This window comes from Novosphingobium sp. 9U (genome assembly GCF_902506425.1).
GTDB lineage: Bacteria > Pseudomonadota > Alphaproteobacteria > Sphingomonadales > Sphingomonadaceae > Novosphingobium.
In genome coordinates, this window is the sequence record NZ_LR732499.1 from 1 (window position 1) to 55,858 (window position 55,858).

Consider the following 55,858-nt stretch of genomic DNA (forward strand, 5'->3'; position numbering starts at 1 on the left):
GTCGATCGCCTTGGCAGTCACCAAACGCTCCCGGAAAAGCCACACCTTGGTTGCATCCGGCACCGTCGTCCAGGCCAAGACCCAGGAAACGCTGCAACGAGAGCCGGTCCTTGATCCGGAACCCGGTCGCATCGTCTGACAGCGAGTAGAGCGCCTGGAGCACCAGGATTTAAACACCAGCACTGGGTCGAACGGCGAGCGTCCCTTTGCCGCGAGGGCTACGACGCAGCGCGGCGACCAACGGTCCGCGGAAAAACTCGAAGTCGACCAACCCTGCCAATAACTCCAGCGAATCTCCTGCAGCGCTCAGCGCGTCGTGCCGGTTCAAGGGATGGAAACCACGCTGTCATGCCATCAGCGCCTCCGCTGTCGCGCCGACGCAGTGAATCAGCCCAAGCCGCTAGGCGCCAGCGGTCTTTTGAGGCGTCCAGTTGGCTTGATGCCAATTGACCCATCAAGCAGATTCGTGGTCTTCAGCCCTATAATGGCAACAAATTGGTAGCACATCGGCAGCTTGCGGCGCACAATCCAAGTGGCCGCCTGGTGAGAGCACGACGGATATATGGTATGGCCCACTCTGCCATGCATGGCGGTTAGCGACTGGTTATTGTCGAAACGCCAGAAGAGGGCTCAAGACATAATTCTTGCAAGGTTTTTTGGCTATCCGATTTCCGTGGCCAGCGAGGGGCGGATATATGCGAAAAGCAGAAGATGCGCTCGTGGCATCGAACGTCATGGGCAGGAGCGATCATCTTCCCGCATTGGACGGGATTAGAGGCTTGGCGGCACTGCTAGTTGTGCTCGCACATCTACCTAAAATCGGCCTTGCATCGGCGCCAGCCCCGCTTAGCGGCCCATTGGGCGTGATGCTGTTCTTCATTCTAAGCGGCTTTCTAATGGGTCATTTGTACCTTGCTAAGCCGTTCGACAAGGCATCCTGTAGTCACTACCTTGCCGCTCGCGCTGCAAGGGTCCTGCCTCTTTACTATTTAGTGGTGGTAGGTTGCTTTATACTGTCACATTTGATCGGCGAGGACTTCGCGTTTTATATTTCGGATAAGCGAATACTTTATCTCATGTTGCTGTCAGGACATGACTACGTTTTCTGGTCAATCCCTCCCGAAGTTCAGTTCTACTTTGTCTTTCTGCTTCTGTGGGGACTGGGGCAGCGCGGTCGCTTGGTGGCCTGGCTGCCGGTTGCTGCCTTTCTAGTATCGGTCCTATTTGTCCTTCGACCCGTGTTTCCTGGGATTTCGGCCCTCGGGCAGTTGCAGATCTTCCTCACGGGAGTAGCTTTTGCGGCGCTCCGTCGCGTCGTTGTAACACGGATCTCTCCGAGCGCAGCGTTGGTGGTGCAGATTGGCGGTCTAATCGCCTGTTTGTTGATAATCGGGGGGATCCTCCCAATTCATAGCTTGTTAAAGGGAGTGGGCCGGTCCAAGGATGACGTTGCCTATGCGAGTTTACCGCTTGCACTTGCGGTAGGCAGCGTGCTGCTGGCGTACACGGTGGACACCCGCTTCGCACGAGCGCTCTTCGCCAATCGGGTCGCGCAACAACTCGGGGCATGGAGCTTTGGGATCTACCTCCTTCACTGGCCCATCATGTATGCGGTTCACCAGATGCTAGCAGGGTTCCTGATCCCGCAGATCGCGGTCGGAATGTTAGGTCTGACAGTGACGATTGGCGCGGCTGCTACGGCATATTACCTCTACGAGATGCCCATGCAGAAGGTTCTTCGGCCTCGACTAGCTCGCCTACTGGATCGTTCTTTCGCAATCGGGAACGGGCCAGTAGGGTCAACGTCAACGCTCTAAGCCGCTGAGCAAGGAAACGGTAGTCGTTCGCAAACAGCTCAGTCTCTGCTACAGGCTTTGCCATTCCATTCACAGGGGTGTCGGATCTTGATCGACCACAAGCGGGTAAGCGTAATTGTGCCGGTATGGAACAACGCAGCACAGCTGCTACGCTGCATAAGGGCGTTGCAAGACCAAGAATATCCTCAGCATCTCTACGAGGTAGTGGTTGTGGACAACGGATCTACGGACGATACGGCAGTTCGAGCTCGTGAGACGGGAGTGCGCGTGCTTGAGCAGCCCAAGCCAGGGTCATACGCCGCCCGCAACTTGGCTATTGCCGAGACTCACAGTCAATTTCTCGCCTTTACCGATTCTGACTGCGTTCCGGACTCTCGGTGGCTATCGACTGCTATGGCACGGGCTGAGCGTGAGAGCCGCCTAGGTGTGGTAGCGGGACGCATCGTGCTCTTTGATGACGATGCAGACGGTAGTAGCTGGGCACGCAGCTATGAGGCACTGGTCGCCTTTCCGCAGCACCAAGCAAGTGAAGGGACCTGCGCAACTGCCAACTGGCTGAGCCCGCGCAGCGCTATCGTTGAGGCTGGCGGGTTCGACGAAACCGTTAAATCAGGCGGTGACCACCATATGGGTATCCGCCTACGCAATTCCGGACTAAAGCTGGTCTACGAACCCGACATGATCGTCCACCACCCGACGCGGGCTAGCTTCGATGCGCTGCTTGCCAAGAGGCGACGCCTAACCGGCGGTCATTGGGACCGCACAACGGGTCCGATGCGCCTGCCCCGGGCTGTAGCACGCAATCTTGTGGAAACTGGTCGGCGCGGCAAGAAGATCCTCGTCGCACGCGATGCTCCACTAAGCGAACGGTTGAAGGCAGAAGCGATTCTTGTCGCACTGGGTGTGGCGGATGTTGGGGAATACATCCGCCTGGGGCTGGGCGGCAGCACCGTACGCTGAATCACAATGGGAGCACTGGTTATGGCCACAACAATTCCCTGTGGCATCGGCCGAGGCGGGGCATGGCCCGCCTCTCCTCGACAGGCTGCCGCAGGAGCGGCTGTGCAGCGCCTGGCGATCGTCACCGTTGTCGCCGGTGTCATGTACAATGCGCTGCTTGCTATACTAGCAGCGCACGGTGTGGCGATGAACGTAACAGTCGTAATTGCCTGCGAGATCCTGATTCTTCTAACAGCACTCGGGGCATCGGCAATGGGAGGGGCGCGGCGCAGCGACGCCCTGCCGTTGGGCTACATCTATTTCTCTGCCACGCTGACGCTGGTGATGTCGCTGGCACAGACGAGATTAGCAATAGATGGATTACGAAACGTACTCATCATTGCCGGCTTTACACTGCTCGGCGGCCGCGTGAACGAACGAACGGTACGCACTGTTTTCACGGTCTGCTCTGCAGTGATGCTGCTCGTATTAATCTGGGAGATTTCTGCGCTGGAGTCCTATGCGGCTACCTTTCGCCCAGCGGACTATCTTGCCGCAACCCGCGGCTACGCGGTTCAGGAGTTCTACGAAGATGTTGGGCTCAGCATCGGAACTATCGCGTATAGTAGCCGTTTTTCTTTTGGCATTTTTACCGGGCCGCGAACATCGTCAATCATGCTAGAGCAGGTCGGCATAAACTGCTTTGCAATCACATTAATGATCTATTCCTCCTCTTTGTGGTCTCGTCTTTCTATCATGGAGAAAATTCTATTAGCCTCCACGATTGTTCTCATAATATTATCTAATAATGCGAGGATGGCATCCTTAATTTTACCCGTTATTATAATTGGATACTTCGTCTTCCCTCGACTCCCCCGGTATCTTAACCTTGCAATCCCAGTGGTCCTTCTGGCTGCCATGCTGCTAGTCTTCCAGTTTCACCCCGTGCGTATCGGCGATGACCTGATTGGCCGTCTGGGCGTCACGTACAAGTTCCTGTCGCGGTTAACTCCGCAAGACCTCCTCGCTGGTAACCCTCGCTTGCTAACCAGAGCATTCGACACGGGCTACGGTTATACCATTGCGGCAAACACGATCTTTGGGGCGTTCGCCTACTGGACGTACCTGACCTTTGTTGTCCCGCAAGACAGCGCTGCGAAACGTCGTACTGCTTGGTCGATGAACACATATATCTACCTCTGGCTTATGGTCGGCGGAACTGCATCTTTTTCGATGAAGACGGCATCGCTGCTTTGGTTTCTTGTTGGCTTCATACGTGTCTCGCCCGGTGATAGCGATGATGTACACAGGGTGCTGCCTAAACGGCTGTGAGTGGTTCCACGCCGACAGATGAGTTCGAAATAGACCTTGGTGCGCTCATCGTAGTCGCGCTGAGAACCACATAAACAGTGCCCGCAGTCCCTGGACTAGGAAGCATCGCCGATGGCTGGCAGCCCAAGGCTTCGATCATCCTACCCGCCAAAATGGCTTCGAAGAGATGCGGCTACACGTGAGTAAAATCGACGACGCGCGCGCCCAAGCGGTCCCATATCGCCGGGCGGTCGATCTGATCAGTGCCGGAATGGCGAGTATCGAGCATAAACTCGGCTTCGGTCAGGCGAAGCGGGTCATTCTGCTCGATGAAGATCGTCGGACCTACTGCATTGGGCGGCAGTTCGACCGCCAACATCGCGAGGCGGCGCACGGTTACCCTAATTTGCCGCAGCAGACCCTGGCCCCGAACAGCTCGCTCTACAAAGATGTAATTCAGCGCCACAGCTGCTCTAGGCCATCCAGGCCGCTCCGGCATGGCAGTCACCAATGAATTCGCTCCGCTCAGCAGCGTGCCAACCTCATCCTCCAGGACTGCTACAAGTTCTCGGTGCTTGCGTCCGAACGCTAGACAGTGCGTTTCATTCATACTCCTTGCGCCAGTGATAATAGCTTTGCTCGATAACCGCGATCCGCCGACACGCATCCACCGTCGTCCCGCCTTGCGCCAAAACGATCTCAGCTTCACGTAGCTTCCCGATAATCTCTTCCGGCTTGTGCCTCTGCCCTTTTCTAAACTCCGCATGATCCAAAATAACAGAGATTTCGGACCACTCAGAAGGGGGCAGATCAGTTACCTGGCAGGACCATCAGTGCACACTCGTACATGCGAGACTTTTCACCCATAAGGGAAAGGGAGCGAAACAACCGCAGGCTGGCGGGTGCTGCCGCGCAGCGGAGTGCAACTTCCGAGAGGACAGCGAGAAGCACGCGCTGATGATAGGCGTTTGAGGCTAGTCTGCAATGCAGCATCTCTGTTACGAGTTGCCGTTCGCGCGCTATGACTTTCGTCGTCGGACACTCATAGCATCGCGCTCGGCTAGCCTGGCCTCTCACGCGTCGCTTCGTGTTAGTGGCGAGTTCCCGTGATGATGGCACCGATCGGGTCGGCGGGTGCTCTGACCTTGTGAGGCTTCGATTGACTTTTGCGTGCTTGCGCTTGCGCGGTGCGCTTAGGAAGCTCTTGTTTTTGATGCCTCGATTTAAACAACGGGTCCCTACCAAAACGTACCGAGGTCTTTTCGGGTCGTACGAACGTCGAAAGAGTGGAGAGTTGCGCATCGGCTAATGCTGAATTTACCGCGATCGTCCCGGCTACGGATAGGAAGCCGATCTTGATGAGCTTCCTGTAGTCTTTAATGATGAACATAGATCAACCTCGTCGCCCGGACTGCTACAAAGGATGTTGAACATACCGTCGCCGTCTCGGCAAGCTACATGTATGACTCGGTTCAACGATTAGCTTGCCTACGTGTGATCCGCTGGTCTTGGTTGAAGAGATGCGGCCAACTTAGCCGACAAGAGCAGCGACCGCTTGCAGCGAAACGGCGGGAGAGTTATCCGGAAACCGTAGACCGAATGTGCCCGACCTATATCACAGGTCTGATTGGGCCAAGGGTCGCAGGAGCATCCAACCTATGGCAGCTCACTCCAGTGCGAAAACCTACGACTTGCTGCATCTTTGATCGGGGGCGGGCTGTGGGACAGCGCCTACCCCTTCTTGCCGTCCGCGGATCCTTGCTCAGGCGGGTCGGAAAAAGAGTTCAGCGTGTTAAATGCATGAGTTCTCGTCGCAGGGCCTATCATGCAGATCGGCACCCTGTTGGACCTCGGCAGGCGTGACAGCCGGCTAGTAGACGGGGAAAGCTCCCAAACGGCGTCAGTCTTCGAGAGCCAAATAGTACCGCGTGTGGTTGAGGGTGCCTTACTTGCGCAGAGCTCCCAGTTCGCCCAGCTCGGCAAGGTCGTGCGCGGCCGTTGCCATAGCGGCATCGGTGATGGTTCGGTAATTGCCCAAAGTTCTCAATTCCTTCGGCAAACAACGTACGCATCCGATAGCGGCCGTGGTTGACGTGTAGCGGCGAGCGCGCTTGCGTTTAGCCTCGGTCGAGGAACGCCTCGAAGCCTTCGTCAGCCAACGCTCGTCGGAACGCTGCATTGGCGTCGCGATCGGTTTCTGCCGTCCTTTGCCGCCGGCCATACGAACCGACCTTTCTCGAGGCGTTTGGCGTACAGGGACATGCCGATGCCGTCATGCCACAGGATCTTGCAAAGCGATCCGCTCCGCCCACGAAAGACATACAGATCGCCGGCATGATCGTCCTTCTTGAGGCACTGCTGGACCTTGAGGGCCAGTGAACGCATGCCTCGGCGCAGAGATGGAAGACTAACTCGACGCTGCTCTACAGTGTAGCTGCCGAGTAGCAGCGCCTAAGAGCGTATAGGAACGCAGCTGCCGGTACCGCCGGCCCCAGAACGGCTTCTCGGCCATCGCCGCCTTCCGGTTCCGCTTCGCTCCACCTCCAGGCGCCAATGGCAACGCAGACGACAATGCACTAACAATCATCACGGACCACTCAGTGGGGGCCGGCCAAGACCACAGCGTAGATGCCAACACCTATCATTGCCCACAATGCCGAGGTCGCGCCGACGATGATGGCTAGGCGCTGACGGATCGGCAGCTTTTTGTCTGAAGAAACCTGATGGTAGTTGTTAACGAGCATGTTCTGCAGATGCCGCGCGTGAGTAGCGCTGGAGCCTGATGCGGATAGGCGCTCCTGGGCTTGCTCCAGTTGCGCGAGCCCGGCGTTATACTCCTCCTCCTCGTCGAAGTCGGAGACCTTCAGCTTAAAGGCTTGCGGCATAAGAACTCTCCTGTGGATCGATCTTGTGGCGTGCGCAGCTTTCGAGAGAATGGAAGCGCATAGTAAACCAGGTATTACTGGCGCAGTGCTTGTCACAGAGCCCAGTTAGCGCGCAGAAAAGCGCCTGCAAACGGACAGAGCTACGGTAGCAAGTGGCTGAAGGTCTGCCTGGTTGTCCTGCATTCTGCGCGGTGCTTCATTCGATGCTGCAGTGGGAGGTTCGATGTCTGAACCGTGAAGATTCCCATTAACGCTGAGATGTGATTTAAGACATCACCATGCCTGAGCTCGCCAGGCGTCTAGTAGCGACGACTCAGCTGTAGCTCACTCCACATCAACGCGCTTCCTCGGGCGTTACCGAGCAGCCTTAACGAAGGATTCCCTAGCGAGAAAACTCACGAGATTGCGCGGATACTAGCTTTGGCTTACACAATGAACGATTTTGCGCTAACATCGGCCATGGCTTAATTCAGTGGGGTTTTGAGTGGCAGGATCGAATGCAGTTGTCTCTCAGATTGGAGATCTCGCTTCAGCCGGCGAGAAGATGATCGAGCGTTTGCGCCGAAAGGCCTTTCTGCCGGACAGCCGCAAGGGACTGACCGTAAGATTCGGCATCGCTGAGGCGGCTCAGCTCCTTGGCTGCTCCACAAACCGGATTCGCATGGCCGAGGATGATGGGCGCCTTCCCCCTCCTCCGGCGGGAGAGAACGGGCGCCGGCTCGGCTATTCGGTTATGGAATTGCTCCACATGCGCAAGGTGCTGCGCGCCTCCCCTGCTCGCGCTTCTATCGATGTGCCAGCGATTATCGCGGTTCAAAATTTCAAAGGCGGCGTCGGCAAATCCACCGTGACGACCCACTTGGCTCATTACTTCGGGGTGCAGGGATACCGCGTGCTGGTTGTCGATTGCGACAGCCAGGCAACGACGACCACGCTCTTTGGCTTCAATCCTCATTTCAACGTCACGCGTCGGGAGACGCTCTACCCGTACCTTTCTATTGATCCAACCCAAACGAACCTCCACTATGCAGTCAAGCGCACGCCGTGGCCGAACGTCGATCTCATACCGTCGAACCTTGAATTGTTCGATGTTGAATACGAACTCGCCGCCGCCGGCTCGGACGGACAGTCTGTCCTTGCAGCGCGCTTTCGCAAGCTCAAACAAGGTCTGATGGACCTTGCTAGCGACTACGATATTGTCATCCTCGATCCGCCGCCTGCCCTCGGCACGATCAGCCTAGCAGTCATGCAGGCCGCAAACGCTCTGCTCGTACCGCTGGCCGCAACGACGCCTGACTTTTGCTCGACGGTGCAGTTCCTTTCGATGATGGACCAGGTACTCGAACAACTCACCGGCGCCGGAATCTCGGTAGACTACTCGTTCGTGCGCCTGCTCTGCTCGAAATTCGACGGCAACGATCCGAGCCACGACATGGTCCGCTCGATCATGGAACAGACCTTCGGCCCAGCCCTGCTCCCGGTTCCTATCCTCGACAGTGCCGAGATCAGCCATGCGGCAATGCGAATGATGACAGTCTACGAGCTTGAAAAGCCGATTGGAACGCCACGCACGCACAAGCGCTGTCGCGCCAATCTGGACGAAGCGTTGGGGCAGATAGAGCAACTGGTCCGCACAGGCTGGGGACGCAGCCAGGAGATGGATGAGGAGCTTTTAGTCAATGGCTAATTGGAACTCGCCCGACGGAGGCGCCCGCGCCAGCAGGGGCGCATCCATTTGGATCCACTGTACACCCTCTATGCTCATTGTTTGGTATCGTTTTGTTCCCGAGGTAAGCAATGGCCGGTAAACAACACGATTATCTCGCCGCTCTGCTCTCCGACGATGAAGAAGCGCTCTCACCGTCGTCAGCCGAACCCGAAGTGCGAGCCGAACGCACGCGCGGCACCACGCTTCTTGATCGCGCGAGCGCCCTCGCTCGCGTCGCTAGTGGTGAAGTTCGGCAAGTCACGCAGCTAATGCTCGATCCCTCGAGAGTCCGTGTCTGGACAGGCAATGCGCGCAATTACGCTAATCTCTCCGAAGCTTCCTGTCGCGAACTCATCGATTCAATCGTTGCTGAAGGAGGGCAGAAAGTTCCTGCGGTAGTGCGGCGGATTGAAGGCGACCCACAGCATGACTACGAGGTCATCGCGGGCACACGTCGGCACTGGTCGATATCGTGGCTACGCGCGCATTCATACCCTGACATGCAGTTCGTTGCGCAAGTTGCGCAGCTTGATGACGAGGCCGCTTTTCGCCTTGCCGATCTGGAGAACCGTGCCAGGCTCGACGTGTCTGACCTCGAGCGAGCGCGCAACTATGCCGAGGCTTTGAAGGCGCACTACGGTAATCATCTCACTCGCATGGCGGAACGCCTCAAGCTATCCAAGGGCTGGCTGTCGAAGATGCTAAAGGTTGCGGCAATCCCCGATGTCGTACTCGCCGCATTTGCGTCCCTTCACGACGTGCAGCTTAAGCCCGCTTATGCGTTGGCCCAAGCCCTCGACGACAAGGACCATGCCGTCGCAATCCGCAAGGAGGCAGCGCGGCTTGCGAGGGAACAGACAGTACGCAGAGCCGAGGCTCGCCCCGCCCTGCCCTCGGCCGATGTGCTCAAGGCGCTGCTCGCTGCGCCCACGGCGGATGCGTCAAAATCACAGCCTGTGACCGTAGTGCTTCAGCGTACCGGACGTGCCGTTGTCACGCTGCGATCCAGCAATCGCCAAGGCCTAACTGTGCGCCTGCACGCAGGTTCAGGCGCACAATTGGACGAAGTCCTAAATTGTGTGCGCAACCTGCTGTTGCAACTCGATGAGGAAGGCCAAGGATTGCAGCCGTGACTTGCTGGGTTAAATCTGAAACGAACTGCGACATCAGCGATTGCTGTGCCCACCAGCATGTTTCCCCGGGGAAACACAACGCATGTGTTTCCCCGGGGAAACACAACGCATGACGCAGGGCCGCAAAGCTTCGACAAGTGAGCAGGTTGACCTGCTTCTGCCCTATATTGCTGAACTGCCCTTACGCGATCAGCGCGAGATGATGGAGCGGCCATTCTTCAGCCTCGCCAAGTCGCGACGGGTCAAGCCAATTGACTACACCAGCCCTGACGGCAAGGTGCACGTACACGTCTCCGCGAGCCCAGAATACGGCATGGCGACAATATGGGACGCGGACATTCTAATCTACTGCGCCAGCCAGCTTGCCGATATGGCGCGGCGAGGGGTCAACGACATTCCCCGCAAGCTGAACCTGATGCCATACGACCTGCTTCGAGCAATCGGACGGCCAACTACGGGACGTGCTTACGAGCTGCTTGGGCAGGCACTGGACCGCCTCGTCGCCACCACGATCAAGACCAACTTGCGCGCCGAAAATCGGCGTGAGGCGACGTTCTCATGGCTCGATGGCTGGACGCAGTTGGTCGACGAAAAGACCGAACGTTCACGAGGTATGACGATCGAGCTTTCGAGTTGGTTCTGGGAGGGCGTGATGATGAAGGGCGGTGTGCTCTCGATCGATCGCGCCTATTTCAACATCACTGGTGGACGCGAGCGTTGGCTGTATCGTGTCGCCAGGAAGCACGCAGGCGGGGCGGGGCAGGGAGGCTTCGCTATCTCGATGCCCGTCCTATTTGAGAAATCCGGAGCGGAAGGCGAATACCGGCGTTTCAAGTTCGAAATGCTCAAGTTAGCCGCCAAGGACGATCTACCTGGCTATAGTTTGGAAGTTGAAAAGGCCAAAGACGGCGAGCCAATGATCCGCATGCGAAGGATGGACGGTAAAGGCGGGGCCGAGATCGGGCTGCCAAACGCCCCCCAAAGCGACGAACAGAACTTACTGGAAGGTTTTGGTCCCCAGAGAAGAGAGAGAACCACCAGCTCAAACGACGCGTACATTCCGCAGTCCGGCGCCAAGCAGGCTGACGGTGTTTCCCCAGGGAAACACCCTGCAGTTGTCGATGCGCGTAAACTCATTCGATCAACGATCGCTGGCCTTTCAGAGGCTGCGACGCGCGGCTTTATGACTGACGAAACGATCGACTTGCTACGGCGTGAGTGTCCCGGGTGGGATCTCCATGCCCTCCACGCCGACTTCGAACGCTGGGTCGTCAGCAACCCCGATCGCTCGCCGGCAGACTGGCAGCGTGCGTTCATCGGGTGGGTAAAGCGGCATCACAGTAACAATGGCCATCTACTTCGCAGCTAGCGGCGTTCCCGAAATGTCGTCGCTGTGCAACGTTTGCTACAAGGCAAACATGAGCTCCACCCATCATGTGGAAGATTGAACGTGGTTTGGAGACGAAGGGCAAAAAATGGCTCAACTCCTAATGGTCGACTCCAAGTTTCGACACTTTAGGAACCGCCAACCCGCGATGATCGGTCTAACGGGAACGCACGGACGATCCATCAGGAACATGTCCGTCGGCATTTCAGGAACGGTAGGCCGATCTATCAGGAACAGGTCGAACATCTAAATCACGGAATAGATCTGGGTTTTTGCTGCTCGCCGGCTCAGTAACCTTGTAACAGAATCCGTAAAACAATCTAACCGCACGAAAGTATTCTAGTTCGCCGGATTTTGAAGAAGGTGATCTGAACTGCGCCTGCGCATGCTGGCTTTGTGCTGGATGCCCTTTGAGCAGGCGCAAGAAGAAAACGCATGTTCGCAGCCAACCTCGGCCACTCGGCAGCACAGCCGGGTGGCCTTCTTCCGCTTCTCGACGAGACGCTGGACACGCTAGTAGCCGGTCTTGCTCCCCTACATCCTTTGCAACCGCCTCAGTCGTGATACCTGCAAGCGTTACGATCACCTGCAGACCGGCAGCGGTCTACGGTAATAACGGGCCAGTTTGGTGCGCGGGAGGTCCGCATCTGCCTCGCCGGCATCGCAGCATGCAAAATGGATGGTACAGGCCAGGCCAACGGCATCGTCCTGCAGTCTTTGCTCAGCGGTCCCGTGAAGCACTGGTCAAGCCGATAGGACAAAACCAGAGGGCCACATTCTCGCGCATGGGCCTGCCATGCGGTGCCAATCAGAGGGACCGAAAAAGGCATGTCAACTGCGGCTTGATGCGCATCGCCCCGCGGCGGTGATCTGTCTCACGCTGTGCGCGGCGGCTCGGCGCTAAATTGGCAGCATTAGCGGTGTCAGCATCGATGCTAGAACCGGACGGGTTGGTTTCATAAGGGGACACCGCTCCAAGCTCCGTATGGCAGGTTGGCACCGGGAGCCATCCGCTGTTATTCTTCAGTAGCAACCACAACGAGGTTTAGCGTGCGACGCCTACTTATCATTGCGATCATCACGATCGCTGCTATCCCTCTGGAAGGTGACTACTGGCGTCCGTTCCTTGCGATCGCTGCCGCTGTGATCGGCCTCATCGAGGTACAAGCAGTGCTTGACCGGCGTAGGGTACGAAGGATGCGGGAAAGAACATCGAGGGCGGAGTAACTAGCTCCGCTGCGATAGATTAGGAGATCGCATGACCCCGCCACTCGAAAGCGCTGCGCGCGCGCTCTGCAAGCTTGATGGGCACCCTCACAATGCGGAGATGAACGGGATAACCCTATGGCAGGACTATCTGCCAAAGGCGCGCGCGGTGTTGCTGTCCGTCCGAGAGCCAAGCGGTGCAATGCTCGCCGCAGCCGACGCATTGCCTTGCTCTGTCGATACAGCTGCACGCTGGAAGGCCATGGTCGACGCAGCCCTGTCCTAATGACATCCCGCCCACGCGAACAGCCTTTTATCGTGTTCCTGATCGTAGCTGTGATGCTGCTCTATGGCGTCAAAGGATGCACCGGCTAGGGCCAACACCGCGCCGATAGAAACTGGCGGAATTGCACCGAAGCGGCGGTCGACAGGTAGGCGCATGATTGCAGACCACGGCAGCTGCAAAACCTTAGCTCGGGCCTCCGGATTGCGCCGCACTTGCACAAGTCGATCGACCGCAAAACGGCGCATTGGCTTTGGTGCGCACGCGCGCAGCTGTAATTGGATGTAATGGCGTGTGTCCGGCCCCGACTGAGTCCTCCGTGATGATTGTTAGTGCATTGTCGCCTGCGTTTTTGAGTCGTAGACCGGCCAACTTAGAAACAGGTCCGCACGAGCCCGGTATCTCCGACCTTTCAGGCCGGAGCGGAGATGCCGTGCGCTAACACGACAACCGACAAGAATCGAAGCCCATAACCCGGTCCGCGGGAGTGATATGTTCCTTCATGCGATCGCAACCATCGTGTGGCAGTCGCCGCGGTACACGTTGAGGCTTGAGCTCCACTTAGATGCAAGGAAAGACCCTAACGATGTCCGACAACCAGTTTCGCAAGCCCGTCAAGAAAGCCGTTTTTCCTGTTGCTGGTCTGGGCACGCGATTTCTTCCCGCGACCAAGGCCATTCCCAAGGAACTGCTGCCGATCGTCGATCGCCCGCTTATCCAGTATGCGGTGGACGAAGCGCGGGAGGCGGGTATCGAGGAGTTCGTCTTCGTCACCGGCCGCGGCAAGACCGCAATCGTCGAGCACTTCGACACCGCCTTCGAGCTGGAGGCAACCATAACCGGGCGCGGCAAGTCCTTGGAGCCGCTCGAATCGACGCGGATGAAGCCGGGCAATCTCACCACCGTGCGCCAGCAGGTGCCGCTCGGCCTAGGCCATGCGGTGTGGTGCGCCCGCGCCGTTGTCGGCGACGATCCCTTTGCGATCTTCCTGCCCGACGAGCTGATGTACGGCTCGCCCGGCTGCATGGCCCAGATGATCGAGGCCTACAACGAGGTGGGCGGCAACCTGATCTCGGTGCTCGAAGTGCCGCGCGAGGAGGTCTCCAGCTACGGCGTGATCGCGCCCGGCGAAAGCCGCGGTGCCCTGACCGAGGTCAAGGGCTTGGTCGAGAAGCCCAAGGTGGACGAAGCGCCTTCCAACCTGATCGTCTCGGGCCGCTACATTCTCCAGCCCGAAGTCATGGGTCTGCTCGCCACGCAGGACAAAGGCGCAGGCGGGGAAATCCAGCTGACCGATTCGATGGCCAAGCTGATCGACACTCAGCCCTTCCACGCGGTGACCTTCCAGGGCCGGCGGTTCGACTGCGGCTCAAAGCTCGGCTTCGTCGAGGCGACCCTCGCCATCGCTCTCGACCGGCCCGACATGGGCGCGGACGTGCGCAAGATCGCGATCAAGCTGCTGGGGTAGGTCGGTCTGGGCTCATACCGGTGCCGGTGTCAGCTAATGAGACCTGTGCGCGGGTGGTTGTAGACACGCAGGTTGATCACTGATTCAATGGGTTTTCCCAAGAGGAGAGCAGGCGTTGGCGCAGCGTTCGGTAGGGGCGCTTCTTGATCCGCTTTACCCAGCAGCTAAAGCCGAGCCGGCCTGGCCGCCTTTGGCCATGTTCAGGGCGCTGCTGCTATCGATCTGGTACGAGGAAGTCTCGGTAACCTCGGCCAACATCAACGACGGCAAGGCGGGCCCTGGAGCCTTGCCCGATAATCCCGGGAGGTATTTGCCAACAATGCCTACCGCGGTGCTCACTTTTGCAATGCAGTCCTGGCAAAAGGCGGCGTCCCCCGGATCGTCGCGACCGGAAATGTGGGGACGCGACGAGCAGGAAACGCTGCGTAAGCTTCACGAGCGGAATCAACCCAACCATCGCGTACGCGGCCGGATCGAAAAGATCTTCGGAACGTGGAAGCGCCCCTACGGCCTGCGCCTAATGCGATGGCGAGGCCTCCCCAAAGCTGCCGCCCAGGTCCACCTCACCGCCATCGCCTACAACCTCAAGCGCACGATGAACATTCTCGCTGCTTCCTGAGAGGCGACGACAACGGCTACACACACCCCAGGAATCCTTTCCAGCGATTTACAATCACCCGCGCACAGGTCTCATAAGTGTCGAGCCATGGTGCCCACTTGTTCTTTGAGTCGACAGGCAGCTATGGTCCGCGGCGGGCAGCAAACATCAACGGCAGGGCGCTCCGCTTCATTCGCGAAGGCAAGGCCGGTGGCTTCCCTAATTAAAGGTTGGCAGCACGTCGTTAGATATGACGACGCAGCTCGTACTCGTGCTTATAATGATCTAGGGTGGAGATGGTTGTGGAGATTTAAGGCTATTCCGACGGAATCGGCTAATTGGGACCCGAGCGCTGCGCTTGAAGCAGCACGCGCGATGCTGACCGTAGATACTAAGAATTTGAAGGCGTTGCAGGTCTCGGCTGCCGCATCACGCCAACTATGCAAGCTTGAGCAAGCGGAACGTTTCGAAAGAACCTTGGTAGAAAGTCTACGTGCGGTTCCAGCCATTGCCGCCGCTAATGAAGCGCTGAGCAGCGGTGAGCCGACGAAAGCCGAGCAAATTCTATCTGGTCACTTAGCAAGGTTTCCAAACGATGCAGTCGCGCTAGGTATGCTAGCAGATGTGGCGTTGCTCGCGGGGCGAGCGATCGATGCGGAAGCGCTGCTGCTGCGTGCGTTAGCATGTATTCCGAGTTACTTGCTAGGTCGGAAGAAGCTTGCTCGTCTGTTGCAGCGCCAGAACCGTTGGCAGGAGGCGATTGCTCTAGTTGACGCTGCGCTGCCGTCTTGCATCTGGGGGCCCGAGCTCTTGCACCTCAAATCGGCGCTACTTGGCCAAATCGGGCGGAACGAGGAAGCGGCTCTGGCGAACGCGCAATGCATCTCGTTAGGGCCAGATCGAGCAGTTCCCTGGCTCAGCCAAGCGCGGCTCTTGGCGCAGGTCGGAAGAAAAGCGGAGGGCTGCGAGGCGGCGCGCAAAGCTATTGCCCTCAAGCCTGACTTTGGGGCCGCATGGTGGACGCTGGCTGATCTTGACCCTGCCAGCCTAACTGACGCGGACATTAGCCAGATGACCGCCATTGGCGACCGCGCCGCAGTGAACGATGATTTCGTTACTCCAATACACTTCGCGCTAGGGCGTGCCTGGGAGAGGAGAGGTGACGGCGCGAGATCTTTTGCGTGCTACTCGCGTGGCCACACCTTGCGCCGCCATCGCTTCCCATACGATGCTCGGGCCTTCTCGGGCTCGGTAAGTAGCTATTTCAAGTCAGTAGATACTGCCTTCTTCGGGGAACGCGACAGGCTTGGTTTGACGAGTGACGCACCTATCTTCATCGTCGGCATGCACCGTTCAGGGTCTACCCTTGTGGAGCAGATCCTTGCGAGCCATCCAGACGTAGAAGGACTGGCGGAACTGCCTTTGGTAGAGCAGATTGCACATGGCTTAGGCGCTCGGCGAGAGCACCCTCTGCCGCCCCAAGTCCTTGCAACCCTTGGTCCAGAGCGGGCCCAAGCACTCGGCGAAACGTATATGGCCGGAGTGCATCCCTACCGGCGAAGCGATCGACCTCGATTTACCGACAAGATGCCTGGGAATTGGCGTCACCTTGCCTTGATTCGCCTGATACTTCCCCATGCCCGGATCATCGAAGTGCGGCGTGATCCTCTCGATTGCTGCGTCTCAAACTTCTGCCGCTATTACGCTCACGGTCAGGGTCACGCCGATGCTCTCGCTGACTTGGGCCGCTATTACCGTGACTATGTAGCTTTCATGGATTGGTGTGGCGAGGTGCTTCCACAGAAAGTCCACCGCGTCCGATATGAGCGGCTCGTCGAAGATCCCGAAGGTGAGGTACGTAGGCTACTCGATGCCTGCGCCCTGCCGTTTGACCCTCGCTGCTTGCGCTTTTTTGATACCGAACGGCCGGTGCGCACTCCCAGTGCGCAACAGGTGCGTAGGCCGATCAACAACGAGGGGATCGGCCGGGCTCACCTGTTCGCGCCGTGGCTCGCGCCATTGGAAGAGGCGCTTGGACCACTGCTCCCAGCGCCCTCCAGCTCTGTTAAGCGACGATGAGATCGCCGATGCCCGCGGTCGATCCCGCAAGACTGTAGACGAAGTAGTCGGTCCCGCTCTTGCTCACCAATCCATCAAATTCGAGCTTCAGATTGGCGTTGAAGTTGATTGTGCCCTCATTCTCTCCGAGCTGTAATAGGCCGTCCGCGCCCAGGTTGATCAGGTTGTCTCCATTGCCGTCGGCGAGCTTGACGGTGGTGACAAGGATGTCGCGCTTGCTAAACCCGGAGATCGTGTCGTTGCCAGTCGCCGCGGCACCGGCGACGTCGAAAAATAGCACGGTACGCGTTGAGCTGCTTCCGCTGCCATTCAGCAGGTCATTGCTGACGCTGCCTTCTCGAACGGTGTGGCCACTCCCAGCAACAGGGCGAACCCGCGCGTCGGCGTAGAAATATTCACCGGCCGAACTACCCAAATAGCGTAAACCGTTCGAAAACGATGCACCATCAAGAGTGACCTGATCCTTGTCAGTCGAGTCTAGCTCAAGCGCGTGGTTCTTGGACCAAGTAACTAGGCCGTCGGCGTTGCGATCCGCAATCGCCGTTTGAGTGACTAGAGCATCCGTCCGGCCGAAGTCTGTGATCCGATCAGCGCCAGTGTGACCGAGCGTTTTGAAGATGAAGGTGTCCGCGCCGGCATTGCCTGTTAGCACGTTGTTCGTCTGATTACCGATGATCCTGTCGTTGCCTCCGCCCCCGATGGCGTTCTCTATTACCACTCCGTATGCGATAGAAATATTGTCTTTGAAAAGCGGACTTGTGATCCCATAGGCTGCCTTGATTGACTCGTAAAAGGCCGCCGCCTCCGCAGTGCGTGGCGCGAAGTTGAGCACAGCGCGATTGGCGTTGACCTGCTCGAGGGTTAGGAACTTCTCGATCCCGCCGCCAGACGAGAAAGCACCTTCATTTAGATCAATCGTTGATGGCGTGTTCCAACCGGAGAAATCCAGCGTATCATTTCCGCCCGCATCCCAAATCGTGACAATCGGCCGCGGGTTCTTGCCGAAGTCATACGCATCGCGGTTCGCGTTTGAATTGAAACCGTAAACTGTATCGCCTGTCCGCGTTGTGGTGTCTGCACCGTAAATCTCTTGAATTGCCGCAATGTCGTGAACAAGCGGGGTCGCTGCGTATGCGAAGTTCATAAGCGACCAGTCAATGTGCTGAGCTCCTGTCTCGTACGAGTCAAAGTAGCTCATTACACTATACTGGAGCGAGTCTTGGGCGAAAAAGGCATCGGCCTGATATGTGATTGGATCCGGCTCACCGTCGCCGTCGTCGTCGTCGAGTGCATCATAGTCGCCCGGGTGGCTGAGCCCGAGCGCATGGCCGGTCTCGTGGATCATGGTCAGAACCGAGTAGTAGCTGTCTTGCAGAGGAGTGAAGTTGGACGAGACGAAGCCGTCGATCCAGACGTCGCCGCTGATCCGGCCGATCTCGTCGAAGTCAAATTCCTCATAGTAGCTGTCGTAGATATTTCCAAATGGAAGATAAGCATAGGCTTGGGCGCCGCCCGTATCGGTGTTGCCGTAAGCGATGTCGGCATTGAAGGACTTGGTCTCTCGAAATGAGATCCCGATTAGATCATCCCAAAGACCAATTGCCTCGCTCGCTACGACTTTCTGCGCCGTCGTAAAGGGGTTAAAAGTTTCTGGGTTTGCTTCCGAAAAGGCGTCCGTACCAGTCGCACTGACATAGTAGCTGTTGGATAGCTCCTCCTGGTTCAGCCAGAAACCGAAGTTAAGGATGCCATCGTCCAGTTCACCGTAATTGTTTGTATACCAATCCCAGCCCGTGCGGTTCAGATTTTCTGCAATCTGCTCGACGGTCCAGATCGCTTTGTTCGCGTACTTCCCGCCTGCAAGGGGATCAAGAGAGAGCCCAAGCGGGTAGGACGAACCGTGCTCAAGATAACTGCCTCTGATCGGTTCCATGCGCATTCCTCTGTTTAAACGACCAAAGACTTTTTAACGTACGGTAGTGTGGCTCAGTTTGGAGTTTCGATGCGAAGGCAGAGCACGGGTTAAGGTCGCAGCGACAATTCGGCGTAAGTCCTCTGACGAGGCTGCTCGGGCAAGCGCTACTCGCGGAACCGTACGTCTTCCCTGCGAATCATCAATGCTGATCACGCGCTCAACACTGAGTTGAAAATAAGGCAGGCTTTTTACCTCGAACAGTTCGGCATGAATGAGCAGGCTTGAAGGCGAGCGTGCAGCTACAGAGTTGCTATGAAAAAGCTCGACCGGGTAAGGCGACAAGCGCCGCGCCTCTTCAAAAACGATATCGCACAATTTTGTCGGCGCAATCTTCCCGAACGATTCTTCATCACACTTTATCAAGACACGATCCGCAGAACTCCAGATTTCGGAAGGCGTACTCGCAACTCCGTAAACCGACGTCACGATTGCCGTTGCCAAGATGACAAGGCGGCTAACCAGCATCGTCTGTTCATGCACGCGACTCTCGGATCAGCTGCTGCGGCTCAGCGTCCATCAACCGCTGGACTAAGTCAATACATGGTTAAAGTTTAGTTAAGATGGCTTTCCTCTAGCCTTAGGGAGGTGAGCCGAGGCTGAGGCTGACAATTGGAGCGCGCATAACAGCTTGCGAAAGCCGGAGCGAACAGTCAGACCCTGAACAGACATGCAGTGGAGCTCTTGCGGGAGCGTGCGAAGGGAACCTGCAGCGGCGTTGCGAGCTTAGGTAGGAGCAACCCGCGCTCCAAATCTGAGGTTCGCGGATACAGCCAGCGCTTATATGTAGTACATGCTTTTGGACTATGGGTCAGCGGGCCTTGACGCAACCTAGGGTATGGCAACAGACGCGGCCCAAAGCCGCTCAGCTAGACCCAAGCTCCACCTAAAGCGAAAGCCCCTTCCACCGCTAGCGGCCGCGATCCCTCGTGAAAGTGCCTTTAAGAAAGTGGGTATCTTCAGCTGCTTCAAACTGTTGTGGCGAACATACTTGTATGCGTGAGCGTGACCAACGAGAATGACGAGGCCTGTCGAACCATGAACGACTTGGTGATTGCTCTTAAGCGCGCCGCTGTTTTGCTGCGTACAAGAGCAACGCTGGATCCACAAGGAATGCGACCAGTACTGCGGCAATGGAGCTCTGCCTTTCAGGCCGGCTCGGGTCGATCGCATGGTTGCACCCAGCGACGTTCCGATCGCAATGCTTACCGGAGCATGCTTCGCTAGGCTTTTAGAGCTAGCTACCACTCAGAAAAGAGGGATGTGCTCCTGCAAGATAGATGCCATTCTGCGAACCGGCATATGATTCTACATAGCAAATATTATCATCTCGGCTGAGAGTGGGAGAAGATACTCTCCGCCATCATAGACTATGCTTGGCAGCGTTCAAGGTATTCGAGACGCAAGGTTTGCGGATCACAGAACAGATCTCGCACCCCGCGGTGTCGAAAAGCATTCCACCAACGCTGCCAACGATGTTCCTTCGCGTCGTGTCGCATGTGGCAACGCTGACATAGGGCTGCGAGGTTCGCCGGATCATTGTCGGTTGGGTTATGGTTCAGGTGAGCGCAGGCGAGAACCACATATGTGCTGCGGACCTCCTGAAGCAATGCCCCGCCAACTTTGATGACCCTGCCGTGATCGTTTCGCCAGCGATGGGCGAGAGCGTCCCACCACCGGCCGTCGCCGAGGTGAAGGACCTTGCGCATGTGAGGGCGCTTGCAGCGTTCGCAGCGCGATCGAGCGCGGCCGAAGCGGATCGCGTTTGATAGCTGCGGCCAGTCTATCGGGTAGAACCACCGGTTCTCAGAGCGGATCGGCATGGCCCTCTCTGAATCATTTCCGCTGGATTTGAAAGCACTTTGTACCTGGTTTATCCCCGGAGTGTTCCACCGTTGTTCGCACTGGATGACTGCCCCGAGGTCAGGAACCCTTGACCGGTAAGCTGTATTAGAGGAACATATGCGGAACACCCGGGTCAGATTTCATGCCTGTCGCGAACGAGAAAACACAGCCGATCCTCGCGGAATTGCGGCCACTCGTGTCCCCTCTGGTGGCGGAGCATCTCCAGATCGACACGGTACACGCGTACTTATGCGCGGATGTCTTTGGTAAGCCCGAGTCCTACTACGACGGCCATTGCACGTTCATGACGGCGCTTATGCCCGAAATAGCACATCATCTAGACGAAGCAGGGCCGGCTCTCAGCGGTGACTTCGGCTCACTCAAGTCTAACCTGTGCAAGTCCCTCGCGCGACGGCTCGTGCAGGACGTCATCAAACATAACCAGGTTGTGGAGCAAGCTCCGCGCACAGCGTTCGAATGAATTGTCAGCGATCCAATTTACCTCTAGCACCTAAGTTCCCGCGATTCACTCGCATGGGCCTGAAGGGGACTAGTCCCCGAGAACTGAGGAGCAGGCTGGATGGCTAACACAAAGCAGCGGGCCGACCAGCGCCAGCGCCTGCGCCGCGAGGGATATCGCCCGATCGAGCTCTGGCTTCCAGAGCAGGAGATCGAACGCATCGACACTATTAAGGAGGAGCTTGGCTACGAGTCCAGAGCCGAGCTGTTCACCAGACTGATCCGCAATCTCAAGCCGATGACGGGTGCGCAACACCACCCAGACCAGCCCGAGCTGCGCATATAACAAAAAAGGCTCGGTTGGCGCCGAGCCTTTTTGATTGTGTCGCTAGGGAGGAAACCCCCGCGAGACGGGATGTAATCACCCCTTCTCCCTAGCGACAGATGAATTTTGGCGCAAGCGATTTTGCGCACAGGACACCTGTGCCTTTCGCGATCGTCAAACCTGGACGCTGCACGGCCTGCCGTGCGGCACGTTTGAGCACACGAAGTACACGGAGGAAGCGGAGCCAAGACGAAAAAAAACCCGGCCAAAGGCCGGGCCCCCGGAGGGTGAGCAATATCTTGCACCGCCGTTTTAGGCGCTCACCCGACATGTTGCAAGCTTAGACCGCGATTCCGCGGCTGAGGACTGCTGCGCTCAGCGTCTTGCCCGCTCCTCGCATGCGAGGGAGCGAATGAATGCCTATAACCTGCCGATCCGGCCAGGACCGACGTGCGAGCAGCACGTTCGGAGATGCCGTGCAGCTCGGCCGACTCCTGCAGTCGGTTCGTGTCCCTATCGAGTTTGACGGCAACGGCCTTCCCATCCTGGAGGACGCTGCCGCGATCGCCGATTGGGAGCGTCACTGCCGGCGTTTGCTGCAGGAGCGCTTCGGACAGCCCTCAACGCTGGCACACCGAACCGCAGCCGGCCGCGACATTCGCCGCGCGGTCCTTCAGGTTCTACGCCGCCTAGAGAATGGATCGACATCTGCCGGGATCACCCGCAAGCAGATCGCCACGCTGCGCCAGCTCGTCCTGATGTGCGCCCGCGAGCAGGATTGGGCCTCCGCAACAGGTCCGATCGTCGGCGCCAGAAACAGCGAGATCGCGCGACGTCTTGGCGGTCGAGATCCTGCAGAAGCATTGAAGCCCCTCATCAGACATGGCCTGATTGCACCGCATAAGCGGCGCGGTAACGGCCATCGCTACTTTAAGGTGCTGAACAAAGGGCAAGATCACGAGATGATCGAGGCCAGCGGCTTCGCGATCGCGCCGGCCATCGTCCTTCTGGAAAGCCTCGAGCTTATCGCGAGCTACGAAGAGCATCTGGTAGAGCAGCATATCGCCCTCCCCCGGCAGATCGCCGCCACGCTCAACGAGGCACGCGGGCTCCTCGCACCCTTCGCGGGGGCCGAATGGACGCGTGAGGCCGAGCAGGAGATCAAATCGATCAACGAGCGGTCACACAACGCCAAGAAGGGCGGCCTCGAACGGAAGCGCGCCGTCCTGGACGATGCGGAAGCGTTGCTTGCCAGGCTAGAGGCGCGTGTTCAGGGCCAGATTCTCCCGTGCGCCGACAGCTCCGCGGGAGTGGAAATCGACCCGCTAGGGGGGGAAACCACCCCCCACATATACAGTGAGACTTATGACTCACATGGTTCTTGTAGTGGCGATCCAGGGGACCGTAGCGGAAATGAGAGCGCCCTCCCCCCTGCTCCGGCTCAATGCGAGAGCGACGAGTTCGGGATTTCGAGGACGGGCTTCGAGTGGTCAGAGGTCCCGGAGCTTTTCCCATTCACGCGAGGGATGATTCAGATCGATGCCCGATATCTGAGGCCCGCGGCTATGACGCTGGCGCGGCTGATCGGGATCGGCAGTCTCGGACTCATCGAGCGCGCTATCGCAACGATGGGCCTAGAAGCTGCCGTGATGGCGCTTTTGGTCACCGGCCAACACTCAGCCGATGGCCAAATACGCCGCACGCCAGAGGTCTACTTGCGCGGATTGATGAAGCGTGGCCGCGAGAAGGATCTGAACCTGGGTCACACCATCTTCGGCCGCCGGGAGCTATCCAGAAAGGCCGGCAGCACTGATCTGACGGTGTGCCTCGATGGGTGATTGCAACGGAAATCCCTGTGGTGCTGTTTATCATGTAGAAAACCCGGCATGGTAGACCGCGCTCATGAACCAAGAAGCTCTCTCGGCCTGGATCGCGCTCTATCTCGGCGTCGGCATCTTCGCGGCGCTGTGCGCAACGGGCGCTGTGCTGCAAACGGCATACGAACTCAGGTCGGGAACGTGGCGCCCTGCCCTGGCCTCGCGCTTAGACTACACCCTTGCCCTTCCCCGGCTCTGGCTACGCTGGCAGGTCAACTACCTGCGCGGCATGCCCGTCATCCTCGTCGGCGCCGGCCTGTTTGCCCACCACCTGGGCTTCGCCGTACTGGGCAACGTCTAACCAGCTCAGAACTGTGCGAGCATTGCCGTGCGGGTTGTGGGGCGGCCCGCCAGGCCCGAGCTGGCGACGGGCACAATCGGGCCTTGTGCTATCGCCCACCGCACGTCCTGCAGGATTGTGCTCACGTAGCCAAGGGTCTCGCGAAAAGCCGGCACACGTCCATACTGCCGGATCCTGCCTGGACCGGCGTTGTAGGCACCGAGCGCCAGGTCATACCGCTTGAACTCGTCGAGTTGCGCTCGGAGGTAGCGAGCCCCTCCCCGCAAGTTCTCCAGGACGTTCCATGGGTTCGCGACGCCTAACTGGCGAGCCGTTCCCGGCATCAGCTGGGACATCCCGATCGCGCCTTTCGGGCTCCTCGCTGCGGGATTGTAGCGGCTCTCCTGAACCACGAGCGCATCAGAAGATGCGTCGGAACCCCGGCCTCGCAAGCCGCCGCGGCGACCAGGCCATAATACTCGGCACGGCGGCGCTCCGTGTCGATCTTCAGGCGGGGATTTGGACGGTACGGCTCCCAAGTACAGCCCTCCGCTATTGCCGGAAAAGGCGAAGCAGCCGCAGCGATGCTAGCCACCCGACGGGTCCTCCCTCTCATCCAACCTGGAACGGCAATCTCAGCAGTGGGCAAAGGTTCGATCTGCGAATCGATCCCTTCCTGCTCCGGGGTCTGTGCCATGAATGAGCCTAGCGCTCGTTCGACAGCAGGCCCGGGTTCGGGATCACCCTCTATCTCTGATGCGCTACCGATCGGCGCCGACTGTGCCACTTGCGTGAAATCAAGCAAGACAGCAGTTCGAGCCTCGACTGCGCATGGAACGGCCGCTGCAGCAACAGCGACGAGTATGGAGATTTTCATTTCAAGCACCTTCGAGTTTGAGGCGCTTGGTTTGGATATCGCGGGGGCCTTCTATACCGAAGCGGGCGCAACATCAATGTTTTGAATGCCGCGCTGCCCGTCAACCGCACCCGTCACGGCACCTTGCACGGCGCCATGTTCGCTGACCTGCGACGGACCAAGCTTAAGGGCGTCGAATAACTGGTGCGCCTTTTTACCGGATTAAACAATTTACCGGGTAAGTTGACTAATCCGGTTGACCATCTTACCGGGTAATGGCACATACCCGGTTAGTCCGCTTACCAGGTATGTGCCGGATAATTACATTTATCCGGTAATCAGCCGAGAGCGCTAAAAGCTAGTCAGGGGTGGCACATGCCTACGATCGTGTTTGCATCTTCAAAAGGAGGCTGCGGCAAAAGCACCGGCGCCGTCCTGCTCGGCACTGAGTTCGCCCGGCTTGGCCTAAACGTGACAATGCTAGACTGCGACCCCAACCGGTCGCTGACGCTTTGGTCCTCAGCTGGCCCCCTGCCCGAGCGCATCGCCGTCATCAATGACGTCACGGAAGGTCAGATCATCAAGCTGATCCAGAAGCACGACGTGGACGGCAATGTCGTGATTGTAGACCCGGAAGGCGTCGCATCGCGCCTCCTGTCGCGCGCTATATCCCAGGCCGACCTCGTCATAACGCCTATGCGCGGGACCACTCTCGATGCGACGGTCGGATCCCGGGCGCTGCAGGTGATCCAAGAGGAGGAGGAGGCGCTCGGGCGCCGGATTCCTCATGCCATTGTTTTCACGATGACCAAAGCGGTCCGATCGAAGCAACATAGCGGCATAGCGAAGTCGCTCCGGGAGCAAGGGGTCGACATCATCGAGCCCGAGCTGATGGAACGGGCGGCATTCTCCAGCCTCTTCGCCTACGGTGGCGATCTGCATTCGATGCCGGTGCAAGGCAATCTCGATGCGGCCAAGGAGAATGCGTCCGGGTTTGCAAGAGCGGTTATCACGCGACTTACTGATGGAGACGATTCATGAGCGACGACTTCGCAATCAAGCTTTCGTCGAAGCCAAAGCCCATCACGCGAGCTGCCGAGAAAGCTATCGACAACGCGGGCGAGGCTGCGGGCTTTGTTTCGCGAGAACCGGCATCCCGACGTGGCCGGCGACCGAGTCCGCGAACAGGTCAGATCCATGCGAAGGTGATGCCCGATGTTCAGGACGAGATCGCTGCGGCCGCTGCCGCCCGCGGCGTCACGCAGGGGGTTATAATCGAGGAGGCTTGGAAGGCTTACAAATCCGGTAAGTGAGATCACCTGGTAAGAGGTTTTACCCGATAATTCCGTTAACCGGATTAGTCTTCTAATCCGGTTGTTGTGGTAACCGGGTAAATCGGCAAATCCGGTAATTTCGATAATCTGGTATTCCGAAAGTCGGTACGTGCGGAAGCCGTTCTGTAGGCGACGGACCGGTGAGTTGGAGAGAAGCGGGGGGGGGGCGATCGGCAGGAGGATAGAGCTATGTCGATTACCACCAACCGGCCCTCTCAACGGCTCATCGATCTTGTCGGCGCGCTTGGCGGCAAGTGGCACGGCTACTCGGCGATGTGCCGCTGCCCGGTGCACCAGGATCAAACCCCAAGCTTGTCCTTGCGACAGGGTGACCGTGGCATCCTAGTCCACTGCTTCGCCGGCTGCGATTCCCAGACAATCTTGCGAGAGCTCGACGGGATCAAGCCCGATCAGAGCTATGAGTTCCGCGAAAGGCCGGCGCCCCTCCGGGCCGCCAACCTCGACAGGATCTGGGAAGCAGGCGTTCCGATTGCCGGCACTCTAGGAGAGAAATACCTGATCGGACGCTGGATCCCCGCGAACTGCCCGGAGGTCCGCTACCACCCCCTTTGTCCAAAGGGCCGCAGCCCGCATGCCGTGTTCAAGCCCGCGGTGCTGGTGGCAGTGCGTGAGGGCAGGGCGCTGCGCGCCCTGCAGCGGATCTTCCTCGATCCGACGACCGCCAGATACACCGAAAAGCTGATGCTCGGAAATCCCGGCGCAGCAGCATGGCAAGGATCGGTGCCGACCGACACCCTGGCGATTGCCGAAGGCTTCGAGGACGCGGCTTGCTACATGCGAATCACCGGGGTTCCCGCTTGGGCAGCGCTCGGCAATTCGAGACTGCACCTCCTCGCCATACCCAAGCAGGTCCAAACGATCATTATCGCTCAGGACAACGACCCTGAGGGTGACCGGACAGCCGGCCGTGCGGCTCAGGTTTACCGTGACCAGGGCTTCAGAGTCTGGCGGCATAGCCCGCACCCGCACGAGGACTGGGCAGCGGTTCCGATGGAGGTGTGAGGCTGCCGGAGAAGAGGGGGAGGGGATGATGTGGTCCGGACGACCGGACGCATCAGGAGATCCCCATGACTGACCTTTTCTCCAACATGGCCGCAATCGACACCGGCGAGGACACGATCGCCGAGGCCATTGCTGCCGGCACGATCGACCGCAAGCTGCTCAACGCGGTGATGACCAAGGTATGCGGCACCACTGACGCGGCCGGCGCCTGGACCCAGCGGGACAGCTTCGAGCTCCTCGAGCGTGGCCTGGTTCGTCACCTGCAGACGCTTGCGGCGCCGGCTTCGCTCGGCGAGGTCGCGAGCCGCCACCAGCTGCTCCAGATGCTGCCCACACAGACCGTGCGCAGCGAAGACCAGATTGCATGGCAGCAGTTCTCGACGCCGGTGGATCTAGCCGCGCTCGCCGTGGTCCTGGCTCAGGCCACGCCCGAGGATGTCGTCCTGGAGCCCAGCGCCGGCAATGGCCTGCTTGTCGCCCAGCTCCCGCGTGTCCATGCCCTGCAGCTCAACGAGCTCGACGAGGGCCGGCGCCGCCACCTTGGTCCGTCGTTCCCGTCGGCCGCCATTTCCGGCTACGATGGAGCGGCGCTTGCGAGCACCATGGCGCACATGCAGCGGCCAACGCTGATCCTCATGAATCCGCCGTTCTCGCGCTCCTACGGCCGAGGCGCCGACCAGAACGCCGCCGCACGGCACCTGCAGGCCGCGATCCGCCGCCTGGCGCCCGGTGGCCGCGTCGTTGCCGTCATGCCTGACTGGTTCGCCTCCAGCCCCCGCATGAAGGAGGTCTACGAGGCTGCCTTGCGCGACACCACCGCGCAAACGTCGGTCCGAATCGAACGCTGCTTCGAGAAGCACGGCACCGGGATCGCCGTGCGCCTCTACGTCATCGACAAAAAGCCGGGCCACATCATGCCTGTCACCATCCAGCGTGCCACGCTGCTCGAGGCGGCCGCGGCGGTGACGATCGTGCCGCGCACCAAGCCATCCAACCCGCCCGTCGCCACGATCGCACCCAAGCGCAGCACATCACTGTTCAAAGCTGTCCGCTCCACTGGCCAAGCCGCCCAGACGGTCGTCCGCACTGCTGTCGTCAACGAGGTCCTTCCGGTCAGCTACGTGGCGCTCGACGCGGCGCGCCCGCTCGGCGACCAGGTCGGCGTCTACTTGCCCTATCGGCCAAGCCGGATCGACTTCGCCGCAGCCGGTGAGCACCCGACCCCGCTGGTGGAATCGGTGGCGATGGGTTCGATCGCAGCGCCCAAACCCACTCACATTCCGCGCCTTCACCAGCGCATCGTCACCGAGCGCATGCTGTCCGAGCCGCAGCTCGAAACGGTGGTCTACGCCGGCAGCGCGTGGGAGCAATGGCTTCCTGGCAAGTTCGTGCCCGAGAAGAAGGGCGTTGGCCTGGAGCTGTCCGAGCATGGCCGCGCCTACCGCAAGGGCTACTTCCTGGGCGATGGCACGGGGGCAGGGAAGGGCCGCCAGATCGCCAGCTGCATTCTGGACAACTGGCTGCAGGGACGGCGCCGTGCCATCTGGGTTTCGAAGAACGCCGAGCTAATCGAGGATGCAAGGCGTGATTGGACCGCTCTGGGCGGCCTTTCCGGCGACGTGCAGCCGCTTTCGGACTGGAAGATCGACGAACCGCTAAAGCTCAGCGAAGGCATCCTGTTCGTCACCTATCCGACGCTCCGCTCGCAGCGCCAGGACACCACCCGGCTCAAGCAGATCCTCGATTGGGCTGGACCGGACTTCGAGGGCGTGATCGGATTCGACGAAGCGCACGAGATGGGCGGCGTCGCTGGTGAGGAGGGTGCTCTGGGCGCCAAGGCCGGATCGCAGCAAGGGATCTGCGGTGTGCTGCTGCAAAACCACTTGCCGGACGCCCGCGTGCTCTACGCTTCCGCCACTGGCGCCTCCGACGTCAACAATCTCGCTTATGCGGTGCGGCTCGGTCTGTGGGGTCCGGGAACCTCATTTGCCGATCGCGAGCAGTTCATCTCCGACATCCGCTCAGGCGGCGTTGCCGCTATGGAGCTCGTCGCCCGCGATCTCAAAGCCACCGGCCTCTACGCTGCACGCGCGCTCAGCTTCGCCGGCGTCGAGTACGACATCCTCAAGCACGACCTCACGGCTGACCAGATCGAGATCTACGACTCCTATGCCGATGCGTGGATGGTGATCCACCAGAACCTGGAGCACGCTCTGGAGCTGACCGGAGTGGTCGACGAGCTCGAAGGCAAGACCCTCAACACCGGCGCCATGGCGGCCGCTCGGTCGCGCTTCGAGAGCTGCAAGCAAAGGTTCTTCGGCCAGCTGTTGCTGGGCATGAAGATCCCGACGCTGATCCGGGCGATGGAGGAGCACCTGGCCGCCGACAAGTCGATCGTCATCCAGCTCGTAACGACAGCCGAAAGCATCCTCGACAGGCGCCTTGGCCAGCTCTCGGCCGAGGAACGCGCCGACCTGGACATAGACTTGTCGCCGAGGGAATATGTCATCGACTACCTCGATCGCGCGTTCCCGACGCAGCAAATGGAACCGTACACCGACGAGACCGGCGCGGTCCGCTCAGCGCCGATGTACGACGCTGCAGGGCACCCGGTTCACAACCCCGAGGCCGAGGCCGCCAAGGCCGAACTGCTCGAGCATCTCTGCGGGCTTCCGCCTATCCGCCCCGCGCTCGATGCGGTCATCGAACACTTCGGCACCGACGCAGTCGCCGAGGTGACAGGGCGCACCAAGCGGCTCGTCAACGTGCCGGGCGGTGGTCAGAAGGTGGAATCGCGCAGCTCGCGCACCGGACAGGCCGACGCGGCTGCCTTCATGGCAGGGACCAAGCGCATCCTGGTCTTCAGCGACGCCGGCGGCACCGGGCGCTCCTACCACGCCAGCCTCGATGCCAGGAACCAGCAGCAGCGCGTCCACTTCCTGCTCGAACCCGGTTGGCGCGCCGATCGCGCCATCCAGGGTCTTGGGCGCACGCATCGCACGCACCAGGCCAGCGCGCCGCTGTTCACGCCGCTGACGACCAACAGCCGTGGCGAGCTCCGCTTCACCAGCACGATCGCGCGGCGCCTCGACAGCCTTGGCGCGCTTACCAGGGGCCAGCGCCAGACCGGAGGTCAGAATCTGTTCGACCCGGCCGACAATCTCGAAAGCGAGTACGCCAAGGCCGCGCTCGTGACCTGGTTCCACCTGCTCGTCGCCGGCAAGCTCACCAGCACCAACTTGCATGACTTCGAGCGCCGGACCGGTCTCAAGCTGACCTGCGAGGACGGTGCCATCGTCGAGGAACTGCCGCCGATCCAGCGCTTCCTCAACCGCTTGCTGGCGCTGCCGATTGCGCTCCAAAACGCGATCTTCGACGAGTTCCTGGATCTCATTGAGACCCGGATCGCCGCGGCACGCCAAGCCGGGACCCTCGACATCGGCGTAGAGACCATCCTCGTTGAAAAGGCGCGTGTGGTCGACGACACCGTGCTGCGCACTGATCCACACACCGGAGCCACCTCACACCTCATCACGCTCGAGGTGCAAAAGCGGCTCAAGCCCGTGGATCTGGACCGCGCTCTCGCCATCGCCGAGTTCGAGGAGGGGGCCGCGTTCCTGCGCAACACCAAGTCGGGCAAGGTCGCGCTGCGGCTGCGGACCCGCTCGATGATGCTCGAGACCGGGGAAGTCCTGAAACGGTTCTCGCTCATGCGGCCGACCCGTACCGAGACCAAGCTGGCGCGAGACCTCACCGAATCTGCCTGGGAGTTAACCGACGAGGCCACGTTCCGCCGGCAATGGGAGGAGGAAGCCCAGGACGCCGGATCGCGGATTGAAACCAGCACGATCCGCGTAGCGACCGGCTTACTCCTGCCAATCTGGTCCGCACTCTCGAAGCATAGCCTCGCGGTCAATCGCATCGTCGACGGGGAGGGCGCGTCCTGGCTTGGACGCCTCGTGTACGAAGATCAGGTGCCCGAGCTGCTCAAGAAGTTCGGGATCGATGCTACCACCAAGCTATCCCCCGAAGAGATGGTGGCGTCGGTGCTGCAGGGCGGTGAGATCGAGATCACGACACCGTGGCCGGTCACGATCCGCAGCAGCCGGGTCAATCTCCAGAACGGCACGGAGATCATCGGTGCCCCAGCGGCGCAGCTGCCGTGGTTCAAGTCGCTCGGGTGCTTCACCGAGATCATCCAGTACAAGACGCGCCTGTTCATCCCGGTCGACCAGGCCGGCACGATCATCCCGCAGCTGATGGCAGGAGTATGAGCGCAGCATGACGCCAGCGATCGCGTGCGTGCGGGACCTCTCGCGCGCACGCGGGCCGCAGCTCCGACACCCGGAGAAGAGGGGGATGGAGGAGGGTGGCTCCGCAAGTGGACGGAGTGATTGGAAGGAGTTCATCCCATGTTCGAGACCATCTCTCTCGCCAAGCTTCAGCTTTCCGCCAGCAACGTGCGCAAGGTCATCGACCCTGCCGCCGACCTCCAACTCTCGCACGACATCGAGGCTCGCGGCCTCCTGCAGAACCTGATCGTCGCCAAGGCCAAGAAGCGTGGCATGTTCGACGTGATCGCTGGCGGTCGCCGCCTGCGCGCCATGAACCTCATCATCGAGCGCGGCGCCTGGACCAAGGATCAGGAAGTGTCCTGCCTGGTCTTCACCGGCGACGAAGCCGCCATCTCGGAGACCTCGCTCGCCGAGAACTTCCAGCGTATGGCGATGACGCCGGCCGACGAGTGCCGCGCGTTCCAGCACTTCATCGGCACCGATGGCTCGATCGACGCTGTCGCCAAGCGGTTCGGCCAGACCCGCCGCTTCATCGAGGGCCGCCTGCGCCTCGCAGCGCTCGCCGAGCCGATCTTCGACGCGCTCGCCGAAGGCAAGATCACGCTCGATCTCGCCAAGGCTTACGCTTCGACCGACAACCATGAGAAGCAGCTGCGCGTCTTCCAGACCTACGGCACTGGCGGCTACGGCTACGGCAACACCGCTGACTCGATCCGCCGCGCGATCGCCCAGGGCGGCGTCAGCGGCAAGGATCCGATCGCGCTGCTGGTCGGCGAAGACGCCTACGTCGCCGAGGGCGGCCGCATCGAGCGCGACCTCTTCACCGACAAGGCCGAGGACACCTGGTGCGATCCCGAGATCCTCGAACGGCTTGCCGGTGAGCGCCTCGAAGCCGAAGCCAAGCGCCTTGCCGAGACCAACGGCCTGGCCTGGATCCGCCCGGTCGCCTCGACTGACACCTGGCAACTGCGCGAGAACCTCCACCGCGTCCAGCTGCCGCCCGCGCCGCTGAGCGAGGAAGCCGCGACCCGGCTTGCCGAGATCCACGCGCGCAACGAGGAAATCAGCGCCGAGATGGAGGACGAAGGCCTCTCCGACGACCGCTACGCTGAGCTCGAGGCCGAGTTCGAGAAGCTGTCCGAGGAGGCTGAAGCCGTCTCGACCACGACGCCGGTGCTGCCCGACGAGTGGAAGGGCCAGGTTGGCATGATCCTCAAGCTCTCGCGTGAAGGCGAGATGGTGCTGGAGCCCACCTACTACTCCGAGACCCCGCTGCGCATCGAAGCCGACGAAGAGGGCAACCTCGTCCTGCTGCGCCGCAGGCGCCGTCCGGCTCCGGTGGTGACACCGCCACGCCCAAGCGCCCCGAGGCCGTCGCACCTGGCGGTAAGGCACTCAGCGCCCGTCTCTATGACGAACTCGCTGTGCAGCGCCGTGACATCCTCGCCGCCAACATGCTGCGCGATCCGGGTCTCGCGCTCGACTACGCGATCTTCGCGATCGTCGACGACAAGCGCAGCATGTACCTTGGCACCACGATCGGCTGCCGGCGCCTCGAAGATCCGAACGTGGGCGATCTGCCGGTCACCAAGGCTCGCGAGGTTCTCGCCGAAGCGCATGAGGCGCTGGACAGCAGCTGGACCGACCACGACGACGATGTCGCCCGCTTCGACGCCTTCCGGGCGCTCGACGACGACGCCAAGGGTGCCTGGAACGCCTACTCGGTGGCGATGTCGCTGCAGGCGAAGCCGACTTACGACCAGCGCCAGAACCCGATGCAGAACCGGCTCGGCCAGCTGCTCGAGATCGATGTGGCGGCCTGGTGGCGTCCAACCTCGGCCAACTTCTTCGACGGCATCCAGAAGGGCGGTCTCCTGCAGCTCCTGCACGACCTTGGCGGACCGACCCTGTCGAGCCGCTATGCCGCGGCCAAGAAGCCCGACATCTCGTCCAACTGCGAGAAGCTGTGCGCCGGCGAGGCGATCGTCGAAGAGGACGTGCGCGAGCGCGCTCTCACCTGGGTGCCCAACGCCATGCTGTTCCTCGAACCCGCGGTGGCCACGGCCGACCCGTTGGACAGCCTGAGTGACGATGACCTTGGAGATGACGAGGAGCCCGGTGCCGAGGAGCCCGGTGCCGATGAACTCGGTGACGACGCGCTGCTCGACGGGGATCGCGAAGCCAACCCTGACGACGAGCTCGAAAGCGAGTTCTCCGAGGGCGAGGGCGCCGGCGACCCTCTGGTGAACGACCATCTCGCCGCCGCCTGACGGCCAAACCCGACACACCTTCCAATCGACTAGCAGCCGGGGCCACGCGCTCCGGCTGCCTTTTTTCGTGAAAGGCACACCCCATGGCCAAGCTCGCTCGCCGTAACACCGCTCCTCGCCGCCACGTCGCCCAGGAGATCACCGACCTCATCATCCGCAAGCTCGAGACCGGCGTCGCGCCGTGGCAGCGCCCGTGGCGCAGCCTTGGCGCCAGCGGCCGTCCGCTGTGCCACCAGGGCTCCGCTTATACCGGCATCAACGCGATCTACCTGTGGGCGATCGCGGACACTGCCGGCTACCGCAGCCCGTATTGGATGACCTACCGGCAGGCGCAGGAACTCGGCGGGCAGGTCACGCGCGGCGAACGCGCGTCCACCAGCGTCTACTTCAACAGCGTGAAGCGCTCGGAAACCGACGTCGCCACTGGCGAGGAGACCAACCGCGTTATCCGCTTCATGCGCTCCTACGCGGTGTTCAACGCCGACCAGATCGAAGGACTGCCGGGATACTTCTACGTCCACAGCGATCCGGTGCCGCCGCCCCCGTCCGAACACCAGGCCGCGATCGATGCGTTCTTCTCGCCGATTCCGATCGAGATCCGTCATGGCGGCGATCGCGCGTACTACAGCCCCACGCATGACCTCGTGCAGCTGCCGCTGCCTGGAGCCTTCAAGTCGATCGACCACTACGCTGGCACGAAGGGTCACGAGCTGGCCCACGCGACCGGCCATTCGACGCGGCTCGCACGCACTTTCGGCAAGCGCTTCGGCGACGACGCATACGCGATGGAGGAGCTCGTTGCGGACCTGACAGCCGGTTTCGTCGGCGCCCACCTGGGCTTGCCGAACGAGCTGATCGACAATCACGCGAGCTACCTGGATCACTGGCTGCGCGTGCTTCGCGCCGACAAGACTGCGATCATCTCGGCCGCGTCCAAGGCCGAGCAAGCGTTCAAGTGGCTCTCCGCTTTCTCTGAGCCGCAGCAGGCCGGCGCCGATGAAACGGACGAAGCAGACGACGGCGACCAGGTCACCGACGAGGCCGCCGAGGACGCGCAGATCGCGGCCTGACCATCAGATCACCTCAACAAAAGGATCACCATCATGGGATGGCTCTACATGTCGCGCGCCGGAATGGGCCGCTTCAACACACCCAAGGAATACCTGGACGATCAATTCAACTGCGCGCCGCGTGAGATCGACGGCAGGGTTCGCGGTCAACGGGTCCTCGCTTCCGCGTGCGTCAGCAACACCGAATATTACGCGGCCGTTGTGCCGATCGAGAGTGGCGTGGAAGGTCCCGCCTTTGCGATCGTCTGCATGGTGCGGTGGATTCCGCGTTCGGCGACCAACGAAAACTTCGGGTACAAGGACCTGTCGGAAAGGATGGGGATTAGCCAGTGCAACTGCCCGGAGCGGATCCTTGACCTGCTCGGACCCACCGACAATGAAAACGCGATCGAATGGCGCGCAACTTGCCGAGCCCGGATCGCCAAGCGCAAGCGCCAGCTGCCCGAAGGTGGGATCATCCGGTTCTCCGAGGCAATCCGCTTCACGGACGGCTACGAAGGCCAGGAGTTCGTCGTCGAACGCGCCGGCCGGAAGGTCCGTCTCATCAGCCGCGACACGCGCGCTCGATACCGAGTGAGCCGGCTATACGAACGCGACTGGCAGCTCATGCCCCAAACCAAGGTCCACGCGGCCGTTTTCCCGCCTCGCGCCTGATGCGCCGCTCGAAAGGCTCCACCATGCCCGTCCCCTCTGAAAGCCTCTCCCGCTTGCGCACGCAGCTGTGCAGCCGGGAAAACGCCGATCGTGTCGCCACTCGCGTCTGCGAGGAAACGATGTCCGCCGTCTCGGTGCTGCGCACCGACTTCCCCCTGCAGCCCTTCCGCGTCATGGCGTCCCGCGACGTGGCGGCACCGATGACCGCGATGATCGAACACGAGTTGGTGATCTTATGACCCGTCTGGCGCTGCTCATTGGCTGTGCTGCCCTTGCCGCCTGTAATCAGGCGTCGGGCACCGCAGCCCCATCCAACACGCTCCAGGCTTCGGCCGAGCCGGTGGACGGCGATACCGTCGCGGTCCACTTCCGGCTTCTCGGCGTCGATGCCGTGGAGGGTAGGCAACAGTGCGAGCGCGATGGGCGATGCTGGAAGTGCGGCAAGGTCGCGACCGCGGTCACCGAGCGAATGCTCGACAAGGGCGAGACCACGATCGCCATGACCGGCGAGCAGACTTACGGCAGGCCGGTCGCGACGGTTGTCGTCGACGGAGAGGATCTCGGCCTGGCGCTGATCGGCGTGGGCTTTGCCGCGCCGCTCGATCAATACCTGCAGCATGATCCCGAGCGGCTCGACGCCTACGAACGCGCCTACGAGCAGGCCAAGGCTGCGAAACGCGGCGTCCACTCAGGCCGCTGGATCATGCCGAGCCTGTGGCGCAAAGGGAGCCGCCTCTCCTGCGAGAGGCGGTCCAGGTCTTAGTACGGTCCGACGATATCGGGATCGAGATACCAGGACGGCCCCTCGACGAAGTCCGCTTCAGCGCTGACCAACGGACCATCGGGCTTGTTCGAGACGTAGGGGTTGATGAGCGGCATGGTTGCCAGCTTCTCGCGGAAAACGCGCCGGGTCAGCTGGGCACGCTGCAGCAGCTTGTCTTCGAGCCACTCCAGATCGTCCATCATCCGCACCACGCCGCGACCGGCGAGGCTGTAGTAGATGCAGCGCTGATAGTCGTCGCAGCCGGTCGAAAGGATCCTGGCGAGCCGCGCCTTGCCACCGGTCTCGCCTTCATGGACCCACGACACCGCTTCGCGCAGTTCGCGGGTCGAGTAGTAGGCATCCTCGGGCGAGACGCCGATCGACAGCGCAGCGATCGCGCGCCGCATTGGCGAGTTGAGGGGATCAAGAGTTTCGTCACGCAGGATCAGATCGAGGTCGAAACGATCAACATAGGGACTTGGCTTCATCATACGCTCCTTCTGATTTGGAACGTACCGTGAACAAAAGCACCGTCAACAACTATGGCGTGTGCTTGCCTGTTTCTTGCGCGTGACTTGAACAGCCGCGCCGGCAGGCGGGAGAGGAGGGGGAGGGCACCTGCAGTCCGACCAGCGGACGACAGGAGATGTATGCATGTCCGAACCCTTCATCGTCACCGAGGCGAGCACCTGGATCGCTCGCGGCCGCACGCCCGAACACGCCGAGATGTTGGCGCAAGCCTGGCGCGACTTCCCCGACCTGCCGGCATCGGCGCCGGTCGAGGATCGCATGGCGCGCACCCGCGAGCGGGTCGCCGCCATGCGCCCGGTCACCGAGGCAATCCGCGCGCAGACGGCTCGCGAGCACGAGGCCAAGAACTTCGCGTTCATGACAGCCAAGATCGCATCGGGTGACCATCGCGCTGCCGACCTTGCCATCATCCGTGGTCGTGACACCTACGGCTACGCCTGGATGGCCGCCGTGCGCTACAGTGAGGGCTGGCACGCCGCGCAGGCCGGTTGGACTTATCGCCGGGTCGAGGACAACCTCGTGGCCTACGAGCAGGGCTTCGCCGATGGCGGGGGCAATCCGGCCGACGTCTTCGACGCTGCACGCCGCAGCCTGATCGCGCCAGTGGACCAGGGTTCATCCGACACCGTTCAATCGGTCCCCAAGAGCCGCCCAGGGCCGAGCAGCTGGCCCAAGCCTAGCGACGCTCACCGACCCGCGACCTGGCCGCGCCGCCTTCTCATCATTGCCGAACAGCCGGCGTCCTCGCTCGCCTTGCTCGCAACGGTGCCGGACGCAGCTCGATCGTCGATCATCGTGCTTACTTCCTCCCGCGGCTTCATCGCACTGGACGCGCTCGAGCCTGGTGAGGGCGAGGACCTGTCGGCCGCCCGGGCTGCCGCCCTAGTCGCCGATCGGCACCAACGCGAGCAGCTCGCTGCCCTGATCGCCGGCCGCGACATCGAGGATATCCTGGTAGCTGCCGATGGCGACTACCTTCGCGTCATCGATGCCCATGCACGCGCGCTGCCACTTTGCCGCGCCATGGAGCGCACGCGAAACACCGCCCTGCAGCAGCGGCAGCACTTGCGTCTGTGGCTCGGCCGCGGCGTCGCTCCGGGCGAAAACGTGGGCGCGGGGCATATCCGCTGGGGTAAGCGCGCCAAGGGCCTCAGTGCCGTCTCGGCGAGTTCATCGCGCGCGAGGCGCCATCACTGACAGGGAAGGGCGGCCGCATCATCGTGACGCTGGACACCGGCGCGCCGGCGACGGGCTACGCCACGTCGACCGGTGCGCCACTCGATCCCGACGTCGCGATCTCCAACAAGGGCCGGGTGAAGGCAGAAATGGAGCGCGTGCTGCGCGCCTTCGGCGGCGCCACGCGGCTCAACATGGCCCCAGCGCTGGCGCTCTAGCGCCTCACTCGCTCACGAAGGACATCGCCATGGATACCACGCGCAGCCAGCGCTGGCGCGATCGCCGCGCCATGTGGTCGACCGACACCGACGTTGTCGATCCCCGCGCCTACTCGGTGGAGGTGATCGAACACCGCCTAGCCGCCGCGTTCATTGCGCAGCACCACTACTTGCCGAGCTACCCGGCGGCCCAGCTTGCCGTGGGACTGTTCGGCCGCGGCGCCACGCTCCAAGGCGTCGCCGTCTTCGCGCGGCCGACCACCGATGCGGTCATCACCGCACATACCGGGTTCAAGGATCCGACACGGGGCACCGTGCTGGCACGCCTGATCCTGACGGACAGCGTGCCCCAGAATGGCGAGACGATGTTCGTCGCGCGCGCGTTCCGCGCTCTGCGCCGGGAACGACCCGCAATCGCGTCCGTGGTATCCTATTCGGACCCGCAAGCCGGCCACGTCGGCAAGATCTATCAAGCCCTCTCCGGAGCCCACAGAATGGTCACCCGCCCCAGGACCGTGCTGCGCCTTGGCGACGCGACGATCTCGGGTCGTACACTGTCCAAGATCCGCGCGCTCGATTGCGGCCATGCCGGCGCGATCGACCAGCTCGTGCGCGCAGGCTTGCCGGCGCCGCGCGTCGGTGAGCACCCCGCAGCCTGGCTCGATCGAATGCAGCGCGAGCGGCTGCTCGTTCGGCACCGCCAGGATGGCCTCTACGCCTACTGCTTCGAGCTTACGCGCGAGGCACGCCGGCACGGTCGCGCGTTGCCGCGACTGCCTTATCCCAAGGTCCTGCCGGCAGCGCACCCGTTGCTCCCGATGTTCGCGAGCCTGAGCTGAGGAGAGGAGGGGGAGGGGCCGGGGCGTCCAACGACGCCACTGGAGATTACCGATGTCCCTTCCTCAGCCCCCGTGCTTCACCGCCGAAGTCATAGAGGTCCTGCAATCCGTAGTCGGCGTGATCGACATGAGCGATCCCGACCATTCGACCTTCGCTGACAGCGGCGCCGATTGCCTCGACGAGTTGCTGCGCCACACCGACCAGATCCGCGCACTGCTTGCAACGGCGATCGCCGCCCAGGCCATCGTCGAAGGCTATGACGCCGCTCTGCGGATCGAGCTTGAGCGCCTCGACCATCGTACCCGCATGACCGGCACGCCGGACCATGCCGAGGTACTGCCGGTCCCGGTCACAATCGAAGGGACGTTCAGCGAGCGCTGGAACGAGATCCTGGCCGCCCGATCGCAGGACGAGGATCTGCGGCCTCTCGTCATCGCCAAGCGCGACGCCGAGCATGGTCTCGACTTCTGGAACAACGAGGCAGGCTTCGGCCGACTTGCCGACGCCACGGTCTTCACGCCCGCCGAGGCGGCCGAGTTCGACCTGCCGATCGCCGACGATGAGCCCGAATGGCTCACCTTGCCGATCATCCGATAACCAAGGAGCACGACCATGGCCCACGTTATTGCCATCTACGAGATCGATCGCGCCTTCGGAGGCCACGAGGAAGGTGGCTGGTGGTACGATTGCGGGCAGCTCACCCGCACTCTCGCCACCGCCCGGTCGCTCGAGCAGGCCCACCGGATCGCCACGCGCGCCAACAGGCTGCTTGCGCGCCTGCAGCGCGACAAGCGTCCGGTCAGCTCGGTCGCCTACGACGGCGGCCGTCACCAGGCGATGGTGTTCGACCGGATCGCGCCTGCGCACTTCCCTGCCGAGCAGCCCCGCTACGAGTAGCGGCCCCGCCAAAGGATCTTCGATATGCCAGCATCAGTCATCGGCCTCATGGCCGATCCGCCGACGCGCGCCTGCGATTCAGAGCGCGCACCCGTTGTCCTTAGCTACGGCATGGGCGTCGACAGCACCGCCCTCCTGGTCGAGCTCGTCTCGCGCGGGCAGGCACCCGATCTCGTCCTCACGGCCGATCCTGGCGCCGAGAAGCCGGAGAGCTACGCCTACCTCGAGATGATGCGCAGCTGGATGGCCGATCGCGGCATCCGCCACGAAGTGGTCCGCTACGTCACCAAGCGGTTCAAGCACTTCCCGGCGTACAAGACCTACCCGGAAGCCTGCTCACGAACGGCTGTTTGCCGAGTATAAGCTTCGCTCGCCACAGCTGCAGCTTGAAATACAAAGCCGCCCCACAGGACGCCTTCCTGCGCACCTGGACGCCTGCGCTCGCAGCATGGGCGCGCGGTCAAAAGGTTGTCCGACTGATCGGCTACGACGCCTCACCCCGCGACACGCAGCGCTACAAGCATGCCGCGACGATCGACGATCCGCTCTACGACAACCAGTATCCGCTGCAGTCGTGGGGTTGGGATCGCGATGCTTGCACCGCAAGCATCAGGGCGGAGGGCTTGCCGGTCCCGGTCAAAAGCTCGTGCGTCTTCTGTCTTGCGATGAAGGAGGAAGAGGTTCGCGCGCTACCGCCCTACTGGCTGCGTATGATCGTCCTGATCGAAGCCCAGGCTGCGCCGCGGCTTCGCACCGTTGAGGGTCTCTGGCGCCGATCGACGAAGTCCCGGCCCGGCCGCATGACCGACTTCATCCGCGCCGAACGCCTGCTCGATCCTGCCGAGATCGACGAGATCGAGCGGACTGCGCCGACCGCGCTCGTCCGGTTCCAGGACGTCGCCGCATCCCATCCCATCGAGACCAGGCCCACGCTGGATACCTGGCTCGCTCGCTTCCACGCCCGTTTCGAGGAGCCAGCACCATGCCTGTGATCGACAAGACCGAGGCCATTGCCCGCCTCAACGACCGCGCCCGCTTGGGCCTGGACCGCCACGCCCGGATCGGAATGACCCCGGGCCTGCTAGGCAAGCTCTCCGATGGCACCGGCGTCAACGATGTGATCGCGCAGGCCGCCACGATGGCAGCCATGCGCAAATGCACCTTTGCCGCGGACTCTCCCGAGCGCGACTTCGCGGTTTTCGAGGTCAACGGCACCCGCGCCTTCATGAAAATCGACTACTACGATGAGGCGCTCGAGTACGGCTCCGAAGATTCTGCCGATGCGTCCGTCACGCGCCGCGTCATCACGATCATGGCGCCCGAGGACTACTAATCCACCAACCATGATGCTGACCGCCCCGGGCGCGGCCGAAGGAGTTTGTCATGACCCAGCAAGTTCTGGAGCGCTGGATGCCGTCCAACATCGCCGAGCTGCGCAAGGCACTCGACGACATCATGCACTACGTCGGCAGCGAAGGCGGCGACATGGACACCGTCTATGTCGACCTGCGCGACCTTGCCTTGGTGCGCGAAATGCTCACCGACGGCTCGATAGCGTTCAACATCGTCGTGCGGCAAAACCGATAGACCGAACACGCCGCGCCGCCGTCAAACTAGATCGAGGAGCCTTTCATGCGCCGCATCAAACCGGCGACCGTCTCTGACGGTCACACCATCACCATGTCCATTGAGCACCTGCGCCAGGCGCGTATCCTCCTGCGAAAGGCCGGCGCCGTCAAAGCCGTCGCCGCCGTCAACAAAGCCATGCGCAGCGCCGATGGCGCCGCCCGCCACGTTCAGCACCGCATCCGGAGAACCACGCCATGAGCCGCTATGAATTGAAGGCCAAATCTGACACGCCGCGCGTCGTCCGCGCCGTCGTAGGTTGGGACAGGCCGCTGCAGACCTACTTCGCGCAAGTCTTCACCCTCGACGATGACGGCGAGGAGGAGGCCACAATCTGGGAGGGCACCTCGCTGCGCGAGCTGCCGACTGTGGCCGATGCCTTGGCGCTCGTCTCGCCACACGCGATCGTACCTGAGGATCTTCTCGCCCGCCTCGAAGCGGACGAGGCCGGCTCACGGTCGCAGACCGATGGTCCCTTCCAGCTCGGCATGAAGAACATCATTTTCCCGTCCGGCGCTAACGACTGATACCGTCATCTTGCCATTTTCGCCATTTTAGCTACTTTGCCTACATCGAGCACTCGCACCGCCTTCTGCCGTGCCCCGCTCGGAGATGTCCCATGCCTAGCGCCAATCCCGAACGCACTTTCCCTTACGCGGCTGTCCGCCTTACCGACGCACACAATCGCCTTGGCCAGATCGTTGACGACTGCCAGCGCGAGCCCGTCATCCTGCAGAAGCATCAGCGCGCCCGCGCCGCGATCGTCAGCATGGAGTTCCTCGAACACGCCCTCCACGCCATCCACGGCTATCGCGAGGTCATAACGCCTGAGACAATGACCGATGAGCAAAAGGCCCACCTTGAGGCTTCCAGGCCAAGCGCCGAAGATCTCGAAACCGACACCTGGGCCGACGAGCGCAGCGACGCCGCTGCCACGGCTCGGCGACATTCTGAACTACGTCTTCCTTTTCGCCCGTGAGGCCAGCGCGGGCCGTGACGAAGGCGTCAAGGCTCGCCCCGTGATGGTTATGGCGGTCACCGGGCGCCGCGTGACCGTCATGCCGCTCACCACCAAAGGCGAGGACAACCCGTCCGCATCGATCGCCATCCCGGCAGAGGTCGCCAAGGCCATGGGGCTGCGCGGGGAAGCACGCTGGAGCCTGGTGCCGGGCGAGCTCAATGCCTTCGAGTGGACCGGACACGACTTGCGCCAGCGCGACCGCTCCGGAAGCTTTGTGTTTTGGACGGTGCCCGCCCCGGTTCTTCCAGATCGCGCTCGATGCGAGCCTTGGCGCACGCCCTATCTCCCGCGACTGACTCGATCGGCGTAGGACGCTGCGGCGCCTCCTCCGAGGCTCCAGATCGCCAATGTGCTACGATGATCCGGCGTCGCCTCTACGGGCGCGCCACACAATCGGTCCGCGCGAGCGGAGGCGGCAAGACGGCAGACCTATCGCCAAGGCGCGGGTCGCAACCGCCGCACTCGACCGCGCAGCTGCCCTTGTAATTCGGTGAAAGGGCGGCGCGCCGCCTCATCCTCTCCTGGTCTCACCGCCCCAGCTTCACCGGTGGCTTCCTCAAAACCGGGCGATGACGCCGTGGCGGGCCCCGATCGGGCTCCAGATGGCAAGCGCTGTGCCTGGCGGTTGGCGCTGTCAGGTGGATCTTGGACTCCGGTCAGGTCCAGCAGCCGCCCCGCCGTTCCAGTGACCCCTGCGGCGAGCGCCGGCCGATCACAACCCCCTCCGGTCGCCCGTGTTGCCGCTACGCGGCTGCCCGCACCAGCTCCCTCCTGGGGTTCCCCTCCCGCTTCGCGTCCGGTGTGATCGGCCAACGCACGCCGCTCTTCGGTGTCACCGGCGGGGAGGCCGCCGGACCCAACCAAGGAGCGTACCACCATGAACAGCGTCAACCTCGCCGGCCGCGTCGCCAAGGCACCCGAAACCCGCAACGACGTCACCACCCTCATCGTCGCCACCGACCGCGTGAAGCTCCGGGAAGGCAAGACCTACAAGGACGACAGTGGCTACGTCGCCAAGGACACCGAGTTCCACAAGGTCACCTGCTTCAACGGCCTTGGCAGGGCCGCCGCAACCCGGGACGTCGGCGACACGGTCGCCATCCACGGCCGCATCCACTACTCGCGCTGGACCGACCGCGAGGGCGTCACCCGCTACGGCTGCGAGATCATCGCCGACAACATCGACTTCCTCTGAAGCCTAAGAGGGCGGCGCCATCGCGCCGCCCTTTCGCTTTCGCTCCATCGCAGGAGACAGACAGTGCGAACCTTCCACATCACCGCTTCGAACCACGAGCAGGCCGCGCGCCAGCTCGCAGATCTCGAACACTACGCCGATCGGCGAGACCAGCACCTCGACACCCTCGACCTGCAGGCATTAGGCGCCAACCAGCTCTATCAGATCTTTCAGGAGCAGGACGCCATCGAGGAAGCTATCGACTGGGGTCACCTCCGGGTCGAGCACCTCGCGCAGATGGCCGCGCTGCAGGCAAGCCTCACGATCCAGCTGCCACTCGCGGCCTGATCTGCGCCGGAGGGAGCGCCAGGGCTTCGCCTTGGCGCTTGCGCTCGGGTCAGCGCGGCTCAGCGGCATCGAGCCACTTCGCCGCGGGTAAGAGCGCTTACCCGGTAATTCCGTTTACCGGATTATAGACGGCCCTGCAAGGCGACGAAGGGCTCCGCGAGCCTCTCGCAAATTGCGCTGCAGATCCTCAGTCGGCTCCTTCGCCAAATCCCGAGCCAGATCATCAAGCACCCGCGGCTCCTCGAAATAAATACCAACGATGTCCGCGGACCGCGCGAGATTCTCTCGGATCATATCGAGCTGGGGCGAGCCCGAAGGGGTCGCGCGCACCCGCTTGACCGAATACTTGGGGTCGATCGCCTCGGCTAAAAGCCACGCCGCAAACCCACACACAACCGGAGTGCCAACCACCACAAGCAACGACACAGACATGCCAGTCCTCCTGAAATCTGTCGCCTAAAGCTGATGCACCACGATCAGCAGGATCATGAGCGCCACCCCGACCATCCACGCAATCTGCGTCAAAAGGCCGGATTCGAGCTTGCGGCGCTCGTACCCGCTTTCAAACATCAGGACACAGCCCTGCCCAATCGCAAGACCAGCGCCGACCACGACCGGGATCGTCAACCAAGTTTCGAGTGACCAATCGTGCCTGATACCGACGGCCACCGCGAGGCTCAGGTACAGGACCGTGAACACAGCTGGAGGGTTCTGCATCGGCCAACCGGCGAACCGAGCCGCGATGCTTCGCCGAAACCGCAGGTCCTCGAGCCACTGGTTCGGAACGCCCATGAGCGAGATCGCCAAGGCATAGGGTCCGCAGACGCCGAGGGCGAGCGCAGCCGCAATGTCAGCCACCGGCTCGCCCCGCATGAAGTAAATCACCGCGCCGCCAAGAAGCACCGCCGCCGCCACACAGAGCCAATAGGTCGACAATCGGTTGGCGTTCGACGGCTTGACGTTCTGTTGCACCGGTTTGCTCCTCGCTTACCCATCAGCGATGATCGGCATACAATCTTACTATGTTAGATCGAGGGCAACTAGCTCAATCTAGTCAGTGATCGAGCGCTTAAGACCGAAACGACTGCAGAAACCGACCGCAGTACCAACATTCCCGAGCGGCGTTGAAGATTCATCAAACCCGGTTCCATGATTTACCCGGTTCGTTTTCGGTCTTTCAAATTACCGGATTTGTGATTGCGATGGCGACGGTGACGGCAGTGGGGCAGCAGGGGCAGGCTGCATCCCGCTGCGCGGGACCAGGCTCTATTGCGCTAGGGCTTCTCGCATGGCCGGCTGTCGCCGGCGCGCTCTAAGCCCAAGCTCCACCGAGCCCCGCTGCGCAGGTCTCGGCCCTACGGGTCACGATCCTTTGCAGGGTCGCTCCTTCCGCCTTGCGTCGGGACGTGGGGAAGGAAGCTAAAGACGATTTGCTGTTAACCCGCGCCAGCGCGGGGCAAATCGAACTCTATCTCTCTCTCTCTCTCTCATCTCCGTATCAGACAAGCTTCATCGCCGTAGCATGAGGGCCTCTACACGCCTCCATCAAGGATGAGCGGTCCCCCCAATTTTGCCGCCGCCCTTCCGCCTGCGGCTCCAGGACAACAACAAAATCGGCTCCCCCACTCCCCGCAAGCGGCGTTGACCGGAGACCGGTCAACGTCCCTGACCTCGCCGCGCCCGGCCCTCCTGATGAGATTCATCTTTCATCTGAACGAGATGAGAGAGTTTAACTTTGGAGGCTTTTATGACCATCTCGATCAACTCTTTCGACGAACTCAACATCCTCTTTAACGACCGCATCCAGAGCGCTGGTGAACGGTGCAGCGCGGCAGCTTACGACGACGCCTTCGTCGAGCACAACGAGATGGCCAAGCTGACGATCATGGACGAGCCGACCGCCACCGAGATGCCCGATCCGGACATGGCGCGCGCCGCCGTGGAGCTCGCCGTCGCAACGATCTTCGACGTCTTCCGCGACACCCGCATGGAAGAGTTCTCGCAGCAGATCGTGTGGGGCATCGTCAACTCCTTCCACATGACCGCGCGGCTTGCCGAGGGGCGCGAGGACGACGCAGCGCGCAAGCTTGGCGACCTTGCCCGCACCTACGACCCTTCGGAGATCTACGCCGTCGAGCTCGAGGAAACGCAGCTCCTGTGCCAGACCCTCCAGGGTTGCCGCGAGGCTCTCGAGGCCATGCGCGACCACGCTTCGGAAGTTTACCGCGTCGAGACCGGCAAGCCCTTCCAGGCCACGCGCGGTTCGCAGGTCTCCAAGACCGGGGTCACCGCCTCCCAGATCCAGGCACGGGATTTCCTCGCCGCCAGGTCGCGTGAGCGTCGCGAGCAGTTTGCGCCAGAAGGTCCGATGGTCCTGGTCTCGGGCGGTCAGGACTGGCACGACCACGAGCAGATCTGGGATCGCCTCGACGACATCAAGGCGCGCATCCCGGAAATGGTCCTCGCCACCACCGGCATGCGCAAGGGTGTCGACGCCATCGCCGCCAGCTGGGCCGCAGCACGCCGCGTCAAGCTCATCACCTTCATCCCGGATCGCAAGCACGGCACCCGCGCCGCCTTCATCCGCAACGAGAACATGCTCAAGCTCAAGCCCGTCGAAGCCATCGTCTGCCAGGGCTCGGGCATCCAGAGCAACCTCTACGAACTCCTGCGCAAGGCTCGCACACCGCTGCACGCCCTGCGCACCGCCAACCAGCGTCCCGACGCCAAGCGCGCATGACGCCGCCAGCGAGGGGCTTCGGGCTTCGGCTCGAAGCTCCTCGCGCTTTTTCTTTCGTTGCGCAGAAGCGCGGCTCAGGGGCATCGAACCCCTTCGCCGCGTTGGGGCAAAACAGTGGGTCTCTCTAGTCGTCCCAGTGTGTCGGCCGCGCCGGCACCTGTAAAGGACGGCAGGGTCCCACCATTTTCCCTGCGGGAAAATCGTTGCCCCTACCGCCGCTTTGCGGCCGCTGCGCGGTCCCATGACAGGCACCAGCGCGACCGACCCATGTCCTCCCGTCATCAAGACAAAGGAGGAACACCATGCAGGTTTCGTTGTTCAGGGCTCTGAAGTCCGCTAACATCTCAGACGACGCCGCCGAGAAGGTGGTGCACGCCTTCGAGGAGCACATCGACATGGCAGTCGCTGAAGCCATGAAGCACTACGATGACCGCATCACCGCGATGCAGAGCATCCTCGAGGCGAAGATCGACGCTGGCTTCAAGAACATCGAGGGCCGCTTCACCGGAATAGAGGGCAGGTTCACCGGCATCGAAGGCCGGATGACCGGCATGCAGACCTCGATCGACGTGCTCAAGTGGCTCTTCATCACGCAGGCGACGCTGCTCCTGATCGCAGGGACCGTCGCGGGATACGTCAAGCTCATAACCTGACCTGACGGGGGCTCCGGCCCCATTCAGCATGGTACGCGGAAAGAGGGCTGTCCGGGCGACCGGGCGGCCCTTTTCTCATGCGCGTGCTCTAAACCGATGGCCTGGCAGTCGTGCCGCGCGTGTCGTGGCCGGCGCGGCAGTCCCTTGCTCGCTGGCGGCCCTGCGGCCGCTTCGCCTCGCGCGGTCTGCCTTGCCGGATCACGGCATCGCCCACGTGGCTTGCACCGGTCCGCCGTCGCGGACCAGGTGCTTCGCCCGGGCTCGCCTGCGTTGCGCTGCCGGCGACGTCGACGGCGATCGGCGAGGGCAGGAGGGACCAACTCGGCATCGCCGATCCTCGTGTCGCCCGGTGCATCCGCACCTTAGCGCACGTCGGTCGGCTCGCCTTACCGTGGAACCTGCGGCGAGGCAGCCGGTGTGCCGCGTGCGTGGTGGCCGGCGCGGCAGTCCCTTGCTCGCTGGCGGCCCTGCGGCCGCTTCGCATCGCGCGGTCTGCCTTGCCGGTTCACGGCAGCGCCCGCCATGGCTCGCACCGGTCCGCAGACGCGGACCTGGCGCTTCGCCCGGGCTCGCCTGCGTTGCGCTGCCGGCGACGTCGACGGCGATCGGCGAGGGCAGGAGGGACCAACTCGGCATCGCCGATCCTCGTGTCGCCCGGTGCATTCGCACCTTAGCGTACGTCGGTCGGCTCGCCTCACCATGGATCCTGCCGAGAGGCAGCTGGTGTGCCGCGCGCGCAGACGTTGACACGAATCCCACCAGGAACATGATGAAGCTATGCCCACGCAAATCGCTTCCTCGCCTCGGCCTTTTCTCGCCATCTACCGCTGGCGGGTTGAGCACGAGTTTGAGGAAGCGTTCCGAACATCGTGGCGAGCGATAACGATGGAGGGACGCGACTTGGGTTCCCTTGGATCATGCCTGACCCGAGACGATGCGGGTGACTTCGTCGCTATCGCGTTATGGCCGAGTGAGGAGGCGCGCGCCGCTGCCTTCGCCCAGATGACATCAAGGACTGATTGGACCGGAGCGAAACGGGTCGATGAGATCAAACTCTACGCCGAGGACGATCTGTGGGTCGCCTCCCCATTTGCGCATTTAGCTCCTCGGCAGCCGGATAACTGACCTCCAAGCTACACGGCGCGCGCAGTGGCCAGCGCGGCAGTCCCTTGCTCGCTGGCGGCCCTGCGGCCGCTTCGCCTCGCGCGGTCTGCCTTGCCGGGTCACGGCATCGCCCGCGTGGCTTGCACCGGTCCGCCGACGCGGACCAGGTGCTTCGCCCGGGCTCGCCTGCGTTGCGCTGCCGGCGACGTCGAGGGCGATCGGCGAGGGCAGGGCGCGCCAAGCCGGCATCGCCGATCCTCGTGACGCCCGGTGCATCCGCACCTTAGCGCACATCGTCGGCTCGCCTCGCCGTGGATCCTGCGGAGAGGCAGCCGGTGTGCCGCGCGCGTGGTGGCCGGCGCGGCAGTCCCGTGCTCGCTGGCGGCCCTGCGGCCGCTTCGCTTCACGCGGTCTGCCTTGCCGGATCACGGCATCGCCCGCGTGGCTTGCACCGGTCCGCCGACGCGGTCCAGGTGCTTCGCCCGGGCTCGCCTGCGTTGCGCTGCCGGCGACGTCGACGGCGATCGGCGAGGGCAGAGGGGACCAACCCGGCATCGCCGATCCTCGTGTCGCCCGGTGCATCCGCACCTTAGCGCACGTCGGTCGGCTCGCCTCGCGTGGGCCGGTGTCCGGGAGAGGAGGGGGAGGGAACGGGCGAGTTCAACGCCCAATCGGGAGAGTTCCCATGACGCAAATGGCAATCGCATACATCGGTGGCGCACCGGCCGAAGAAGAGTGCGCGCAGCTCGGCCACACCCCTAATTTCGGCCGCTATAATCGGCTTGAGGTCTACACCTACAAGGCTGCCATCATCGCCCGCTGGGGAGCGCCGCCCGAGAGCGTCAAGTTGCTCGCCGAGCCTTGCCGCCACGACTTCGGGACCTACTACGAGGTGCAGGCGCACTACGATGAGGACGACCAGGCCGCCGCTGACTACGTTGCGGCGATCGAGGAAGGCCTCGCGCGCTGGATCGACGTCGGCTTCCTCCAACCCGTCGTCTACGGTCCGAACGGATCGGTGCGCAGCATCAACTACGACACGCGCAACGAGGCAGTCCAACGCACCATCGTTTCGCTCGAGCGGCAGCGCATCGAAGGTTTCGGCACACCGGCCGAGGCCATGTACATCGACAACCTTCGCGCTGCGTTTCCTGATGCCGCGACGCGCGCCGATGCCATGCTCAGCCAGATCTCGACCGAGCGCCAAATCCGCCGACCGGAGCACCGCCGTGTCGGGATCTACTTCCCCTACCGGCTCACCTTCTACCCCGAGATGTTCAACAAGCATCGCGGTCCGGGCTACCTTGATGGCGACGTGATCGACGTGACGGCGCACGAGCTGCGCCTCGCGCGCCGCAGCTACATCATGTGCGACATCGCCACCGTGAAGACGCTCGATGAAGCCCTGGCGCTCTGCTGGGAACACATGGCTCGCTACGTGATCGCCTGATCCCAGCAGCCCACCACCGATCATGCGCGCAGCCTCGCCTGGCGCAGTCGCTTCGGGACGCGCCGGCGAGCCTTCGGCGTGCGCGATTCTGCACGAGGAAACCATCGCCATGGCCTTCACGACCGTTCACCAATCGCTCTCGTTCGACACCATCATCAAGCCGCACAAGAACCGCTTCCACGCCGAGGTTCACATGATCCGCGTGCTTCGCGAGTACGGCGACTGGCCACAGGATGCGGCCGTCGATGCGGCCCGTAAGGGTGAGCCCGTTCTCGTCCGTGACAACGGCGACGACGAGACCATCGAGATCCGCGAACCCGCTGACTGAGGACCGCAACCATGCCGATCGAGATCGTCGTGGGCCTGCCGCATCTGAGCGACGGGCCCATCCTCAAGCGCGCCCGTGACATGCAGGTGCCGACCCTGATCTCTGCGAACTGCCTCTCGCGCTGGCGCCGTCATGACGGTTGGCGTGAATGGGCGGGATGGCGGCTTGCCACCCTGGCGAATGCTCGGGGGCTGCGCAGCCTCGATCTCGATTCCGGTGGCTACGTCGCGATGGTCACCTATCGCGGCATCCCTTGGACCGTCGAGGACTACATGGCGCTCGCAGCCTCCTATCCGTTCCGGCGCTTCGCCAGTCTGGACTACTGCACCGAGGCGGGTGTCGCGCACGATCGCGAGGAGGTTCTGGACCGGCTCTCTCGCACCATTCGCACCAATCGGGAGTGCCGGTCGCGTGCCGAGGATCTCGGCATCGCCGACAGGTTCATGCCCGTGATCCAGGGACGAGCACCCACGGATTACGAGCGATGCGCTGACGCTCTGCACTGGTCGATGGTGCCCGGTCGCGTCGTGGGCGTCGGCAGCATGTGCCGCCGTCATGTCGCTGGTCCCGAGGGCCTGATCGCCGTGTTCGAGCACCTCGATCGCGTGCTGCCTGAAGGTGTGATGCTTCACGGTTTCGGCGTCAAAGGGTCCGCCCTCTCGTACCTCAAGGGGCTGGAGCATCGCATCGCCAGTATCGACAGCCAGGCCTATGGGATCGCCGCGCGCCAGGATGCTCTGGCCCGCGGTATCCGCAAGCGTGACACGCTGGTCGCATACCACATGGAGGCATGGACTGCGGCGCAGCTGCGCCGCACACACGAGCCCACCATCGCGGTCCAAACCGAGCTCACGTTCGCTCCACCAAGCGGCGAATCAACTGACGCATGGGAGGCAGCTATTGCGCAGGCACGGTGCCAAATACGTGACCTGATCGAGGAGGGTCAGCTCGACCACGATGAGGTGACAGCTGGGTGGATTCAGGAGTGGGCGGCGGACCTCTATGCCGAGAGATTGGAAGCGGCATGAACCTCCTGCGAGGACGGCCGTCGGAATGGAGAGGAGAGGGATGGAGGACGTCGGTTCTTCATAGGAGACGAAGATGTCCATCACCTTTTACGTCACCGATCTCGACACCCGTATCCAGTCCGCACCGGCACCGATCAGCCCTCGTGAGCTTGCCGCATTTCGCAAGTTCATGCGCGAGGCAGGCATCGAAACAGAGGACGATCCGGAGGGCGAACCCGAGGAGCTTACCTACGCTTTCAACGCCTCGATCTGCCGCTTTGCCATGGCCACAATCGCGGCCATTTTCGGCAACAGACCCGACGCCATTGCCGTTATCGAGGAGGCGCAGTTCCTTGGCCGGCTCGTCACTTTTCGCCGCACCGAGGTGACGCACGATGTTCGGATCGAAGTGTCGCAGCGGCTCGATGGTGCCGGCGAGCTCGACCTCGTAAACGGGAACGCCTACGCCATCCTGGAAGCGCTCCAACTGGAGCGTGAGAGCGTTGGCGACATCAGCCTGATCGAGCTACGCGACCGACTGGCAGAACCCTCGATTCGCGCTGGTTTTACCGAGCGTTTTGTTGAGTACCGCCTGCCGTTTTTCGACAAGGTCGCGGCTATGGAGCCGTATGAACAGACACCGCGCCTGGTCTGGGCTTAGCTTCCCTCAGACCTGACGCAGTAAGGGGACGCTTGCTCACGCGGCGTCCCCTTTTTTGCCTGATGCTATCGCGCATCAAACCATTGCGACTGCGTCGCGGATCAGGACGCCGGCACGGTGTCCAGCGCAAGCCGACGTTCGACTTCGTCGACGCCGAGCTTGCGGATCCGGTCGCACAGAGACTTCGCTCTATCGGGCTTCAAGTTCATCAAACCTGACCGCTCCAGCGCGCCGGTTACGACCTCGCGCTCGCGCTCTTCGAGCTTGCGTTTCCGCTCGGCGAGCTTCTCCTCGTCGACCGCGATCTGCGCCCGTTCCTTCTCGAATGATGTCGCCATTTCTGGGACCTTTCTGCTCACACGCGTGAGCTCGAATAATAGCATTGGTTGCCCCGTGACGGGTCATATCACGAGGGCCTGACTTGGCCATAGCGTGAATGAAACCGCAGCGTATTTGAGCACGCTTCTGTGTCGGACTTGCGCCGGAAAGATCGCCGTCTTCATCTCACTGCCCACGCATTCACGAGACGCCGGGATAGGGCTGTAGGGGAGTACGACGCCATTGCGATTCTGAGTGTTCGCCGTTCACGGCCAGGCAGAATGATGGGCTCTGGCGAGCCGGGTTAAGCGGACCATCCGGCTGTGCCGAATGGGCGTTTTCGCAAGCGAGCTTCTCCGGCCTGGCGGCCATGAGCGCCGCCCACCGGGCACGAACCAGCATCACAGGAGAGAACCAGGGAAAAGCAGAACCATGACTACAGCCATAGTCCCTAAGCCAGCACACCTTACACGTTGGCACGTAGGCGTTCTTCAGCGTAAGCTTATGTTGTAGCAACGTTTTTCCGTTTGTGGGCCCGGTTGCAACCGGTTGCAACCTTCGGTCCTAGCTACCCTTTCCGCTTTGTTGTCAGCGGCTTACGCGTTGCAACCGGTTGCAAGTCGGCTCTTTGTAGACGCGCGGCGGTCGTGGTGGTATAAACCGGACTGCGATATCCAAACCAAGTGCCTTTTTTAAGGTACTTGATATGAAAAAGAACATACCCGTCGGTGTTGGCTTATCCGTCGACACGATTGGCCGCTTCGACAGTCTGAGTCAGAAGCTCCAACTCTCCCGGTCCGAGATAGTACGTCGCTGTGTCGATGTGGGGCTTCCCCTTCTCGAGCTCGGCCACCGCGTTGATCCGATCCGGCTCGTCGCGCATATCGAGTACCTGCAGGCCGCGCTTGAGACGATCATAGCGCGCGAGCATAGCGATATCGCAGACCGCCTTTTAGACATCACCGTCGAGCGCGTGGAGAAGTTCCATGCGTAAGAACCGGGCCGCGGACGACATCCGCTTCAACGGTCAAAGCGCCACCATCAAGCATCACTCTGAACGCGGAAAGGTGGTCCGAAACTCGGGCTCGTTCACGCGCGGATCGCAGCTCGTCACCCACGAAGTGCTGATGACCTGGCAGGGCGTGAAGCTGCCCCTGCAAGTCGTCGCGATCTGCTGGATCACCCTCTTCTCAGGCATCGCTTACTTCTGGCTGCTGCCCCAAGAGCTGAGCCTGATCCTGATGCGGATCTGGTCCGGCTTCTGGCTCATGATGGACTTCGATCCGGCCAAGCTCATCAACCTCAAGCTGCCCAACGGGAACCTCATTCAGATCCCGATGGCGAGCGTCAAATACAACAGCCACGTCGTCATCGCGGTCGACAAAGGCATCCGGTTGACCCTCGCTTCGTTCATCGGTGCGGCGTTCCTGACCGTGCCTCTGACGGTGTGGTTCGTCGACTTCTCGCGCAAGCGTGGCAGCGCCATTCTCGACGAGCATCACGAGCGCGGATCGATGCTCGTCGAGCGCCCTATGCTGATCGACGCGATACGCCATTACAACATGGGCGAGCTCAATAAAGAGTGCGCTAAGCACAGCCCGCCACTGGCTCCCAAGAAGGTCGCCATGCTGTCCGTGAAGGAGCGGGCACGGCGCGGATTTCATGTGCCCTATACCCTCGCCGGTGTGCCCTATCCGTGGCGCCTCGAGCAGTCGCACACGATGTTCATCGGCACCACCGGGTCGGGCAAGACGACCCAGCTGCGCGCGCTCGTCAGCCAGGCTCGCAACCGTGGCCATTCGTGCGTGATCTTCGATCTCACCGGCGCGTTCGTGGAAGCGTTCTACGACCCCGAGCGAGACTTCATTCTGAACCCCATGGACACCCGCTGTCCGCCCTGGACGATCTTCAGCGACTGCCACAATCACGCCGACTTCATGGCCGCTGCGGCGGCGCTGATCCCGAGCTCTGGCGATAACGCGGAACCCTTCTGGGCAATGGCCGCGCGAACCCTGTTCGTCGAGATGTGCATCAAGCTGATCGAGTGCGGTGAGACCAGCAACGGCGCCATCGCTGCGCGCCTCATGCAGGCCGATCTGCCCTCCGTTCATAAAATGCTCGAGAACACGATCGCTGACCCGCTGACGGCCAAGGAAGCCGCCCGCATGGCAGAGTCCATCCGGGCTGTGTTCAACACCAACGGCCAGGCCATTCGCTTCCTGCCCGACCCGGTCCCGGGCGGTGCTCCGCCATTCTCGATCAACGATTGGATGGTGGAGCGCGGCGGCACCGGATCGATCCTCTTCATCTCATCGACCCACGCTGATCTCACGCTCAACCGCGCGCTGCTGACGCTGTGGATGGATCTTGCCGTGGGCGCGCTGATGAAGATGCCGCGGACCCGGGACTTGCGCACCTGGTTCCTCTTCGACGAGGTCCACGCGCTGCATCGCTTGCCTGCGATCGAGCATGGCCTGCAGACGGCGCGCGCGTTCGGCGGCGCCTTCATCCTGGGCATGCACAGCTTCAGCAAGCTTGCCGAGACCTATGGCGAGAACGGCGCCGTCCACCTTACCTCGCTCGCCGGCACCAAGCTGATCCTGAAGACCGCCGACATGCCCACCGCCAAGGTCTGCGCCGACTTCATCGGCAACCGCGAAGTGCGCCGCATGGACGAGGCTTACAGTTATGGCGCGAACAGCACGCGCGACGCAGCGACGCTCACGCCGCGCAAGGAAGTCGAGCCGCTCGTCATCCCCGATGACATCAAGGAGCTGCCCTCGATGCACGGTTTTGTGAAGTTCCCCGATGGCTTCCCGGCAGGCCGGATCAAGCTTGAATGGCGCGACTATCCGGCCGTCGCCGAACCCTTCTGCCGCAAGACCGACATGACCATGGCGGCCTACAAGCCGCCCAAGAAAAAGGGCTCTGAAGACGAGGGCGGACGCGAGAATGCGGGGGTGGCAACGACCACCACACAGCCGCCCGAGAAAGGTGCCCATGGACCGGGTAATGAGCCCGAGATCAGCACGAGCAAGGAGAGTGCGGAGAGCAGCGAGGCGCAGCGTGTCCTCGACTTGCGCAAGCGTGGCGAGGACGCCGATGCGCGGACAAACGCCGTCGATCAGCAGCGTAAGGGAGGATCAGAACCGACGTCCATGAAGTCGTGGCGGGAAAGCCTCGCCGGCGCCGGAGTGAAGGCGATCGAAGGGCGGCCAGATCGTCCGACCGACGTTCGCGACCCCACCCAGTCGAGGTCTCAGAACGCCGCCAATGAGCAGCTGATATCGTTCGAGGAGCGGCACGGAATAGGTGCCGAGGACGTCGGTGGCGACAAGGCCAAGGATCACTCGAAGGATCACGAGCCGGACATCGACGACGGCATGGATGTGGGGCTGTAGGCGATGCGCCACATAGAGCCGCTCACCAGCCTTACCGCCGGAATTGCGCGCCGACTGCAGCTCGGGACCCATGAGCTTCTGATCGCTTGGCAAAGCAGCAAGGTGCCTGTGCTAGCCTTAGCGTTCTGCTGGGCCGTGCTCTTCGCGCTAGCTGCCGGCTGCTGGCTTGTGCCGGAGCTAGGGCTCCTCTTGGCGCGAGTTCGTTCAAGCCTATGGCTCATGACGGGCATCGCTCCGTTCGAGCTTCTCGATGTCGAACTGCGCGACGGGCGCGTCATTCTCATGCCCGTGGGAAGCGTCAGATACGACAGCCTTGTCGGAGCGGCCGTAGCCAAGGCCGCCCACCTTGCGCTCCTATCGCTGATGGCTGCTTGGCCTCTCTCCGTTGTTCTCGCAAGTCGGTGGTTCCGCCGCGGGCGCGACATGGACCGGGCGGTCTAGGCCATGCACTCCATCGCCGCAGTTGGCTCGGCTGCAGGAGCAGCCAGCTACTTTGCCAAGGACGACTACTACACCGGCGAGCATGCC

The 55,858-nt window shown here is 61.8% G+C and carries 59 protein-coding genes and 3 pseudogenes (1 of these 62 cut by a window edge); 47 read left to right on the forward strand and 15 right to left on the reverse strand.

The annotated features are described in order from the left end of the window. A pseudogene (locus tag GV044_RS16090) lies at positions 1-328 on the reverse strand (transposase); the annotation flags it as partial. A 406-nt stretch (positions 329-734) separates the two neighbouring features. On the opposite strand from GV044_RS16090, the gene GV044_RS16095 reads away from it, so the two are divergent. The 3 genes from GV044_RS16095 (at position 735) to GV044_RS16105 (ending at position 4,088) form a co-directional block, all read left to right on the forward strand. After that, positions 735-1,817 (forward strand): acyltransferase, encoded by a 1,083-nt coding sequence (locus GV044_RS16095; protein WP_236555035.1) that lies wholly within the window; start codon positions 735-737, stop codon positions 1,815-1,817. A gap of 87 nt (positions 1,818-1,904) precedes the next feature. Beyond that, positions 1,905-2,777: a glycosyltransferase family 2 protein gene (locus GV044_RS16100; RefSeq protein ID WP_159872747.1), complete on the forward strand. Its 873-nt coding sequence runs from the start codon at positions 1,905-1,907 to the stop codon at positions 2,775-2,777. A gap of 21 nt (positions 2,778-2,798) precedes the next feature. Further along, positions 2,799-4,088, forward strand: coding sequence for a hypothetical protein (locus tag GV044_RS16105; RefSeq protein WP_159872749.1), 1,290 nt, complete (start codon positions 2,799-2,801; stop codon positions 4,086-4,088). 172 nt (positions 4,089-4,260) lie between these two features. Here the strand turns inward: GV044_RS16105 and GV044_RS16110 are convergent, their stop codons facing one another. The 6 genes and pseudogenes from GV044_RS16110 to GV044_RS16130 form a co-directional block, all read right to left on the reverse strand. After that, positions 4,261-4,533 (reverse strand): hypothetical protein, encoded by a 273-nt coding sequence (locus tag GV044_RS16110; RefSeq protein WP_159872751.1) that lies wholly within the window; start codon positions 4,531-4,533, stop codon positions 4,261-4,263. A 142-nt stretch (positions 4,534-4,675) separates the two neighbouring features. Further along, positions 4,676-4,840, reverse strand: a pseudogene (locus GV044_RS16115) (transposase); the annotation flags it as partial. 317 nt (positions 4,841-5,157) lie between these two features. Next, the gene (locus tag GV044_RS16120; protein WP_159872753.1) at positions 5,158-5,457 is read right to left on the reverse strand and encodes a hypothetical protein; all 300 of its coding nucleotides are present in this window, start codon (positions 5,455-5,457) and stop codon (positions 5,158-5,160) included. A gap of 555 nt (positions 5,458-6,012) precedes the next feature. Continuing rightward, positions 6,013-6,288 carry a hypothetical protein gene (locus GV044_RS21920; protein ID WP_201299140.1) on the reverse strand — a complete coding sequence of 92 codons (276 nt, stop codon included), beginning with the start codon at positions 6,286-6,288 and terminating at the stop codon, positions 6,013-6,015. Further along, positions 6,219-6,452, reverse strand: a complete 234-nt coding sequence (gene tnpB / locus GV044_RS22840; protein ID WP_159872755.1) for an IS66 family insertion sequence element accessory protein TnpB — start codon at positions 6,450-6,452, stop codon at positions 6,219-6,221. The genes GV044_RS21920 and tnpB overlap by 70 nt, the downstream gene beginning before the upstream one ends. A gap of 212 nt (positions 6,453-6,664) precedes the next feature. Next, positions 6,665-6,952 carry a hypothetical protein gene (locus tag GV044_RS16130; RefSeq protein ID WP_159872757.1) on the reverse strand — a complete coding sequence of 96 codons (288 nt, stop codon included), beginning with the start codon at positions 6,950-6,952 and terminating at the stop codon, positions 6,665-6,667. A gap of 544 nt (positions 6,953-7,496) precedes the next feature. Between GV044_RS16130 and GV044_RS16135 the strand changes: the two genes are divergently transcribed. The 6 genes from GV044_RS16135 to GV044_RS16160 all read left to right on the forward strand — a co-directional run bounded on the left by GV044_RS16135 (position 7,497) and on the right by GV044_RS16160 (position 16,814). Continuing rightward, positions 7,497-8,639: an AAA family ATPase gene (locus tag GV044_RS16135; RefSeq protein ID WP_159872759.1), complete on the forward strand. Its 1,143-nt coding sequence runs from the start codon at positions 7,497-7,499 to the stop codon at positions 8,637-8,639. 110 nt (positions 8,640-8,749) lie between these two features. Then, positions 8,750-9,793 carry a ParB/RepB/Spo0J family partition protein gene (locus tag GV044_RS16140; protein WP_159872761.1) on the forward strand — a complete coding sequence of 348 codons (1,044 nt, stop codon included), beginning with the start codon at positions 8,750-8,752 and terminating at the stop codon, positions 9,791-9,793. Positions 9,794-9,902: 109 nt separating this feature from the next. Next, a complete protein-coding gene (locus tag GV044_RS16145; RefSeq protein ID WP_159872763.1) occupies positions 9,903-11,162 on the forward strand; it encodes a replication initiator protein A in 1,260 nt (419 codons plus the stop codon). Positions 11,163-13,255: 2,093 nt separating this feature from the next. Next, the gene (gene galU / locus GV044_RS16150; RefSeq protein ID WP_159872765.1) at positions 13,256-14,137 is read left to right on the forward strand and encodes a UTP--glucose-1-phosphate uridylyltransferase GalU; all 882 of its coding nucleotides are present in this window, start codon (positions 13,256-13,258) and stop codon (positions 14,135-14,137) included. A gap of 115 nt (positions 14,138-14,252) precedes the next feature. Next, on the forward strand, positions 14,253-14,756 hold the full coding sequence (locus GV044_RS16155; RefSeq protein ID WP_201299138.1) for a transposase: 504 nt from the start codon (positions 14,253-14,255) through the stop codon (positions 14,754-14,756). A gap of 354 nt (positions 14,757-15,110) precedes the next feature. Next, the gene (locus tag GV044_RS16160; protein ID WP_159872767.1) at positions 15,111-16,814 is read left to right on the forward strand and encodes a sulfotransferase; all 1,704 of its coding nucleotides are present in this window, start codon (positions 15,111-15,113) and stop codon (positions 16,812-16,814) included. On the opposite strand, the gene GV044_RS22655 is transcribed toward GV044_RS16160, so the two are convergent. Both GV044_RS22655 and GV044_RS16170 read right to left on the reverse strand, forming a co-directional pair. Next, positions 16,801-18,747 (reverse strand): M10 family metallopeptidase, encoded by a 1,947-nt coding sequence (locus GV044_RS22655; protein ID WP_305778439.1) that lies wholly within the window; start codon positions 18,745-18,747, stop codon positions 16,801-16,803. The genes GV044_RS16160 and GV044_RS22655 overlap by 14 nt on opposite strands. 33 nt (positions 18,748-18,780) lie before the next feature. Continuing rightward, positions 18,781-19,269 carry a hypothetical protein gene (locus GV044_RS16170; RefSeq protein ID WP_159872769.1) on the reverse strand — a complete coding sequence of 163 codons (489 nt, stop codon included), beginning with the start codon at positions 19,267-19,269 and terminating at the stop codon, positions 18,781-18,783. 1,504 nt (positions 19,270-20,773) lie between these two features. Here GV044_RS16170 and GV044_RS16180 point away from each other — a divergent pair. The 4 genes from GV044_RS16180 (at position 20,774) to GV044_RS16195 (ending at position 23,593) form a co-directional block, all read left to right on the forward strand. After that, positions 20,774-21,112: a hypothetical protein gene (locus GV044_RS16180; RefSeq protein ID WP_159872773.1), complete on the forward strand. Its 339-nt coding sequence runs from the start codon at positions 20,774-20,776 to the stop codon at positions 21,110-21,112. A gap of 99 nt (positions 21,113-21,211) precedes the next feature. Then, positions 21,212-21,436 carry an antitoxin MazE-like protein gene (locus tag GV044_RS16185; protein ID WP_159872775.1) on the forward strand — a complete coding sequence of 75 codons (225 nt, stop codon included), beginning with the start codon at positions 21,212-21,214 and terminating at the stop codon, positions 21,434-21,436. A 455-nt stretch (positions 21,437-21,891) separates the two neighbouring features. After that, a complete protein-coding gene (gene repC, locus GV044_RS16190; RefSeq protein ID WP_159872777.1) occupies positions 21,892-23,253 on the forward strand; it encodes a replication initiation protein RepC in 1,362 nt (453 codons plus the stop codon). Between the two features lie 64 nt (positions 23,254-23,317). Beyond that, positions 23,318-23,593: a hypothetical protein gene (locus tag GV044_RS16195; protein ID WP_159872779.1), complete on the forward strand. Its 276-nt coding sequence runs from the start codon at positions 23,318-23,320 to the stop codon at positions 23,591-23,593. 5 nt (positions 23,594-23,598) lie between these two features. Here the strand turns inward: GV044_RS16195 and GV044_RS16200 are convergent, their stop codons facing one another. Then, positions 23,599-23,985, reverse strand: coding sequence for a lytic transglycosylase domain-containing protein (locus tag GV044_RS16200; RefSeq protein ID WP_236555031.1), 387 nt, complete (start codon positions 23,983-23,985; stop codon positions 23,599-23,601). A 378-nt stretch (positions 23,986-24,363) separates the two neighbouring features. On the opposite strand from GV044_RS16200, the gene GV044_RS16205 reads away from it, so the two are divergent. The 11 genes and pseudogenes from GV044_RS16205 to GV044_RS16255 all read left to right on the forward strand — a co-directional run bounded on the left by GV044_RS16205 (position 24,364) and on the right by GV044_RS16255 (position 35,837). After that, positions 24,364-24,534 (forward strand): hypothetical protein, encoded by a 171-nt coding sequence (locus tag GV044_RS16205; protein WP_159872781.1) that lies wholly within the window; start codon positions 24,364-24,366, stop codon positions 24,532-24,534. Between the two features lie 269 nt (positions 24,535-24,803). Next, positions 24,804-25,469 carry a ParA family protein gene (locus GV044_RS16210; protein WP_159872782.1) on the forward strand — a complete coding sequence of 222 codons (666 nt, stop codon included), beginning with the start codon at positions 24,804-24,806 and terminating at the stop codon, positions 25,467-25,469. Further along, positions 25,466-25,741 (forward strand): chromosome partitioning protein ParB, encoded by a 276-nt coding sequence (locus GV044_RS16215; RefSeq protein WP_159872784.1) that lies wholly within the window; start codon positions 25,466-25,468, stop codon positions 25,739-25,741. Before GV044_RS16210 ends, GV044_RS16215 begins: the two co-directional genes overlap by 4 nt. 210 nt (positions 25,742-25,951) lie before the next feature. After that, positions 25,952-26,785, forward strand: coding sequence for a toprim domain-containing protein (locus GV044_RS16220; protein WP_159872786.1), 834 nt, complete (start codon positions 25,952-25,954; stop codon positions 26,783-26,785). Positions 26,786-26,850: 65 nt separating this feature from the next. Then, positions 26,851-31,059 (forward strand): strawberry notch family protein, encoded by a 4,209-nt coding sequence (locus GV044_RS16225; protein ID WP_159872788.1) that lies wholly within the window; start codon positions 26,851-26,853, stop codon positions 31,057-31,059. 138 nt (positions 31,060-31,197) lie between these two features. After that, positions 31,198-31,437 (forward strand): annotated as a pseudogene (locus GV044_RS22275) (ParB/Srx family N-terminal domain-containing protein); the annotation flags it as partial. 1,067 nt (positions 31,438-32,504) lie between these two features. Beyond that, entirely contained in the window at positions 32,505-33,350 is an 846-nt protein-coding gene (locus GV044_RS22280) for a hypothetical protein (protein ID WP_236555036.1), read from the forward strand. An 83-nt stretch (positions 33,351-33,433) separates the two neighbouring features. Further along, complete coding sequence (locus GV044_RS16240) at positions 33,434-34,420, forward strand: ArdC family protein (RefSeq protein WP_159872794.1); 987 nt, start codon at positions 33,434-33,436, stop codon at positions 34,418-34,420. A 33-nt stretch (positions 34,421-34,453) separates the two neighbouring features. After that, positions 34,454-35,074: a hypothetical protein gene (locus GV044_RS16245; protein ID WP_159872796.1), complete on the forward strand. Its 621-nt coding sequence runs from the start codon at positions 34,454-34,456 to the stop codon at positions 35,072-35,074. A 23-nt stretch (positions 35,075-35,097) separates the two neighbouring features. After that, complete coding sequence (locus GV044_RS16250; RefSeq protein ID WP_159872798.1) at positions 35,098-35,313, forward strand: hypothetical protein; 216 nt, start codon at positions 35,098-35,100, stop codon at positions 35,311-35,313. After that, positions 35,310-35,837 carry a thermonuclease family protein gene (locus GV044_RS16255; protein WP_159872800.1) on the forward strand — a complete coding sequence of 176 codons (528 nt, stop codon included), beginning with the start codon at positions 35,310-35,312 and terminating at the stop codon, positions 35,835-35,837. The genes GV044_RS16250 and GV044_RS16255 overlap by 4 nt, the downstream gene beginning before the upstream one ends. Here GV044_RS16255 and GV044_RS16260 read toward each other — a convergent pair. Beyond that, positions 35,834-36,325 carry a hypothetical protein gene (locus GV044_RS16260; protein WP_159872802.1) on the reverse strand — a complete coding sequence of 164 codons (492 nt, stop codon included), beginning with the start codon at positions 36,323-36,325 and terminating at the stop codon, positions 35,834-35,836. The two genes, GV044_RS16255 and GV044_RS16260, sit on opposite strands and share 4 nt — an antisense overlap. 166 nt (positions 36,326-36,491) lie before the next feature. On the opposite strand from GV044_RS16260, the gene GV044_RS16265 reads away from it, so the two are divergent. From GV044_RS16265 to GV044_RS16305, 11 genes are read left to right on the forward strand one after another with little or no spacing between them, the layout of a single operon-like run. Continuing rightward, a complete protein-coding gene (locus GV044_RS16265) occupies positions 36,492-37,565 on the forward strand; it encodes a hypothetical protein (RefSeq protein ID WP_236555032.1) in 1,074 nt (357 codons plus the stop codon). A gap of 23 nt (positions 37,566-37,588) precedes the next feature. Then, entirely contained in the window at positions 37,589-37,762 is a 174-nt protein-coding gene (locus tag GV044_RS22285) for a hypothetical protein (RefSeq protein WP_236555033.1), read from the forward strand. A 29-nt stretch (positions 37,763-37,791) separates the two neighbouring features. Next, the gene (locus GV044_RS16270; protein WP_159872804.1) at positions 37,792-38,601 is read left to right on the forward strand and encodes a hypothetical protein; all 810 of its coding nucleotides are present in this window, start codon (positions 37,792-37,794) and stop codon (positions 38,599-38,601) included. A 52-nt stretch (positions 38,602-38,653) separates the two neighbouring features. Further along, complete coding sequence (locus GV044_RS16275; RefSeq protein ID WP_159872806.1) at positions 38,654-39,199, forward strand: hypothetical protein; 546 nt, start codon at positions 38,654-38,656, stop codon at positions 39,197-39,199. Between the two features lie 15 nt (positions 39,200-39,214). Next, the gene (locus GV044_RS16280; protein ID WP_159872808.1) at positions 39,215-39,499 is read left to right on the forward strand and encodes a hypothetical protein; all 285 of its coding nucleotides are present in this window, start codon (positions 39,215-39,217) and stop codon (positions 39,497-39,499) included. Positions 39,500-39,523: 24 nt separating this feature from the next. Further along, entirely contained in the window at positions 39,524-39,862 is a 339-nt protein-coding gene (locus tag GV044_RS22845; RefSeq protein WP_371741638.1) for a hypothetical protein, read from the forward strand. Between the two features lie 23 nt (positions 39,863-39,885). Then, positions 39,886-40,491, forward strand: coding sequence for a hypothetical protein (locus GV044_RS22850; RefSeq protein ID WP_371741639.1), 606 nt, complete (start codon positions 39,886-39,888; stop codon positions 40,489-40,491). Beyond that, positions 40,482-40,832 carry a DUF3768 domain-containing protein gene (locus GV044_RS16290; protein ID WP_201299139.1) on the forward strand — a complete coding sequence of 117 codons (351 nt, stop codon included), beginning with the start codon at positions 40,482-40,484 and terminating at the stop codon, positions 40,830-40,832. The genes GV044_RS22850 and GV044_RS16290 overlap by 10 nt, the downstream gene beginning before the upstream one ends. A gap of 50 nt (positions 40,833-40,882) precedes the next feature. Continuing rightward, complete coding sequence (locus GV044_RS16295) at positions 40,883-41,086, forward strand: hypothetical protein (RefSeq protein WP_159872810.1); 204 nt, start codon at positions 40,883-40,885, stop codon at positions 41,084-41,086. Positions 41,087-41,131: 45 nt separating this feature from the next. Beyond that, positions 41,132-41,326: a hypothetical protein gene (locus GV044_RS16300; protein WP_159872812.1), complete on the forward strand. Its 195-nt coding sequence runs from the start codon at positions 41,132-41,134 to the stop codon at positions 41,324-41,326. Then, the gene (locus tag GV044_RS16305) at positions 41,323-41,652 is read left to right on the forward strand and encodes a hypothetical protein (protein ID WP_159872814.1); all 330 of its coding nucleotides are present in this window, start codon (positions 41,323-41,325) and stop codon (positions 41,650-41,652) included. Before GV044_RS16300 ends, GV044_RS16305 begins: the two co-directional genes overlap by 4 nt. A gap of 5 nt (positions 41,653-41,657) precedes the next feature. Here the strand turns inward: GV044_RS16305 and GV044_RS16310 are convergent, their stop codons facing one another. Then, positions 41,658-42,074 (reverse strand): hypothetical protein, encoded by a 417-nt coding sequence (locus tag GV044_RS16310; protein ID WP_159872816.1) that lies wholly within the window; start codon positions 42,072-42,074, stop codon positions 41,658-41,660. Positions 42,075-42,147: 73 nt separating this feature from the next. Here GV044_RS16310 and GV044_RS16315 point away from each other — a divergent pair, with 73 nt between their 5' ends. The 3 genes from GV044_RS16315 (at position 42,148) to GV044_RS16325 (ending at position 43,668) form a co-directional block, all read left to right on the forward strand. Beyond that, on the forward strand, positions 42,148-42,456 hold the full coding sequence (locus GV044_RS16315; protein ID WP_159872818.1) for a hypothetical protein: 309 nt from the start codon (positions 42,148-42,150) through the stop codon (positions 42,454-42,456). Positions 42,457-43,023: 567 nt separating this feature from the next. Further along, positions 43,024-43,341, forward strand: a complete 318-nt coding sequence (locus GV044_RS16320) for a single-stranded DNA-binding protein (protein ID WP_159872820.1) — start codon at positions 43,024-43,026, stop codon at positions 43,339-43,341. A gap of 63 nt (positions 43,342-43,404) precedes the next feature. Then, complete coding sequence (locus tag GV044_RS16325) at positions 43,405-43,668, forward strand: hypothetical protein (RefSeq protein WP_159872822.1); 264 nt, start codon at positions 43,405-43,407, stop codon at positions 43,666-43,668. A 114-nt stretch (positions 43,669-43,782) separates the two neighbouring features. On the opposite strand, the gene GV044_RS16330 is transcribed toward GV044_RS16325, so the two are convergent. Then, positions 43,783-44,100: a hypothetical protein gene (locus tag GV044_RS16330; protein ID WP_159872824.1), complete on the reverse strand. Its 318-nt coding sequence runs from the start codon at positions 44,098-44,100 to the stop codon at positions 43,783-43,785. Positions 44,101-44,124: 24 nt separating this feature from the next. After that, the gene (locus tag GV044_RS16335; protein ID WP_159872826.1) at positions 44,125-44,640 is read right to left on the reverse strand and encodes a hypothetical protein; all 516 of its coding nucleotides are present in this window, start codon (positions 44,638-44,640) and stop codon (positions 44,125-44,127) included. 775 nt (positions 44,641-45,415) lie between these two features. Here GV044_RS16335 and GV044_RS16340 point away from each other — a divergent pair. The 6 genes from GV044_RS16340 to GV044_RS16365 all read left to right on the forward strand — a co-directional run bounded on the left by GV044_RS16340 (position 45,416) and on the right by GV044_RS16365 (position 51,611). Beyond that, positions 45,416-46,408 (forward strand): DUF2493 domain-containing protein, encoded by a 993-nt coding sequence (locus tag GV044_RS16340; RefSeq protein ID WP_159872828.1) that lies wholly within the window; start codon positions 45,416-45,418, stop codon positions 46,406-46,408. Positions 46,409-46,710: 302 nt separating this feature from the next. Continuing rightward, positions 46,711-47,061, forward strand: a complete 351-nt coding sequence (locus GV044_RS16345) for a hypothetical protein (protein ID WP_159872830.1) — start codon at positions 46,711-46,713, stop codon at positions 47,059-47,061. Positions 47,062-48,850: 1,789 nt separating this feature from the next. Further along, complete coding sequence (locus GV044_RS16350) at positions 48,851-49,615, forward strand: hypothetical protein (RefSeq protein WP_159872832.1); 765 nt, start codon at positions 48,851-48,853, stop codon at positions 49,613-49,615. Between the two features lie 109 nt (positions 49,616-49,724). Continuing rightward, the gene (locus tag GV044_RS16355) at positions 49,725-49,943 is read left to right on the forward strand and encodes a hypothetical protein (protein ID WP_159872834.1); all 219 of its coding nucleotides are present in this window, start codon (positions 49,725-49,727) and stop codon (positions 49,941-49,943) included. 11 nt (positions 49,944-49,954) lie between these two features. Next, on the forward strand, positions 49,955-50,971 hold the full coding sequence (locus GV044_RS16360) for a hypothetical protein (RefSeq protein ID WP_159872836.1): 1,017 nt from the start codon (positions 49,955-49,957) through the stop codon (positions 50,969-50,971). A 73-nt stretch (positions 50,972-51,044) separates the two neighbouring features. Next, positions 51,045-51,611 (forward strand): hypothetical protein, encoded by a 567-nt coding sequence (locus GV044_RS16365; protein ID WP_159872838.1) that lies wholly within the window; start codon positions 51,045-51,047, stop codon positions 51,609-51,611. 101 nt (positions 51,612-51,712) lie between these two features. Here GV044_RS16365 and GV044_RS16370 read toward each other — a convergent pair whose 3' ends face one another. Then, positions 51,713-51,949 carry a hypothetical protein gene (locus GV044_RS16370; RefSeq protein WP_159872840.1) on the reverse strand — a complete coding sequence of 79 codons (237 nt, stop codon included), beginning with the start codon at positions 51,947-51,949 and terminating at the stop codon, positions 51,713-51,715. Between the two features lie 686 nt (positions 51,950-52,635). Between GV044_RS16370 and GV044_RS16375 the strand changes: the two genes are divergently transcribed. From GV044_RS16375 to mobF, 3 genes are all read left to right on the forward strand, one after another. Further along, entirely contained in the window at positions 52,636-52,923 is a 288-nt protein-coding gene (locus GV044_RS16375; protein WP_159872842.1) for a hypothetical protein, read from the forward strand. Continuing rightward, positions 52,916-55,330: a type IV secretion system DNA-binding domain-containing protein gene (locus GV044_RS16380; protein ID WP_159872844.1), complete on the forward strand. Its 2,415-nt coding sequence runs from the start codon at positions 52,916-52,918 to the stop codon at positions 55,328-55,330. Before GV044_RS16375 ends, GV044_RS16380 begins: the two co-directional genes overlap by 8 nt. A gap of 444 nt (positions 55,331-55,774) precedes the next feature. After that, on the forward strand, positions 55,775-55,858 hold the start of the coding sequence (gene mobF / locus GV044_RS16385; RefSeq protein ID WP_159872846.1) for a MobF family relaxase. The gene runs 2,931 nt beyond the window's last position; the window shows 84 of its 3,015 coding nt (coding positions 1-84); it begins with the start codon at positions 55,775-55,777; its stop codon lies beyond the right edge, outside the window.

Bases quoted from the DNA above. Each gene is read 5' to 3' on its own strand.
- GV044_RS16095 (WP_236555035.1), top strand. From the start codon at position 735: ATGGGCAGGAGCGATCATCTTCCCGCATTGGACGGGATTAGAGGCTTG.
- GV044_RS16105 (WP_159872749.1), top strand. From the start codon at position 2,799: ATGGCCACAACAATTCCCTGTGGCATCGGCCGAGGCGGGGCATGGCCC.
- GV044_RS16120 (WP_159872753.1), bottom strand. From the start codon at position 5,457: ATGTTCATCATTAAAGACTACAGGAAGCTCATCAAGATCGGCTTCCTA.
- GV044_RS21920 (WP_201299140.1), bottom strand. From the start codon at position 6,288: ATGGCCGGCGGCAAAGGACGGCAGAAACCGATCGCGACGCCAATGCAG.
- tnpB (WP_159872755.1), bottom strand. From the start codon at position 6,452: ATGCGTTCACTGGCCCTCAAGGTCCAGCAGTGCCTCAAGAAGGACGAT.
- GV044_RS16130 (WP_159872757.1), bottom strand. From the start codon at position 6,952: ATGCCGCAAGCCTTTAAGCTGAAGGTCTCCGACTTCGACGAGGAGGAG.
- GV044_RS16135 (WP_159872759.1), top strand. From the start codon at position 7,497: ATGATCGAGCGTTTGCGCCGAAAGGCCTTTCTGCCGGACAGCCGCAAG.
- GV044_RS16140 (WP_159872761.1), top strand. From the start codon at position 8,750: ATGGCCGGTAAACAACACGATTATCTCGCCGCTCTGCTCTCCGACGAT.
- GV044_RS16145 (WP_159872763.1), top strand. From the start codon at position 9,903: ATGACGCAGGGCCGCAAAGCTTCGACAAGTGAGCAGGTTGACCTGCTT.
- galU (WP_159872765.1), top strand. From the start codon at position 13,256: ATGTCCGACAACCAGTTTCGCAAGCCCGTCAAGAAAGCCGTTTTTCCT.
- GV044_RS16160 (WP_159872767.1), top strand. From the start codon at position 15,111: ATGCTGACCGTAGATACTAAGAATTTGAAGGCGTTGCAGGTCTCGGCT.
- GV044_RS22655 (WP_305778439.1), bottom strand. From the start codon at position 18,747: ATGGAACCGATCAGAGGCAGTTATCTTGAGCACGGTTCGTCCTACCCG.
- GV044_RS16180 (WP_159872773.1), top strand. From the start codon at position 20,774: ATGCCTGTCGCGAACGAGAAAACACAGCCGATCCTCGCGGAATTGCGG.
- GV044_RS16185 (WP_159872775.1), top strand. From the start codon at position 21,212: ATGGCTAACACAAAGCAGCGGGCCGACCAGCGCCAGCGCCTGCGCCGC.
- GV044_RS16195 (WP_159872779.1), top strand. From the start codon at position 23,318: ATGAACCAAGAAGCTCTCTCGGCCTGGATCGCGCTCTATCTCGGCGTC.
- GV044_RS16210 (WP_159872782.1), top strand. From the start codon at position 24,804: ATGCCTACGATCGTGTTTGCATCTTCAAAAGGAGGCTGCGGCAAAAGC.
- GV044_RS16215 (WP_159872784.1), top strand. From the start codon at position 25,466: ATGAGCGACGACTTCGCAATCAAGCTTTCGTCGAAGCCAAAGCCCATC.
- GV044_RS16220 (WP_159872786.1), top strand. From the start codon at position 25,952: ATGTCGATTACCACCAACCGGCCCTCTCAACGGCTCATCGATCTTGTC.
- GV044_RS16225 (WP_159872788.1), top strand. From the start codon at position 26,851: ATGACTGACCTTTTCTCCAACATGGCCGCAATCGACACCGGCGAGGAC.
- GV044_RS16240 (WP_159872794.1), top strand. From the start codon at position 33,434: ATGGCCAAGCTCGCTCGCCGTAACACCGCTCCTCGCCGCCACGTCGCC.
- GV044_RS16245 (WP_159872796.1), top strand. From the start codon at position 34,454: ATGGGATGGCTCTACATGTCGCGCGCCGGAATGGGCCGCTTCAACACA.
- GV044_RS16250 (WP_159872798.1), top strand. From the start codon at position 35,098: ATGCCCGTCCCCTCTGAAAGCCTCTCCCGCTTGCGCACGCAGCTGTGC.
- GV044_RS16255 (WP_159872800.1), top strand. From the start codon at position 35,310: ATGACCCGTCTGGCGCTGCTCATTGGCTGTGCTGCCCTTGCCGCCTGT.
- GV044_RS16260 (WP_159872802.1), bottom strand. From the start codon at position 36,325: ATGAAGCCAAGTCCCTATGTTGATCGTTTCGACCTCGATCTGATCCTG.
- GV044_RS16265 (WP_236555032.1), top strand. From the start codon at position 36,492: ATGTCCGAACCCTTCATCGTCACCGAGGCGAGCACCTGGATCGCTCGC.
- GV044_RS16270 (WP_159872804.1), top strand. From the start codon at position 37,792: ATGGATACCACGCGCAGCCAGCGCTGGCGCGATCGCCGCGCCATGTGG.
- GV044_RS16275 (WP_159872806.1), top strand. From the start codon at position 38,654: ATGTCCCTTCCTCAGCCCCCGTGCTTCACCGCCGAAGTCATAGAGGTC.
- GV044_RS16280 (WP_159872808.1), top strand. From the start codon at position 39,215: ATGGCCCACGTTATTGCCATCTACGAGATCGATCGCGCCTTCGGAGGC.
- GV044_RS22845 (WP_371741638.1), top strand. From the start codon at position 39,524: ATGCCAGCATCAGTCATCGGCCTCATGGCCGATCCGCCGACGCGCGCC.
- GV044_RS16290 (WP_201299139.1), top strand. From the start codon at position 40,482: ATGCCTGTGATCGACAAGACCGAGGCCATTGCCCGCCTCAACGACCGC.
- GV044_RS16295 (WP_159872810.1), top strand. From the start codon at position 40,883: ATGACCCAGCAAGTTCTGGAGCGCTGGATGCCGTCCAACATCGCCGAG.
- GV044_RS16300 (WP_159872812.1), top strand. From the start codon at position 41,132: ATGCGCCGCATCAAACCGGCGACCGTCTCTGACGGTCACACCATCACC.
- GV044_RS16305 (WP_159872814.1), top strand. From the start codon at position 41,323: ATGAGCCGCTATGAATTGAAGGCCAAATCTGACACGCCGCGCGTCGTC.
- GV044_RS16310 (WP_159872816.1), bottom strand. From the start codon at position 42,074: ATGTCGCCGAGCCGTGGCAGCGGCGTCGCTGCGCTCGTCGGCCCAGGT.
- GV044_RS16315 (WP_159872818.1), top strand. From the start codon at position 42,148: ATGGTTATGGCGGTCACCGGGCGCCGCGTGACCGTCATGCCGCTCACC.
- GV044_RS16320 (WP_159872820.1), top strand. From the start codon at position 43,024: ATGAACAGCGTCAACCTCGCCGGCCGCGTCGCCAAGGCACCCGAAACC.
- GV044_RS16330 (WP_159872824.1), bottom strand. From the start codon at position 44,100: ATGTCTGTGTCGTTGCTTGTGGTGGTTGGCACTCCGGTTGTGTGTGGG.
- GV044_RS16340 (WP_159872828.1), top strand. From the start codon at position 45,416: ATGACCATCTCGATCAACTCTTTCGACGAACTCAACATCCTCTTTAAC.
- GV044_RS16345 (WP_159872830.1), top strand. From the start codon at position 46,711: ATGCAGGTTTCGTTGTTCAGGGCTCTGAAGTCCGCTAACATCTCAGAC.
- GV044_RS16350 (WP_159872832.1), top strand. From the start codon at position 48,851: ATGACGCAAATGGCAATCGCATACATCGGTGGCGCACCGGCCGAAGAA.
- GV044_RS16355 (WP_159872834.1), top strand. From the start codon at position 49,725: ATGGCCTTCACGACCGTTCACCAATCGCTCTCGTTCGACACCATCATC.
- GV044_RS16360 (WP_159872836.1), top strand. From the start codon at position 49,955: ATGCCGATCGAGATCGTCGTGGGCCTGCCGCATCTGAGCGACGGGCCC.
- GV044_RS16365 (WP_159872838.1), top strand. From the start codon at position 51,045: ATGTCCATCACCTTTTACGTCACCGATCTCGACACCCGTATCCAGTCC.
- GV044_RS16370 (WP_159872840.1), bottom strand. From the start codon at position 51,949: ATGGCGACATCATTCGAGAAGGAACGGGCGCAGATCGCGGTCGACGAG.
- GV044_RS16375 (WP_159872842.1), top strand. From the start codon at position 52,636: ATGAAAAAGAACATACCCGTCGGTGTTGGCTTATCCGTCGACACGATT.
- GV044_RS16380 (WP_159872844.1), top strand. From the start codon at position 52,916: ATGCGTAAGAACCGGGCCGCGGACGACATCCGCTTCAACGGTCAAAGC.